Here is a 54487-nt window from a genome sequence, read left to right on the forward strand (position 1 = left end):
GCTTCTGCCTGCCGAAACAGGCTTCGATATCGTCTTGCGAGTGCCCACACAGATTGTCTGATAAATTGTTAAAGAGCAGTGCGTTAGCAACCCGTGGTTGGTAACGCGAGGTGCGCATATTACGCTTTCCTCATTCAGAGTCAACTACTAATTTCGTTGAATTTCTCTGTTCTCTTCGCCGGTCACTTAACTACTTGATTCGTTGTGTGCCGTCTCGATGGATGCGCATTATAGGGAGTCGAATTTTTTGCACAACTCTTTTCTCGCGTTTTTCTTCTGTTTGAATACTTTTCACTCCTTACGTGCAGATCTTGGCCGATCCGCGGTATTTTCATGGCGATCCCCACCGCCGATTGGTTGTAATTCCATCAACAAAGGCTAGTATTGCCGGTAAAATACTTTCTTATAAAGAGGCTATTATTATGTCCGATACTATTCGCGCTTATCTTCATTACTTACCTGCGCTAGGTGAACGCGTCATGATCGATAGATCCAGTGTGATCATTGGTAATGTTATTTTGGGTGATGATGTCAGTGTCTGGCCGTTGGTTGCCATTCGTGGTGATGTTAATCAGGTTAGCATTGGCGCACGTTCTAATATTCAAGACGGTAGCGTGTTACATGTTACCCATCACTCAGAACATAATCCCAAGGGGAACCCGCTGATTATTGGCGAAGATGTGACTGTCGGGCATAAAGCCATGCTCCACGGTTGCACTATTGGCAATCGGGTATTAGTGGGAATGGGCTCCATCGTGTTAGATGGTGCCATTGTAGAAGATGATGTGATGATTGGAGCGGGTAGTTTGGTTTCTCCTAGAAAAAAACTGGTTAGTGGCCACCTTTATATGGGCAGCCCAGCCAGACAAGTCCGCCCTTTAACGCCTGCTGAATTAGAAGGCCTGCTTTATTCTGCGGGTAACTATGTGCGCTGGAAAGATGACTATCTAGCAGAAACCAAATAGAGATTAATTTCTGATGCAGGGAATTAACCATATCTTCCCTGCATTATTCAGTGACTTTCTATTTACCTAACTCATCACGCAGCTGATTTAATACAGGAGTAATTTCAGGCATCACACTATGCCATAACTGAAAAGCATGCGCCGCCTGCCCCACCAGCATGCCCAAACCATCGGCATAGTTCGTCACCCCCAAGCACGCACTCCAGGCTAAAAACGGCGTAATATCAGCCTGATAGAACATATCGTAGCAACGGGTTTGTGGGCTAATAATATCCATAGGTAAGTTTGGTACTTCACCATAAATACCCGAGGCTGTCGCATTGATGATTAAATCAAACTGCTGCCCACTCAGATCTTGCATCTCGATAGCATCTATATCCCCTAAATGATGGAATACTTCTGCAAGTTGCTGTGCGCGAGCATAAGTCCGGTTAGTGATAACGACCTTACAGCCATAGGAAAGTAAAGGAAAGATCACGCCCCGAGCTGCCCCACCAGCCCCCACCAATAGGATACGGTCGGTTATTTGGATCAGATCCTGTCGCTCAAGATCACTGAGTAAACCAATGCCATCGGTGTTGTCACCCAACAAGCGCCCATCTTTTAATTGCTTAATGGTATTGACAGCACCGGTCAGTGACGCACGATCGGTCAATTCGTCGCACTTTGCATAAGCACGTTCTTTAAACGGTGTCGTTATGTTCGCCCCTATCGCTCCGTCCGCAAAAAAAGACATTAATGTCTCTTCAAAGGTTTCATTAGGAGCCAAAACCATACCGTAGCGATATTCAATGCCAGTTTGCTCAGCGAAGAGCGCATGGATCCTTGGTGACTTACTGTGCCCAATTGGGTTACCAAACACTGCAAACTTCTGATCCATGCTATTTCCTATCCTTGACGAAATTGTTTACCGGTTAAAGCATCTCTGATCTCTGATGGATTCAAACGCCCTCCAACCAAACCAGTGAATACGGGCAGTGAAACACCAAATTGCATTCTAACTTCTTCAGTTGTACGGCAAGGTTCTTGGCCACTTAAGTTGGCACTGGTTGAAACCAAAGGTTTGCCATACTCCGAGCAAAGCTGCTGTACAAGTGGGTGGTCACTGACTCTCACGGCTAATGAATCAAAGCTGCCCGTTAGCCAGCGTGGTGTTTCAGGGTGGGCAGGAATAACCCAAGTTACCGGCCCAGGCCAACAGGAAAAAATAGCCTCTCGCTGAGCATCACTTAGTGCCGCGTCATTCACATACGGTTTTAACTGTTCATAATTGGCGGCAATTAGAATCAGCCCTTTCTGCCATGGCCGCTGTTTTAATGCTAATAAAGCATTAACGGCCTTTTCACTATCAGGATCACAGCCCAACCCAAACACAGCCTCTGTCGGGTAGGCAATAACCTCTTCTTGTTGCAATGCCCGCAACACATCCGCCAAAACGGCACTATTCTCTGGCTTACTCACGTTGTTATTACTCACTGACTACTGCCTTCCCGCATAACTTGCTGGCGCAAAAACGTTTTACGCCTTGTGCTGTTTTCTTTTCCATTAACAATAGATAGTGGCAATAAACACACTCTCCAGTAATGGGTTGCTGATTAATTGTAAACTGGCAATCGGGATAACGATTGCAAGCATGGAAGACTTTTCCAAACCGAGATTTGCGCTGTAGCAATTTTCCTTGACCACACTGCGGGCAGTCTATTGATGTTTCATCTGGTTTATCAATAACTTCGGTATGATCACATTGCGGATATTGGCTACAGCCAATAAACATACCAAAACGCCCTTGCCGCAACACCATTTCTGAACCGCATTCAGGGCAATGTTGCCCTTCCAGAACTTTCACGATATGGCCGTCAGATTGCGCTTTCAGCGGGCGCATGTACTGGCAACCAGGATAATGTGAGCAACCAAGGAATGGGCCATGATCGCCGCTGCGTATGACTAACGCCGATCCACACTCCGGACACGACCCATTATCCTTAGCAGTAACTGTTTTTGTCATAACGCCTTCTATATAAAGTTATTTGCCAGTGATATTACCACTTAGTGTAAATAACCTTCATTGACTTCAAAAAGTAACTCTTCCATCTGCTGATAGGCGCTTTCATAACCCGGAATGTTAAACAGCACCATCAACACAACCCATTTGAGATCCTCTAGGTCAATCTCATTCGAGTCCAACGCCATAATGCGGTCGATAACCATCTCACGGGTATCAAGATGTAATACCTGAATTTGTTCAAGAAATAGGATAAAACCACGGCAAGTGGTATCCAAACGTTGGCACTCTTCCGCTGTGTAAATACGCAGTGCTTGTGGATCAGCAGCATAGAGATAAGGTGCTTTCTGCCCTTCTTGTAGATCGGCGAGAGCCTCTAACCAGTTCAGGGCGTTGTTGATATCCTCACGATAGAAACCTGCTTGTGCAAGATCGTCAGTAATCCTGTCTTGATCAACAAGCATTTCCGACTCGTTATGCATATAAGTTTCAAATAAGTAAATTAGAACGTCGAACATGGCCTGCCCTCCTTAATCGGACATAGCCGCCGGGTACAGCTGCGATCCACCCTGCTAACTCCAGTTCGAGCAATTTGCTAACGATATCTGGCACAGGTTGGCCGGCACGTTCGGCGACGACATCAACGGGTGTCACCTCATCTCCTACGTTAGCCAACACATCGGCAAATGGCAATTCAACTTGCTCCTCAGATGAAGAAATAATTACTTTATCGGGCAATGATATCCATTGCAGCGAACCGCCAACCTGTTCAGCAACCTCATGAGCAGATTTGGCCAAGTATGCCCCCTGCTGAATTAGCCAGTGAACCCCCTCACTGGTTGCGCTGCCGAGTGGCCCCGGAATTGCAAAAACATCTCGGCCTTGATCCATAGCATAGCGGGCAGTAATTAAAGAGCCACTTTTCATTGTTGCTTCAACAACTAACACTGCGGAACTTAATCCGCTGATAATACGGTTTCTTCGAGGAAAATGAGCGGCGATAGGTAATGCTGTTGTCAGAAACTCGGAGACTAAAGCCCCACCTTGATACTCAATTTCGCGCGCTAATTGACTGTGACGACGTGGGTATATGTACTCCAATCCACTACCTAATACAGCAATGGTTTTTCCTTTAGCATTCAGGGCCGCCTTATGGCAGATTCCGTCAATCCCCACAGCCAGACCACTGGTAATGACTAACCCAGTTTGAGCCAATTCTGAAGCGAAATATCGCCCCCACTGTTCGCCATAATGGCTAAAATGGCGGCTCCCCACCATAGCAATTTGTGGACGATAAAGGACATCAAGCTCACCGGAGGCAAAAATCACCAAGGGAGCAGCAGAAATATGGGCTAAACGCGGTGGATAGCTCGGCTCGCCATATGTGAGTAAGTAATGAGAGGGGTGTTCCAGCCAGGTCAGGGTGGCGTCAATATAATGGAGGTCGACCTGAGTAAATTGCTGACATTGCTGGGGATTTAACCCATAGGCGGCCAACCTCCCAAGGTGAACATCACCGCTGGCCAGTAACCGCCTTACCAAGGCGCTGCTTTTTATTGCCCCGAGCCCTTTGACGTAGCTCATCCTGAGCCATAATTCTGCCGCTAACATATCGCCTCCCTGGCATACTTCCTAAACTGACGCCGATTTGTTCAATTGGTAGACGATGCTGTCAATCATGGCCGGAAATGTCTAGAATAGAGATTGAATATCATTCACTACTCGGACGCAGATCTAGATATTTATGTCAGTATTACAAATATTACATTACCCAGACGAGCGGCTGCGCAAAATTGCAGCGCCGGTAAAAGAAGTCAATGGTGAAATCCAGCGTATTGTGGACGACATGTTCGAAACCATGTACGCAGAGGAAGGTATTGGCCTTGCTGCAACACAAGTGGATGTTCACCTGCAAATTATCGTCATCGATGTCTCGGAAAATCGTGACCAACGTTTAGTGTTGATTAACCCTGAACTGTTGGAAAAAAGCGGTGAAACCGGTATTGAAGAAGGTTGCTTATCCATTCCAGAGCAACGCGCGTTAGTTCCTCGGGCTGAAAAAGTCAAAATCAGGGCGCTGGATCGTGACGGTAAACCGTTCGAGCTAGCAGCTGATGACTTATTGGCAATTTGTATCCAGCATGAAATGGATCATTTGGTGGGCAAACTGTTTGTGGATTATTTATCTCCACTGAAACGTCAGCGTATCCGCCAGAAGCTGGAGAAAATGGCCAAGCTAAATGCTCGGGCCGACTAACCGATTCTAATACAGGAAACCAATTAATTGCAGGAAACCAATGTGTCTGACTCTTTGCGGATTATTTTTGCCGGAACTCCTGACTTTGCAGCGCGCCATTTAGGCGCGTTGTTGTCTTCTCAACATCAGATTGTGGCTGTTTTCACTCAACCTGACCGCCCGGCAGGCCGAGGAAATAAGCTTACCCCCAGCCCGGTGAAGGTATTAGCTGAACAACACAACATTCCCGTTTTTCAGCCAAAATCATTACGTCCGGAAGAAAATCAGCATTTAGTTGCCGATCTTAACGCGGATATTATGGTGGTGGTTGCTTATGGCTTGATTCTGCCAGCATCTGTTTTGGCCATGCCGCGATTAGGTTGTATTAATGTCCATGGTTCCCTGTTGCCGCGCTGGCGTGGCGCTGCTCCGATCCAACGCTCATTATGGGCCGGCGATGCAAAAACCGGTGTAACTATCATGCAAATGGATATCGGGCTGGATACCGGTGATATGTTGCATAAGATTGAGTGTGATATTCAGCCAGAAGACACCAGTGCGACACTGTACGATAAATTGGCGCAACTTGGCCCGCAGGGCTTATTAGTCACACTGCAACAATTGGCCGAAGGCCGTGCACAGCCCGAGGTACAGGACGAAGCGCAAGTTACCTATGCAGAAAAACTGAGCAAAGAGGAAGCCAAATTAGATTGGTCACTTTCTGCTGTTCAGTTAGAGCGCTGTATTCGCGCCTTTAATCCTTGGCCAGTCAGCTATTTCGTTGTTGATGAGCAGCCGATCAAAGTTTGGCAAGCACAAGTGCTCGCGACTGTTGATAATGTCTCACCTGGAACAATCATTCAGGCCGATAAGCATGGCATTCAAATTGCCACCGCTGATGGTGTTTTGAATATCACGCAACTGCAACCGGCTGGAAAGAAAGCGATGTCAGCAGCAGATTTGTTAAATTCGCGGCGCGAATGGTTTACTCCCGGTAACCCGTTAGCATAAAAGATCTATTTAATCATATACCCAACGGGTATAAGTTTCATCGCCCGATACTTCATCATCGGGCTACTTTCCCTTTATTTGCTGACGTTTGTCGGCTTTTTTGGTTATGAAAAACACATATAATCTCCGCAGCATCGCTGCCAAAGCAATTAGCCAGGTATTGGATCAGGGGCAATCGCTCAGTACCGTTTTACCTGGGCTACATAAAAATATTTCCGATAAAGATCGCGCATTGCTGCAGGAGTTGTGTTTTGGCACTTTGCGTGTTTTACCGCAGCTCGAATGGTGTATCAAGCAATTAATGGCACGCCCGATGACTGGCAAACAGCGCATTTTTCATTATTTGATTATGGTTGGACTTTATCAGCTGATATACACGCGCATTCCCCCTCATGCAGCGCTGGCGGAAACAGTTGAGGGGGCTACCGCACTGAAACGCCCCCAATTAAAAGGGCTTATTAATGGGGTACTGCGCCAATTCCAGCGCCAGCAAGTGGAATTATTAGAGCGAGCTGCAAATAACGAGAGTCACTATCTGCATCCAAGCTGGCTGCTGGCGCGGATTAAACACGCCTATCCGGATCAATGGCAGCAGATTGTGGATGCAAATAATCAAAAACCGCCAATGTGGCTGCGTGTAAGTCGGCTACATAATTCACGCAGTGAATACCTTGAGCTGTTGAAACAAGCCAATATTGATGCTCTGCCTCATGATTTTTATCCTGATGCTGTTCGCCTTATTACACCTTGTGCTGTTGGTGCTCTCCCCGGCTTTGAACTCGGCTGGGTAACAGTGCAAGATGCATCAGCACAAGGCTGTGTTGATCTGCTTGATCCGCAAAATGGTGAACAGATCCTCGATTTGTGTGCCGCACCAGGTGGTAAAACAACTCATATATTGGAAGCAGCGCCAAAGGCCCATGTATTAGCTATCGATATAGATGAACAGCGTCTCAGCCGAGTTAAAGAGAACTTACAACGTCTGAAATTACATGCGGACGTGCGAGTTGGTGATGGCCGAACCCCGGATGAATGGTGCGGTGAACAGCAATTCGACCGAATTCTGTTAGATGCCCCTTGCTCAGCAACCGGGGTTATTCGCCGGCATCCCGATATCAAATGGTTGCGCCGAGACAGCGATATTACCGATCTGGCCCAACTTCAATCTGAGATACTTGAAGCTATCTGGCCTAAACTAAAGCAAGGTGGCGTAATGGTTTATGCTACCTGCTCTATATTGCCAGAAGAGAATCAGCAGCAGATAGCCGCTTTCCTGCAACGGCACAGTGAAGCAGAATTGGTCGAAACCGGTACAACTTCAGCGCCCGGTAGACAAAACCTGCCACATCCTGAGGATGGCGATGGTTTTTATTATGCAAAGTTGATCAAAAAATAGTCGTGGCCTTTGCTGCCTCAAACCTAATTTCAGTGTGAAACAGAGAGCGCTATGAAAATAATTATTCTTGGGGCGGGGCAAGTGGGCGGTACCCTGGCAGAAAATCTGGTGGGTGAGAACAATGACATCACGGTCGTTGATGTCGACTCTGGTCGGCTACGCCAGCTACAAGATAAATTTGATCTTCGAGTCGTGCAAGGGCATGGGTCGCACCCGCGTATTTTGCGGGAAGCTGGGGCAGAAGATGCCGATATGTTGGTGGCAGTGACTAACTCCGATGAAACTAATATGGTTGCCTGCCAAATCGCTTACTCGCTATTTAACACACCAAATCGCATCGCTCGCATTCGTTCAGCTGAGTATATTCGTGAAGCAGATAAACTCTTTCTACCGGAAGCGGTTCCTATTGACCATTTAATATCACCGGAACAGTTAGTTATAGATTACATCTATAAACTCATTGAATACCCGGGGGCTTTGCAGGTGGTGAATTTTGCTGAAGGTAAAGTCAGTATTGCGGCGGTCAAAGCCTATTATGGCGGGCCATTAGTCGGGAATGCATTATCATCTTTACGTGAACATATGCCGCATATTGATACCAGAGTCGCGGCAATATTTCGTCAAGACCGGCCAATTCGCCCGCAGGGTTCGACAATTATTGAAGCGGGTGATGAAGTCTTCTTTGTTGCTGCCTCGCAGCATATCCGGGCTGTAATGAGTGAATTGCAACGGCTGGAAAAACCTTATAAGCGCATCATGATTGTTGGTGGTGGGAATGTAGGGGCGGGCTTAGCGTTACGGTTGGAAAAAGATTACAGCGTAAAGTTAATCGAACGCGACCAGCAACGTGCGGCCGAATTAGCAGAAATGCTGCACGATACTATCGTATTTTATGGTGACGCATCAGATCAGGAATTGTTAGCAGAAGAACATATTGAACAGGTTGATGTTTTTATCGCCATTACCAATGATGATGAAGCAAATATTATGTCAGCTATGTTGGCAAAACGCATGGGAGCTAAAAAGGCAATGGTATTAATCCAGCGCAGTGCCTATGTCGATCTGGTTCAGGGAAGTGTTATTGATATTGTTATATCGCCACAACAAGCTACTATTTCCGCGTTATTAGGTCATGTCCGCAAAGCCGATATTGTCAGTGTATCGTCATTAAGACGAGGTGTTGCTGAAGCAATAGAAGCCATTGCCCACGGCGATGAAACAACATCAAAAGTGGTAGGCCGAATGGTTGAAGATATAAAGCTGCCGCCGGGTACAACTATTGGGGCAATTGTTCGTGGTGACGAAGTCATTATTGCGAATGGTAACTCCATTATTAAACAGGGCGATCATGTAATAATGTTTATTACTCACAAAAAATTCGTCCCTGATGTGGAGCGGCTGTTCCAGCCAAGTCCATTCTTCTTGTAATAAATGGTGATTAAATTAAAACTATTCCCATTGATAATGGAAAAATTTTCCTATAATTATGGCTGTATCCAGTTTTATTTAGCTAAGATTAAGTAGTTCATTTTAAAGGGGGTGTTAGTTATGAGTTTTATGAAGGAATTTCGTGAATTTGCCATGCGTGGCAATGTGGTCGACTTGGCTGTCGGGGTAATTATTGGGGCTGCATTTGGTAGAATTGTTTCCTCACTTGTTGCCGATATCATTATGCCACCATTAGGTTTATTGCTCGGTGGGGTCGATTTCAAACAATTCCATTTCGTATTACGTGCTGCCGAAGGAACTATACCTGCTGTTGTAATGAATTATGGTAGTTTTATTCAAAGCGTCTTTGATTTCGTCATTGTGGCACTCGCTATTTTCTCAGCCGTTAAACTAATGAATAAACTACGCCGTGAAAAAGCGGAAGAGCCTGCGGCACCGCCAGCACCAACAACAGAAGAAAAACTGCTCGCTGAAATTCGTGACTTACTAAAAGCACAACAACCAAAATAATTTCAGCTTTATTAAATGTAGAAAGCCATCAAATTGATGGCTTTTTTATTGCGTTGAAATCAAGAAGGTCAGTGGTAATAAATCTATTGATTGCTTACCACTGGCCTCCCAGTTACCGCCTTTACCGTGTTTTTCTTTACGCTGGTAGCTCCCTTTACCTTTAGCATTCTTCTCAATACGTTGCCTGAATAGTGGATCATGGAGCAGGGCTTCCAGCGCATTGTCTTTAATTTTCCCTTTTGTATGCCGATATGTCGTCATAGTAGTATCTCACTAATGAAATGTTGATTAAAAAACCCACGAATAATACTGTCTGTAGATACGGATTAAAACCCACCTTCTAAAAAAATTAGTCCCTCGCTAACTCTTCAGTTGCTCCTTGCTCCAGTGCCTCCAAAATTGAGCAATAAGTCGTGGCGTGCGTACTACCACAACATGCATTACTAAGCCGTTTTAAAGACTCCCGCATCTTTTTCAACTCAGTGATCTTGCTTTCCACATCATGTAACCGAGAATCTACAATTGCTTTAGACTCTTGGCAGGTGTGGTGCTCAGGATCGACACGGATCGATAATAACTCAGCAATTGTCTCTAATGTAAAACCAAGCTGCTTTGCATAACGAATAAAACGTAAACGCTGCAAATCTTGTTCAGTGTAAAGTCTGTAGCCACCTTCCGTGCGTTCACCATGCTCCATCATCCCTTGTTTTTCATAATAGCGGATAGTATCGGGTGTAACATCTGCAAGTTTAGCGAGCTGGCCTATCTTTAACATTTATTATTCCTCTTTGGACAATTTATCTGTCACTTTACCTTGATATTCGCTATGCAAGAAATCAGCACTAAAGCCTGCTTGTTTTAATTTTAACTCCAATAAAACCAATCTCTTATGTAAACCTGAGTAGTCATTATGACGAGTATCGAACTGTGACAACAGAGCCGTGATAGTCAATGCTTCCTGTCTATCCTGTAATTCTGGAGGGAGATATCCGGCATTCTTCAATAATCTATAGCCGACTCTAAGTTCAGGAGGAACAAAGGTGTCATTATCAAGCAATAAGGGTTTGCCATTTCCCGAAAGATTATCCAGTTCTCCATTCTCTTGAGCATTAATAATGTGTCTTTCAGCCCATTCGTCGACTAATCCCATATACCCTCCAATCAGCCCCATAAAATGGAGTGCTAGTTAAGATTAATGGATTGGCAGATAAATAATAAGTGGCAAGGTGCAAAGAGATGAAGGATGGAAACCATGTTGCTGAATTTTGGACGTAAAAAAACCGGGCAAGCCCGGTTTTTTTACGCGTTTACAGATTACTCTGCAGCAACTACTTCTGCTTGCGATGCAGCACGATCAACTAACTCGATGTAAGCCATCGGTGCGTTGTCGCCTGCACGGAAGCCACACTTCAGAATGCGAGTGTAACCACCGGCGCGGCTCGCGAAACGCGGGCCTAGCTCGTTAAACAGTTTTGCCACGATCTCGTTATCACGAGTGCGGGCGAATGCCAGACGACGATTAGCTACGCTGTCGGTCTTGGCAAGAGTAATCAGCGGCTCAACAACGCGACGCAGCTCTTTCGCTTTCGGCAGGGTCGTCTTGATTATCTCATGACGAACCAAAGAGCCGGCCATGTTACGGAACATAGCCTGGCGATGGCTGCTGTTACGGTTCAGTTGACGACCACTCTTACGATGGCGCATGACCTTATCCTTCTCAGTAAAACCTTAACCTGTGATCCGGTTACTCGTTATCAGCAATGCTAGCCGGCGGCCAATTTTCTAGGCGCATGCCTAAAGAAAGACCACGTGATGCAAGCACGTCTTTAATCTCAGTAAGAGATTTTTTACCCAGGTTAGGCGTTTTCAGCAACTCAACCTCGGTACGCTGTACCAGATCACCGATGTAGTGGATAGCTTCTGCCTTGAGGCAGTTAGCAGAGCGGACAGTCAATTCCAGATCGTCAACAGGGCGCAGCAGGATCGGATCAAACTCTGGCTTCTCTTCTTTAACTTCCGGCTGACGTACATCACGTAGGTCAACGAAAGCTTCAAGCTGTTCAGCCAAGATAGTTGCCGCACGGCGGATCGCCTCTTCAGGATCGATCGTACCATTGGTTTCCATCTCGATAACCAACTTGTCCAGGTCGGTACGCTGTTCTACACGCGCTGCTTCAACATTGTAGGCAATTCGCTCTACAGGGCTATAGCATGCGTCTACTAACAGACGACCAATCGGGCGCTCATCTTCTTCCGAATGAATTCGGGCAGAAGCCGGCACATAACCACGACCACGTTGAACTTTGATACGCATGCTAATAGATGCGTTTTCATCGGTCAGGTGGCAGATAACGTGCTGCGGCTTGACGATTTCGACATCACCATCATGGGTGATATCGGCTGCAGTCACAGGGCCAATGCCAGATTTATTCAGGGTAAGAATAACTTCATCTTTACCCTGAACTCTCACCGCCAGCCCTTTCAGGTTGAGCAGGATCTCCAGGATATCTTCCTGTACGCCTTCTTTGGTGCTGTACTCATGTAGTACACCATCAATCTCAACCTCGGTCACAGCGCAACCCGGCATAGATGAAAGCAGAATACGGCGCAGTGCGTTGCCGAGAGTATGGCCAAAGCCACGCTCTAACGGCTCAAGGGTCACCTTGGCATGCGTCGAACTGACTTGCTCGATATCTACCAGGCGCGGTTTTAGAAACTCTGTCACAGAACCCTGCATTGTGTCCTCTCTTTGGTACTAAGCTTTACTTGGAGTAAAGCTCGACGATCAGGTGTTCGTTAATGTCCGCAGACAGATCAGTACGTTCAGGAATACGTTTGAACACACCTTCCATCTTGACAGCATCAACTTCCAGCCAAGTCGGCTTTTCACGCTGCTCAGCCAGCTCCAAAGCTGCCTTAACACGAGACTGCTTTTTAGCTTTCTCACGGATGCTGACTACGTCATTCGGAGATACCTGATAAGAAGCGATGTTAACAACGCGACCATTTACCATGATAGCTTTATGACTAACCAGCTGACGTGATTCAGCACGAGTTGCGCCAAAGCCCATACGGTAAACTACGTTATCCAGACGGCCTTCCAGCAATTGCAACAGGTTTGCACCGGTGTTGCCTTTCAGACGTGCTGCTTCTTTATAGTAGTTACGGAATTGACGTTCTAGAACACCATAGATACGGCGAACTTTTTGTTTTTCACGTAACTGCACACCGTAGTCAGACAGACGCGGTTTACGCGCACCGTGCTGGCCAGGTGGTTGTTCAATCTTACACTTGGTGTCAATCGCGCGAACGCCAGACTTAAGGAACAGGTCTGTGCCCTCACGACGGCTCAGCTTGAGCTTAGGACCCAAATATCTTGCCATTTTCTCTCTCCAACAAACCTAAAAGCAGCGTTATACGCGGCGCTTTTTCGGCGGACGACAACCGTTATGAGGGATCGGAGTCACATCAGTAATATTAGTGATGCGAAAACCAGCCGCGTTTAACGCACGGATAGTAGACTCACGGCCCGGACCAGGTCCTTTAACCATAACTTCCAGATTCTTGATACCGTATTCTTTCACTGCGTCAGCGCAGCGCTCTGCTGCAACTTGCGCTGCAAACGGAGTAGACTTACGAGATCCACGGAAACCGGAACCACCTGCTGTTGCCCAACCCAATGCGTTACCTTGACGATCTGTAATGGTAACGATGGTGTTGTTGAAAGAAGCATGGATATGAGCCACACCGTCAGAGACTGTCTTTCTTACACGCTTGCGTGCACGAATAGGTGCCTTTGCCATTATTCAATCACCCCGATTATTTCTTGATCGGTTTACGCGGACCCTTACGGGTACGTGCGTTGGTCTTAGTACGCTGACCGCGAACTGGTAGACCACGACGATGACGCAAACCACGATAAGTCCCAAGGTCCATCAGACGCTTGATGCTCAGGGTCACCTCACGACGCAGATCACCTTCTACAACGTACTTGGCAACTTCGTCACGCAGCTTCTCGATTTGCTCTTCAGACAGCTCACTGATCTTAACATTTTCAGCAATACCCGCAGCAACACAGATAGCCTGTGAACGGGTCTTACCGATGCCGAAGATCGCTGTTAAAGCGATAACGGTATGTTTCTGATCAGGAATGTTAATGCCTGCTATACGGGCCACTATGCACTCCTACTATTTTATACAGCAATACCATTCTGAAAAGCCCGTTTTCAGGATACTCAAATAGCATTGCAGTCACATACAAAAGATTGGCTGGCTAATCTAGCCAGCTCAACCCAACTTTGCAAGAAAAATATGCAAGATAAATCAGCCTTGACGCTGTTTATGCTTTGGTTCGGCACTGCAGATTACGCGAACGACACCGTTACGCTTAACAATTTTGCAGTTACGACATAATTTCTTGACGGAAGCACGAACTTTCATTTTTACTCTCCGTAACTTCTCAAACATCCCTGAATTAGCGGTTATAGCCTTTCAGGTTTGCTTTCTTCAATGCAGACTCGTACTGACTAGACATCATCAGAGTTTGCACTTGAGCCATAAAGTCCATGATGACCACCACTACGATAAGTAGGGAGGTACCACCAAAGTAAAATGGTACTTTCATCGCGTCACGCATGAACTCCGGGATCAGGCAGATGAAAGTAATATACATCGCACCAATTAAGGTTAGACGCGTCATTACTTTATCGATGTACTTCGCCGTTTGCTCTCCCGGACGAATTCCTGGCACGAATGCACCGGACTTCTTCAGGTTATCTGCTGTTTCACGTGGGTTAAACACCAACGCCGTGTAGAAGAAACAGAAGAAGATGATTGCAGACGCATAGAGTAACACATAAAGCGGCTGTCCCGGCTGCAAATACATCGAAATAGTCGTCAGCCAGTTCCAGCCTGTTCCACCCCCGAACCATGATGCAATCGTGGCAGGGAACAGAATTATGCTGGAAGCAAAGATTGCAGGGATAACCCCAGCCATATTCACTTTCAACGGTAAATGTGTGCTCTGTGCTGCATAAACACGACGACCTTGTTGACGTTTAGCATAGTTAACGACGATACGACGTTGACCACGTTCAATGAAAACAACGAAGAAGGTTACTGCAAACACTAATACTGCAACCAACAGCAACAGGAGGAAGTGCAGGTCGCCTTGCCGAGCTTGCTCGATGGTATGGGCTATTGCAGGTGGAAGACCGGCAACAATACCAGCAAAGATTATGATTGAAATACCGTTACCGATACCACGCTCAGTAATCTGTTCGCCAAGCCACATTAGGAACATCGTCCCTGTGACCAAGCTAACAACAGCGGTAAAATAGAAGGCAAAGCCTGGATTGATTACCAGACCTTGCATCCCAGGCATATTCGGCAGACCGGTAGCAATACCGATCGATTGGAATATAGCCAATACCAACGTGCCATAGCGGGTGTACTGACTAATCTTACGACGGCCAGCCTCCCCTTCTTTCTTTATTTCTGCCAACGCTGGATGAACCACCGTTAGCAGTTGGATAATAATCGATGCCGAAATATACGGCATGATACCCAAGGCAAAGATAGAAGCACGACTGAGAGCACCACCAGAGAACATGTTAAACATTTCAATGATGGTCCCTCTCTGCTGCTCGAGCAATTTAGCAAGCACAGTGGCATCGATACCAGGAATCGGAATAAAAGAGCCGATACGGAAAACAATAAGCGCACCGATAACAAACAAAAGTCTGCGCTTCAGTTCGCCTAATCCGCCTTTAGCACTTTGAAAATCTAATCCTGGTTGCTTAGCCATCTGCTACTTATTCCTCAATTTTACCGCCAGCAGCTTCGATAGCAGCACGAGCGCCTTTGGTGACACGCAGACCACGAAGAGTTACCGCACGAGTGATTTCGCCTGAAAGCATAACTTTCGCGAACTCAATCTGGGTACCAACAACGTTAGCGGCTTTCAGCGTGTTCAGGTCGATTACGTCGCCTTCCACTAAAGCCAGTTCAGACAGACGAACTTCTGCCGTGATCATAGCTTTGCGAGAGGTGAAGCCGAATTTCGGCAAACGACGATATAAAGGCATCTGACCACCTTCAAAACCACGACGTACGCCACCACCAGAACGTGAGTTCTGACCTTTGTGACCACGACCAGCAGTTTTACCCAGGCCAGAACCGATACCACGACCTACACGCTTCGGCGCATGCTTGGCACCTTCAGCCGGAGACAGAGTATTTAAACGCATCTGTTACTCCTCAACTTTAACCATGTAGGAAACCAAGTTGACCATACCACGCACAGCAGGAGTATCCTCACGCTCTACAGTATGACCAATACGACGCAGACCTAAACCGATCAGAGTTGCCTTGTGTTTCGGCAAACGACCGATACTGCTTTTTGTTTGAGTTACTTTAATAGTCTTTGCCATGGTTATTTCCCTAGAATTTCTTCGACGGACTTACCACGCTTAGCAGCGACCATTTCTGGAGATTTCATATCTTCCAAAGCTGCGATAGTTGCACGAACCACGTTAATCGGGTTAGTAGAACCATATGCTTTAGCTAGAACGTTATGAACCCCTGCAACTTCCAAGACGGCGCGCATTGCACCACCGGCGATGATACCGGTACCTTCAGAAGCTGGTTGCATGAATACACGGGAACCTGTGTGAGCACCTTTAACAGGGTGCTGCAGAGTGCCGTTATCCAAAGCAACATTAATCATAGCGCGACGGGCTTTTTCCATCGCTTTTTGGATCGCTGCCGGAACTTCGCGTGCTTTGCCGTAGCCAAAACCAACGCGACCGTTACCATCACCAACTACTGTCAGTGCGGTAAAGCTGAAAATACGGCCACCTTTTACGGTTTTAGATACGCGGTTTACCGCGATCAGCTTTTCCTGCAGTTCGCCAGCTTGTTTTTCGATGTGAGACATCTTACACCTCTACCTTAGAACTGAAGGCCAGCTTCACGGGCAGCATCTGCCAGTGCCTGGACTCGACCATGATATTGGAAACCGGAACGGTCAAAGGATACTTTCGTGATCCCTTTTTCCAATGCGCGCTCTGCAACAGCTTTACCTACAGCTGCGGCGGCATCTTTGTTGCCGGCGTACTTCAATTGCTCATTGATAGCTTTTTCTACAGTAGAAGCTGCTACCAAAATTTCAGAACCGTTTGGTGCAATAACCTGCGCGTAAATATGGCGTGGGGTACGATGTACCACCAGGCGAGTCGCACCCAGTTCTTTGAGCTTGCGGCGTGCGCGGGTCGCACGACGGATACGAGCTGCTTTCTTATCCATAGTGTTACCTTACTTCTTCTTAGCCTCTTTGGTACGCACGACTTCGTCGGCGTAACGGACACCCTTGCCTTTATAAGGCTCAGGACGACGGTAGGCACGTAAATCTGCTGCAACCTGACCAATCACCTGCTTATCAGCGCCTTTCAGCACGATTTCAGTTTGGGTCGGGCATTCAGCAGTAATGCCAGCCGGCAATTCATGGTCAACTGGATGAGAGAAGCCTAAAGCTAAATTCACCACGTTGCCTTTAACTGCGGCACGGTAACCTACACCTACCAATTGAAGCTTCTTAGTGAAGCCTTCGGTAACACCAACGACCATTGCATTAAGCAGTGCACGAGTGGTACCCGCTTGGGCCCAACCGTCTACAGCGCCTTCGCGTGGAGCGAAAGTCAATGTATTTTCTTCTTGCTTAACTTCAACAGCGCTATGGACGGTACGAGTCAGCTCGCCGTTCTTACCCTTTATCGAAATAACCTGACCGTTGAGTTTTACCTCTACGCCGGCAGGAATGACGACGGGTGCTTTTGCAACACGAGACATTCTTTCCTCCCGAATTAAGCTACGTAGCAGATAATCTCGCCACCAAGACCAGCTTGGCGAGCTGCACGATCGGTCATAACACCTTTAGAGGTAGAAATAACAGCGATACCCAAACCGGCCATAACTTTTGGCAGCTCATCTTTTTTCTTATAGATGCGCAAACCTGGACGGCTGATACGTTGAATGCTTTCTACCACTGCCTTACCCTGGAAATACTTAAGTGCTAATTCCAGAACAGGCTTGGTGTCGCCTTCGATTTTAAAATCTTCAATAAAACCTTCTTCCTTCAGAACGTTGGCAATTGCCACTTTCAGCTTGGAGGAAGGCATGGTGACCGCGACTTTGTTTGCGGATTGACCGTTACGGATACGGGTCAGCATATCCGCGATCGGATCTTGCATGCTCATCTGTCTTTACTCCCGTGATTCAATTGGTGACAATTACCAGCTAGCCTTTTTAAGGCCCGGGATTTCACCGCGCATTGCGGTTTCACGGACTTTAATACGGCTCAACCCGAACTTCCGCAGGAAACCATGCGGACGACCAGTTTGGTTGCAGCGGTTACGCTGACGGGACGGGCTGGAATCACGCGGCAGAGACTGCAGCTTCAGAACAGCATTCCAACGATCTTCGTCGGATGAGTTCACACCAGAGATAATAGCTTTTAATTCCTCGCGTTGAGCGCGGTATTTGTTAGCTAGTTTCACGCGAACGACTTCGCGTGCTTTCATTGATTGCTTAGCCATCAGTAACCCTACCTTACTTGCGGAATGGGAATTTAAAAGCAGCCAACAATGCACGGCCTTCATCATCGGACTTCGCAGTAGTGGTAATGGTAATATCCAAACCACGTACACGATCGACTTTATCGTAGTCGATTTCCGGGAAGATGATCTGCTCGCGCACACCCATGCTGTAGTTACCACGGCCATCGAATGACTTAGCGGACAAGCCACGGAAGTCACGGATACGTGGAACAGCAATGGTAATCAGACGCTCAAAGAATTCCCACATGCGTTCGCCACGCAGGGTTACTTTACAGCCGATCGGATAGCCCTGACGGATTTTGAAGCCTGCAACAGATTTGCGTGCTTTGGTGATAAACGGCTTTTGACCGGAGATTGCTGCCAAGTCAGCTGCTGCATTGTCCAGCAGTTTCTTGTCAGCGATCGCTTCACCAACACCCATGTTCAGGGTGATCTTCTCGACCCGAGGGACTTGCATGACAGAGTTGTAGCCAAACTGAGACATCAGTTGTTTGACTACCTCGTCTTTGTAGTAATCATGCAGTTTCGCCATCGTATTACTCCAAATTACTTGATAGTTTCGCTATTAGATTTAAAGAAACGGACTTTTTTGCCGTCTTCGAATCTAAAGCCTACACGGTCAGCCTTACCAGTTGCCGCGTTGAACAGCGCAATGTTGGAAACTTGAATTGCAGCTTCTTTTTCAACAATGCCACCTGGTTGGTTCAGGGCCGGAACCGGCTTCTGATGTTTTTTAACCAGGTTGATACCTTCAACAATGACCTTACTAGCAGACAGGACATTCTTTACTTTACCGCGCTTACCTTTGTCTTTCCCGGTTAGCACGATAACTTCGTCATCACGACGGATTTTCGCTGCCATGGTTCGCTCCTTAGAGTACTTCTGGTGCCAGAGAGATAATTTTCATGAACTTCTCATTACGCAGTTCACGAGTTACCGGCCCAAAAATACGCGTGCCGATTGGCTGCTCGCTGTTATTATTTAAAATAACACAAGCGTTGCCATCGAAGCGAATGACAGAACCGTCCGGGCGACGTACACCCTTCTTGGTGCGCACCACTACCGCCTTCAGAACATCGCCTTTCTTCACCTTGCCACGAGGAATTGCTTCCTTGATGGTGATCTTGATGATGTCGCCGATGCCTGCGTAGCGACGGTGCGAGCCACCTAGAACCTTGATACACATTACGCGACGTGCACCGGAGTTGTCGGCCACGTTCAGCATAGTCTGTTCTTGGATCATGTTAGTGCTCCGCTAATGTCAACTACTACTTTAGGACCCAGAATAGGTCGTTTAAAAGCCCCATGAATGAGGGCGCAGCATTATAACACCGCTTCCAGATTATGGGTAGAAAAAATAAACGGCCCACTTTCTGAGCCGTCTATTATGTTCGAGTTGGCTACTCTATTACAGAATCGCTTTCTCTACAACGCGAACAAGTGTCCAAGACTTAGTCTTTGACAATGGACGGCATTCGCGGATTTCTACCACGTCACCGATTCCACATTCATTGTTCTCGTCATGTACATGCAATTTCGTCGTACGACGGATGAATTTCCCATAAATTGGGTGCTTCACCACACGTTCGATAGCAACAACCATGGATTTCTCCATTTTGTCACTAACTACGCGACCTTGCAGAGTACGGATTTGGTCAGTCATTACGCACCCGCCTTCTCAGTCAGTAAAGTCTTAACACGTGCGATATTACGACGCACTTGTTTCGACAGGTGAGTTTGTTGCAGCTGGCCACTAGCCGCCTGCATGCGCAAATTAAATTGCTCACGCAGCAGGTTGAGCAGCTCAGTGTTCAGCTCTTCAACGCTTTTTTCACGCAGCTCTTGTGCTTTCATTACATCACCGTCTTAGTTACAAAGGTGGTTCCTACAGGCAGTTTCGCTGCAGCGAGCTTAAATGCTTCGCGAGCAGTTTCTTCCGGTACACCAGCCATTTCAAATAAAACTTTTCCTGGCTGGATCAGGGCAACCCAATACTCTACGTTACCCTTACCTTTACCCATACGCACTTCGAGCGGCTTCTCAGTGATCGGTTTGTCCGGGAATACACGGATCCAGACCTTACCTTGACGCTTAATTGCACGTGTCATCGCACGACGGGCTGCTTCGATTTGACGAGCCGTCAGGCGGCAACGGCCACAAGCTTTCAGGCCGAACTCACCGAAGCTAACATCCGTACCTTGCGCAAGGCCACGGTTACGGCCTTTGTGCATCTTACGGAATTTTGTACGCTTTGGTTGTAACATCAGCGATTCTCCTTACTTGCGGCCTTTACGCTGCTGCTTTTTAGGTTGAGCAGCCGGTTCCGGTTGTTCAACAGCAGCCATACCACCCAAGATCTCACCTTTGAAGATCCATACCTTAACGCCGATTACACCATAAGTGGTGTGCGCTTCAGATGTGTTGTAATCGATATCCGCACGCAGTGTATGCAACGGAACACGACCTTCACGGTACCATTCGGTACGCGCGATTTCAGCACCGCCAAGACGGCCGCTTACTTCAACTTTGATACCTTTAGCGCCAAGACGCATTGCGTTCTGTACAGCACGCTTCATAGCACGACGGAACATAACGCGACGTTCCAGCTGTGAAGTGATGCTGTCAGCAACCAATTTTGCGTCCAGTTCCGGTTTACGGACTTCGGCGATGTTAATCTGTGCAGGAACGCCAGCGATATCCGCTACGACCTTACGCAGTTTTTCGACATCTTCACCTTTCTTGCCGATAACGATGCCAGGACGAGCGGTGTGAATAGTCACACGGATGCTCTTCGCTGGACGCTCGATAACGATGCGAGAAACGGAAGCTTTCGCTAATTCTTTAGTCAAGAATTGGCGAACTTTAAAGTCGCTGTCCAGGTTGTCAGCGAATTCTTTGGTATTTGCGTACCAGGTAGAGTTCCAAGCTTTGACAATACCTAGTCGAATACCATTAGGATGTACTTTCTGACCCATTGCTAGTCTCCAGAGTCTCAGCGATCGGACACAACCACAGTAATGTGGCTGGTGCGCTTCAGGATGCGATCTGCACGACCTTTTGCACGCGGCATAATGCGCTTCATGCTAGGGCCTTCGTCTACGAAGATCTTCGTGACTTTCAGATCATCGATGTCAGCGCCATCGTTGTGTTCTGCGTTAGCAATGGCAGACTCCAGTACCTTCTTAACCAAACCAGCAGCTTTCTTGTTGGTATAGGCCAGAGTTTCCAGAGCTTGCGACACTTTCTTACCGCGAATCAGGTCCGCTACCAAGCGAACCTTCTGAGCAGAAGAACGAGCGTGGCGATGTTTAGCGATAGTTTCCATCTCTTCCTCCTACCTTAGCGCTTTTTAGCCTTTTTATCGGCCGCATGGCCGCGATAAGTACGGGTCGGCGCGAATTCACCCAGTTTGTGACCGACCATTTCATCGGAAACAAAAACGGGAACGTGCTGACGACCATTATGGACAGCGATGGTCAAACCGATCATATTTGGAAAGACCGTTGAACGACGGGACCAAGTCCGAATTGGCTTCTTGTCTCCGCTTTCCACCGCTTTCTCTACCTTCTTCAGCAAGTGCAGGTCAATGAAGGGACCTTTCTTGAGAGAACGTGGCATGGCTTATCCTCTAATTATTTTTTACTACGGCGACGTACGATGAACTTATCAGTACGCTTGTTGCTACGGGTCTTCTTACCTTTGGTCTGAACGCCCCACGGGGTTACCGGGTGCTTACCAAAGTTACGACCTTCACCACCACCGTGTGGGTGATCGACTGGGTTCATCGCCGTACCGCGAACGGTAGGACGAATACCACGCCAACGACTAGCACCTGCTTTACCCAGCACACGCAGCATGTGTTCAGCGTTACCGACTTCACCTAAGGTGGCGCGGCAATCAGCTAAAACCTTGCGCATTTCGCCGGAGCGCAGACGCAGAGTAACGTAGGAACCGTCACGAGCAACGATCTGAACGTATGCACCAGCAGAACGAGCCAATTGGCCGCCTTTACCTGGTTTCATTTCTACGTTATGAACCGTTGAACCAACTGGGATGTTACGCATAGGCAGGGTGTTACCTGCTTTAATTGCAGCATCAACGCCAGATTGAATCTGGTCACCAGCTTTCAGGCCTTTTGGCGCCAGGATATAACGACGTTCGCCGTCTTTGTACAGAACCAGTGCGATATTCGCAGAACGGTTCGGATCGTACTCCAGACGCTCAACCACAGCAGGGATACCATCTTTGTTGCGTTTGAAGTCAACCAGACGATAATGTTGCTTGTGGCCACCACCGATATGACGGGTAGTGATACGGCCATTGTTGTTACGGCCACCGCTTTTGCTTAATTTCTCAAGCAACGGGGCATAAGGCTTACCCTTATGCAACTCCTGGTTAACCACTTTAACAACGTGGCGACGACCCGGAGATGTAGGTTTACATTTAACAATTGCCATTGTTTACTCCTCCGACTTACTCTGCGCCGCCGATGAAGTCCAGATTCTGGCCTTCTTTCAGGGTGACGTAAGCTTTTTTCCAGTCGCTACGACGACCAACACGCTGACCTTGACGCTTACTCTTGCCTTTAACCAGCAAGGTGTTAACGTCTTCGACTTCGACTTCAAACAGTTTCTGCACTGCAGCTTTAATTTCTGCTTTGGTCGCGTCTTTGGCAACTTTGAGAACGATGGTGTTATTCTTTTCCATCGCAGCGGATGCCTTTTCAGATACATGCGGCGCGCGCAGTACTTTCAGCAGACGTTCTTCACGAATCATGCCAGCATCTCCTCAACTTGCTTCACAGCATCAGCAGTCATAACCACTTTGTCGAAGGCGATCAGGCTAACTGGGTCAATACCAGCAACATCACGGACATCAACCTTGTACAGGTTGCGAGCTGCCAAGAACAAGTTCTCGTCCAGTTCACCAGTGATGATCAGTACATCTTCCAGAGCCATATCTTTCAGCTTCTGCGCCAGCAACTTAGTTTTAGGTGCTTCAACAGAGAACTTTTCGACAATGATCAGACGATCTTGACGTACCAATTCGGACAAAATGCTTTTCAGCGCGCCGCGGTACATCTTTTTATTTACTTTCTGACTGTGATCCTGAGGCTTCGCAGCAAAGGTCACACCACCTGAACGCCAGATTGGGCTCTTTACAGAACCTGCACGCGCACGGCCGGTACCTTTCTGGCGCCACGGTTTTTTACCGGAACCAGTCACTTCGGCGCGGGTCTTCTGAGCACGAGTACCTTGACGGGCACCTGCTGCATAAGCAACAACAACCTGATGTACCAGCGCTTCGTTGAAATCACGACCGAAGGTAGTTTCGGAAACAGTCAGCGCGCCTTGCGCGTCTTTCAATACTAATTCCATTGCTATCCCCTTACGCCTTCACAGCTGGTTTAACGATCAGGTTGCCACCGGTAGCGCCCGGTACAGCACCCTTAACCAGCAGTAGGTTGCGCTCAGCGTCAACACGTACTACGTCCAGGCTTTGAACGGTTACACGCTCGTCACCCAGGTGGCCAGCCATTTTCTTGCCTTTGAACACTTTGCCCGGAGTCTGGTTTTGACCGATAGAACCCGGAACACGGTGAGACAAGGAGTTACCATGGGTAGCATCTTGGGTGCGGAAGTTCCAGCGCTTAACAGTACCGGCAAAACCTTTACCTTTAGACGTACCTGTAACGTCGACTTTCTTAACGTCGGCAAAAATCTCGACGCTAATTTCTTGACCAGCAGTGAACTCTTGACCTTCTGGAAGGCGGAATTCCCACAGACCACGGCCAGCTTCTACGCCAGCTTTAGCGAAATGACCCGCTTCTGGTTTAGTAACGCGGTTAGCTTTTTTAGCACCGGTAGTTACTTGTACAGCACGGTATCCGTCGTTCTCCAGGCTTTTGACCTGAGTTACACGGTTCGCTTCAATTTCGATAACAGTTACTGGGATTGAAACGCCATCTTCTGTGAAGATACGCGTCATGCCCACTTTCTTACCGACTAAACCAATCATTGTTTCAACCTCTCAATCGCTCAATGACCTGATTAACCCAGGCTGATCTGCACGTCTACACCGGCAGCCAGATCCAGACGCATCAGAGCATCAACGGTTTTCTCGGTTGGCTCAACGATGTCAACCAGACGCTTGTGAGTGCGAATCTCGTACTGATCGCGCGCATCTTTATTGACGTGCGGAGAGATCAGAACGGTAAAGCGCTCTTTGCGAGTTGGCAGCGGGATCGGACCACGAACCTGCGCACCAGTGCGCTTGGCAGTCTCGACGATTTCCGCAGTTGATTGATCGATCAAACGATGATCAAACGCTTTCAGGCGGATACGGATTCTTTGGTTCTGCATGAGACCAGAGCTCCAATTATTTATAAACGTAAATGATTACTCCTCGCACCCATTTCGATTGATGGGGGAGTGTAATCGTTCAACATATAACCCCCATATCGGGAGTATTGTTCGGTTTCAGCACCAGGCTGTAACCGACAGATTAGTTTCAATCTGGCCTATCAAGATTAGGTAGGCCCGCGCATTATACGTAAATTCCAGCAGGAAGCAAGCCAGTGTTGAAAATCTATGCGAAAACTTACCAGATAACTTAATTAGAGGGGAATAGGTCTATTTTTGCCGGTATGTAAATGAGAAATAGAGTGAGGCCAAGGCGGTTCTCACTCTTTTGACTAAATATATTATGATTGAGTAAACGACGGTGCCGCGAGGAAACAACTAGTCTTTTGCCAATTGAGCCTGGGAGTAGTTCTGTATCCCCAAACGTTCAATGAGGCTCAGTTCCGTTTCCAGCCAATCGATGTGACCCTCTTCTTCCGCTAGAATTTCTTTCAACAAATCGCGACTGACATAGTCATGAATAGAATCAGCATAGGCAATGCCTTCGCGCAGATCCTTAGCTCCTGCTAATTCGAGAGCTAAATCTGACTTCAATATTTCTTCAACGTCTTCGCCGATATTCAGCTTACCCAAATCTTGTAAGTTAGGAATACCTTCGAGGAATAAGATGCGCTCGATATATTTATCTGCATGCTTCATTTCGTCGATTGATTCGTGATACTCCTTATCATTAAGGCGCATCAGTCCCCAGTTTTTAAACATTCGGGCGTGGAGAAAATATTGATTGATAGCAACTAACTCGTTTCCGAGCAGTTTATTGAGATGTGCAATTATTCTTTTATCGCCTTTCATAGTTATACCCTCCGCTTCCAGTACTAAAAGTGTAGTACCAGATGGCAAAGTGTGGGGAAAACTTCTCCCTGCTAACTATTAGGCAACATCATTCATTTCTGGAATGTTAGCGCGTTCCTCAATCAAGATTTCTCTGGCCTGTCGAATGCACTTCCCACAGTCTGTACCAATTGGTACTAATTGGCGCAGCTGTTGAATGGTATGTGGATGGTGCTGACGCACAGCTTTACGGATAACTTTGTCAGATACCGCATTACACAGGCAAACATACATAAAATGACTCACTTCTTAACCAGTATCCACAGTGTAAATAAGAATGCGAGTTATTTCAATTAAGATTATTTTCTTTAGGCAATAAAAAAGGGCGCCGAAGCGCCCTCTTACTTGATCAATAACGTAATTAATCAATAAAACAATTAAGCGATAACTTTAGCAACAACACCAGCGCCTACAGTACGGCCGCCTTCACGGATTGCGAAACGCAGGCCGTCGTCCATTGCGATTGGGTGAATCAGAGTAACAACCATGTTGATGTTGTCACCTGGCATCACCATTTCAACGCCTTCTGGCAGTTCGATGGTACCGGTTACGTCAGTTGTACGGAAGTAGAACTGAGGACGGTAGCCTTTGAAGAACGGAGTATGACGGCCGCCTTCATCTTTGCTCAGAATATAAACTTCTGATTCAAAGGTAGTGTGTGGCTTGATAGAACCTGGTTTAGCAAGAACTTGACCACGTTCGATATCTTCACGTTTGATACCACGCAGCAGAACACCAACGTTCTCACCAGCACGGCCTTCGTCCAGCAGTTTGCGGAACATTTCAACGCCGGTACAAGTAGATTTAACAGTATCTTTGATACCAACGATCTCTACTTCTTCACCAACTTTAACGATACCGCGCTCTACACGACCCGTTACAACAGTACCACGGCCAGAGATAGAGAATACGTCTTCGATTGGCAGCAAGAATGGCTTATCAATAGCACGTTCTGGCAGTGGAATGTAGGTATCCAATGCTTCAGCCAATTCGATAATTTTAGCTTCCCACTCAGGAATACCTTCCAGTGCTTTCAGAGCTGAGCCCTTGATTACTGGAATATCGTCGCCTGGGAAATCGTAAGCAGAAAGAAGTTCACGCACTTCCATTTCTACCAATTCCAGCAGCTCTTCATCGTCAACCATGTCACATTTGTTCATGAATACGATCATGTATGGAACGCCAACCTGACGACCCAACAGGATGTGCTCACGAGTCTGTGGCATAGGGCCATCAGTTGCAGCAACAACCAAGATAGCGCCGTCCATCTGAGCAGCACCGGTGATCATGTTTTTAACGTAGTCGGCATGCCCTGGGCAGTCAACGTGCGCATAGTGACGTGCCGGGGTGTCATATTCAACGTGAGAAGTGTTGATAGTGATACCACGTGCTTTTTCTTCTGGTGCGTTATCGATCTGATCGAAAGCACGAGCGCTACCGCCGTAGGTTTTAGCCAGTACGGTGGTGATTGCAGCAGTCAGGGTAGTTTTACCATGGTCAACGTGGCCGATAGTACCGACGTTTACATGGGGTTTGTTACGTTCAAATTTTTCTTTAGACACGACTATATTCCTTACTCTTGTGCTCTCCCACTTATGAGAGAGCACTGGATCATTGTTTTAAACCCGAAAGCTTATTTGCCACGGGCTTCGATAACGGCTTTAGCGACGTTACTAGGTGCTTCAGCATACTCCAGGAATTCCATGGAGTAAGAAGCACGGCCCTGAGTCTGAGAACGCAGGTCAGTAGCATAACCGAACATTTCAGACAACGGAACCTTGACGCGAACGGTTTTACCGGTAGCAGTATCTTCCATACCTTCGATGATACCACGACGACGGTTAAGGTCGCCCATTACGTCACCCATGTAATCTTCAGGGGTTTCGACTTCAACCTTCATGATTGGCTCAAGCAGAACTGGTTTAGCTCGTTTGAACCCTTCTTTAAAGGCGATAGAACCGGCTAATTTAAACGCCAATTCTGAGGAGTCAACGTCATGGTAAGAACCGTAGTGCAGACGGATTTTAACGTCAACAACCGGGTAACCAGCCAGAGGACCGGCTTTCAGTTGTTCCTGGATACCTTTATCAACAGCAGGGATGAACTCTTTAGGAATAGAACCACCAACGATTTCGTTGACGAATTCATACCCAACACCACCCGGTGGCAACGGAGACATGTCGATAACAACATGACCGTACTGACCACGACCGCCTGACTGCTTAGCGTGCTTACCTTCCACGTCCTTAACGGTATCGCGGATAGTTTCACGGTAGGCTACCTGAGGTTTACCAACGTTTGCTTCCACGTTAAATTCGCGGCGCATACGGTCAACCAGGATATCCAAGTGCAACTCACCCATACCAGCGATGATAGTCTGACCAGATTCTTCGTCAGTCCAAACGCGGAATGATGGATCTTCTTTCGCCAGACGACCCAGAGCCATACCCATTTTTTCTTGGTCGGCTTTGGTTTTTGGTTCAACGGCAACAGAGATTACTGGCTCTGGGAACTCCATACGTTCCAAGATGATCGGATTAGCTGGATCACACAGAGTGTCACCCGTCGTCACATCTTTCAGACCGATCGCTGCTGCGATGTCGCCTGCACGAACTTCTTTGATCTCTTCACGTTTGTTTGCGTGCATCTGAACGATACGGCCCAGACGCTCACGCTGTGAACGTACTGAGTTCAACACGGTGTCACCGGAGTTAACAACACCAGAGTACACACGGAAGAACGTCAGGTTACCCACAAACGGGTCAGTAGCAATTTTGAATGCTAGTGCAGAGAACGGCTCTTTGTCGTCTGAGTGACGAACAGCCGGAGTATCTTTACCATCGTCCAAAATACCGTTGATTGCTTCAACGTCAGTTGGTGCTGGCAGATAGTCGATAACTGCATCCAGCATTGCCTGTACGCCTTTGTTCTTAAACGCAGAACCACAGGTAACCAAGATGATTTCGTTGCGCAGAACACGTTGACGCAAAGCTTTCTTGATTTCTTCTTCAGTCAGCTCTTCGCCGCCCAAATATTTATCCATCAGCTCATCTGACGCTTCTGCAGCAGATTCAACCAGATTCTGGTGCCATTCGGCAGCCAGTTCAGCCATATCAGCCGGGATCTCTTCGTATTCGAAGGTCACGCCCTGATCAGCTTCGTTCCAGTTGATCGCTTTCATTTTCACCAGGTCGATAATACCGGTGAATTTCTCTTCCGCGCCGATTGCCAGTTGCAATGGAACTGGATTCGCGCCCAGACGAGATTTAATCTGACCAACAACTTTCAGGAAGTTAGCACCCATACGGTCCATTTTGTTAACGAACGCAATGCGTGGAACTTTATATTTGTTAGCCTGACGCCATACGGTCTCAGACTGTGGCTGAACACCACCAACTGCACAGTAAACCATTACCGCGCCATCAAGAACACGCATGGAACGTTCTACTTCGATAGTGAAGTCAACGTGCCCAGGGGTGTCAATGATGTTGACGTGATGTGGTTCGTACTGTTTAGCCATACCAGACCAGAAGCAGGTAGTAGCCGCAGAAGTAATGGTAATACCACGCTCCTGCTCCTGTTCCATCCAGTCCATGGTGGCTGCGCCGTCATGAACTTCACCGATCTTGTGGTTTACACCGGTGTAAAACAGGATACGTTCGGTAGTGGTTGTCTTACCGGCGTCGATGTGAGCGCTGATACCGATATTACGATAGCGCTCAATGGGTGTTTTACGAGCCATTTGATTCCTCTATTCCTAGGGCGTTCATTCGGTTAACCCATGCGGGTTGGCTTAAAGCGCCCGCATGGGTAGCATGACTACTGCGTGGTGATTACCAGCGGTAGTGCGCGAACGCCTTGTTAGCTTCGGCCATACGGTGAACGTCTTCACGTTTCTTAACAGCAGAACCTTTGTTCTCTGCTGCGTCAGACAGTTCATTCGCTAAGCGCAAAGCCATGGATTTATCACCGCGTTTACGAGCAGCATCAACGATCCAACGCATTGCCAAGGCATTACGACGAACCGGACGAACTTCAACTGGTACCTGATAAGTAGAACCACCAACGCGGCGAGACTTAACTTCGACAGTCGGGCGCACGTTGTCCAGAGCTACTTCGAAAGCTTCCAGAAAATCTTTACCAGAACGCTGAGCCAGGGTCTCCAGCGCGGTATAGACGATTGCTTCTGCAGTAGATTTCTTACCATCTACCATCAGGATATTTACAAATTTAGCCAGCAATTCAGATCCGAACTTAGGATCCGGTAAAATTTTACGCTGACCAATTACACGACGACGTGGCATGGAAATACTCCGTTGTTAATTCAGGGTTGTCCAAAACTCTAAGAGTTTATTTTGACATTAATGTGAAAATGTTTGGCCTTACTTAACGGAGAACCATTAAGCCTTTGGCTTCTTCACGCCGTACTTAGAACGTGATTGCTTACGGTCTTTAACACCTGAGCAGTCAAGCGCGCCGCGAACGGTGTGGTAACGCACACCTGGCAAGTCTTTAACACGACCGCCACGGATCAGGATCACGGAGTGTTCCTGAAGGTTATGACCTTCACCGCCGATGTAGGAGGTGACTTCAAAACCGTTAGTTAAACGCACACGGCAAACTTTACGCAGTGCGGAGTTAGGTTTTTTCGGGGTGGTTGTATATACGCGGGTACATACACCACGTTTCTGCGGGCATGCTTCCAGCGCAGGAACGTTGCTTTTAGCAACCTTCATGCTGCGTGGCTTGCGAACCAGCTGGTTAATCGTTGCCATTATTAAAAAAGCTCCTGGTTTTTTGCTTCGTAAACACGTGATAAATCCCCCTCGTTTGCACTACTGGCAGAGAACGAGGACGCAGAATTTTATGGCTGACTATCTAAGGTGTCAAGAAATATACAGCATTGACTGCATTACCATGCCAGTTGCTGCTGATGTTTTAGGGTCAAATCCACAAAGCGAGTATAACCGATTAGCGTAATTTTGTCTGAAATTTGACCACCCAAGCCACGGGCAATAACGTCATCTTCCAATACAAATAGCGAAGCGGGGTTATTTAACAACAAGTTAAGACTTTCACTATTTTTTAAAACCGCCATCACGCCATCTTGCAGAAATAGAATTTCATCTTCTGATGTAACTAATCTTAGCAATGCAGATAAATCGCAGTGATAAGGTGAATGACTGACGGTATACAGCATTATGGCTACCTAAATCTCATTAGAAAGTCAGTACAACATCATAATTTGCCAATTGGCGGCGTAAATTTACCGGAGATAACACCGCAACATCAAGTATCCAATCCGTCACTTCACTCAATCCACGCTGCTGCAATGAGGCTTCACAGATATAACAATTCTCAACATCGTACAGAGGTAAGACACCGAAAGTTGCAATATAGTTTCTGGAGAGAATTTTTTCTGGCTGCTGCTGTGGCAAAAGCTGCAAAACACCATCCGAAATAAAGAATACCCCGATGTCTTCACTCAAAGCAGAAGTTGCCAGCAAGGCATCTAACCCTTCCCGCCCCGCTGAATTACCATGCGGGCCTTGGGTGAAAACAAAAGCAATACTATTCTTACCATTCTCTGCCATTAAAATTGCACCATGCGGTCACAGGTTAATGCGGCTTCAGCCAGTGCACCTAGCCCACTCAAGGTAAAGCCGGGTTGCAGATTCGCCCTCACCAAATCGAGTTGGTCAGCTTCATTTTGGTCAGTAACACCACGGCGCAATGCCGCCGCTACACAAACATTTAGCTCAATCGAATGGTTAAGCGCGAGTTGCTGCCACGCGCGTACCAAATCAAATTCATCACTAGCAGGCGCGGTTAATTGGTTAGCATTCAAAACACCTTCGCGGTAGAAAAAAACACTAACCAAATTATGACCTGAACTTATCAGTGCTTGGGCGAACTGATAGGCGCTGCTGGCCTGCTGGGTGCCATAGGCTGGGCCTGTGACCATCAGACAATATTTCGCCACCTTTGCCCCTGACATTAACGCTCGTGTCCCACGAGATCGCCACTTTTGAACTGGCGAATGTAGAGATAAACCGTGTGTTTGGAAATATTTAGCCGCTCAGCAACCTGATTAATTGCATCTTTGATATCAAAAATACCTTTCTCATACAGATTGAGAACAACCTGGCGGTTCTTCGCATTGTTAGACACATTGCGGTCAGCATTCACTTCCTCAATAGTAAATTCCAGTGTTTGCGCCACCAAGTCATCGACTGATGAAGCAAAGTTTACTGAGGAAGCAACCTCCTGAGTTTCCGGTGGCATGAAAGTCTTAATGATTTGCGAGAAAGGCACATCCAGATTTATGTTAATACATAACAGACCAATAACGCGCTGGTCGCGATTACGGATAGCGATAGTGACAGACTTCATCAGCACACCGCTTTTGGCGCGCGTGAAATAGGCTCTTGAAACACTGCTGTCTGCACCCGCCATATCATGCAGCATCCGCAGGGCCAGGTCGGTTATCGGCGAACCAATTTGCCGGCCTGTATGTTCGCCATTAGCAATTCTTACCGCAGAGTTTTTCAGGTCTTCCAGTGAATGCAGGACTATTTCACAATGGTTGCCAATAAGCATCGCCAAGCCATCAACGATAGCTTCGTATGATTTGAGTATTTCATGGTCCGTCTGACTGAACGGACGTTCATCCAGTAAATCCAGTTCACTGGTTTCGCTACTGAGAAGCGAATTAGACATCGAAGACACCATCCTCTACATAAAGCCTGTCTCAATATCGTTGGCAGACTCATAACTCAAATATATTGAATTTTAAGTCTAGCAAATATGCCGAGATAAAATCCTTGCGTTTGCGCGTGATCTTGACGTTAAGCCCACAAAGCATAAATCGTCAAGTTATCAACGAGCAGAAGACAGATATACCGCAAAAAAAACCGCCACGACAATTATCGCAGCGGTTATAAGCAGAACCGAGTACCCGATTATGACAACAAAGGCGCTAAATTATTTTTTAGCTTTTGCGTCCGTAGCAGGTTGTTGTTCTTGAGCATCAGCTTTAGGTGCCGCTTTAACATCCAACAGCTCTACATCAAATACCAGAGTAGAGTTGGCTGGAATGCCTGGGACGCCAGTTTTGCCGTAAGCTAATTCTGGTGGAATAACCAGAGTTATCTTGCCGCCTTTCTTGATTTGCTTCAGGCCTTCGGTCCAACCAGGGATAACACCATCAAGACGGAAAGACAGTGGCTCACCGCGTTTGTAAGAGTTATCAAACTCAGTACCATCGGTCAGAGTCCCTTTGTAGTTAACGACCACGGTATCACTGTCTTTTGGTGCTTCACCGGTACCGGCTTTCTCTACTTTGTACAGCAGGCCAGATGCGGTTTTCTTCACATTTTTTTCTTTAGCGAAGGTTTCGCGGTACTTAGCACCTTTATCGGCGTTTTCTTTAGAATCTTGCTCCATTTTAGCCTGAGCAGAAGCTTTTACGCGCGCTTCAAAACCTTGCAGAGTTTTTTCGATTTCTTCATCGGTCAGTTTGCTTTTGCTCGCAAAAGCATCCTGTACACCGGCGATCAACTGGTCTTTATCCAGTTTGATGCCCAACTTTTCCTGTTCTTTCAGGGAGTTATCCATATAACGCCCTAATGATGCACCTAATGCATATGCAGATTGTTGGTCATCATTTTTAAATGCGCTATTTGTCGTTGCTGCCGCATCAGCAGTTTTGGCTGTTTCAGCAGCAAAAGTCGCAGAGGTATTCAGGGTCAGCGCCATGGTGGTAGCCAGTAGCGTTACTTTAAACAGTGATTTCATCCATTTCTCCATTGGCTTAAGGACACTTACCCCAAGCAACGATTATAAGTGTGTCTTGTACTATAACTGTCTGTGCGAACACAAAACAATCTCTATGCAGATGCTATTAAGTGATATTAAGACTTTTTTTACTACAAGAAGTTTCGTTTTATCTATATCTTGACCCTCGCAGGGTAATAATGGGGTTTTACCAGTAGAATTATCCCTCCCCTGTTTTATGACCGTCGAAGAGAAAGCGACCATCAAATGGAAAGTGATCAGAGGGTATGGTTTGCAGTTATAAGAGGACACTAAGATGGAACAATCCCTGTTTGAACAACGGCTAGAAACGCTGGAGAGCCGTCTGGCATTTCAGGAAGTGACGATTGAGGAACTCAATTTGATCGTGACGGATCACCAGATGGAAATAACCAAATTACGCGAGCATCTACGTTTATTGACCGATAAGCTGCGAGAGTCTCAGTCTTCCATGATGGCTTCACCAGCAGAAGAACCACCGCCGCCGCACTATTAGCTCGCGCAGTTGCAATTCGATTGACATAAATAGCAAAAAGCCAGCCGCAAGGCTGGCTTTTGACTGACCCTATCAAATGTTAGTGGCAGGTCAGATGTTAGTGACAGCCGCAGCCGCCTTTACCACAACCGCCTTTACCATGTTCATGACCTTGGTCACTTTCATCATGGCCACCGCAGCAACCGTCACCGTGCTCATGGTGATGATCATGCTCACCGTGTACGTGACCATGCTGCAGTTCTTCTTCTGTTGCTTCACGGATTGCAACCACTTCAACGTGGAAGTTCAAATCCTGACCCGCCAGCATGTGGTTACCATCAACCACAACGTGCTCGCCTTCAACAGCAGTGATTTCGACTGGCACTGGGCCTTGATCGGTATCAGCCAGGAAACGCATGCCAACTTCCAACTCGTCAACGCCCATAAAGACGTCTTTCGGTACGCGCTGCACCAGATTTTCATCATAGCTGCCGTAACCTTCGTCGGCGTTTACACGCACGTCAAAGCTGTCGCCCGCTTCATGGCCTTCAAGCGCTTTTTCCAAACCTGCGATCAGAGAACCGTGGCCGTGCAGGTAGTCCAACGGCGCGCTCACCGGAGACTCATCAACTAACACACCGTCTTCTGTACGCACCTGGTAAGCCAGGCTGACCACCAAGTCTTTTGCTACTTTCATGATATCTCCTACCCTTGGAACAAAAATTGGCACAGATTGTAGCGGAAATCTGCACCGCTGTACTCTCCAGCATAAAAAAACACGAAGAATAACGCTACTCTGGATCGAAAATTCCGATCACTTGTTCATTCTCACGGACATGCTGATTGACCTGTTCGTCCGTCTGACGCTGATGGTGACCGCACTTAACACACTCCACCACTTCCACTTGGTCTTCACGCCATAAAGCCAGCGTATCCAGTGCCTTACATTGCGGACAAACAGCCCCGGCGATGAATCTTTTCCGTGTTGCTGTCTTGCTATTTGACGTAATTGCCATCATTTTCTCCGGCATTATTCGTATTCATCCCACCCATCTAACTGCCGACTTTCATGCAGCATTTCTCGTTGGAAAATATCTTCCAGTTCACGGCGGGCTTCTTTAATTCTGGAAATTTGCGCGACATCCCCATGATGCTGCGGCACCAGCTCACGCAACATTCGCATGTCGAGACGGCGGAAATGTTGCTGTGCTCGGTAGGCCTGATGCGGATGCATCCCTAACTCCAGCAGCGTTTTTCGCCCCAACTCCAGCGCACTGGAGAAAGTCTCGCGCGTAAAATCTTTAACCCCGTTTTGCAGCAACTCATGCGCTTCAACACGCCCTCTGGCACGGGCCAGAATGTGTAAGTTGGGGAAATGTTGCTGGCACAAATGCACCAGCGTCATGGTGTCTTCCGGCTCATTACAGGTGATCACGATAGCTTTGGCTTTTTCCGCTCCGGCCGCCCGCAACAGTTCCAGCTCAGTAGCATCACCATAGTAAACTTTATAGCCGTATTTGCGCATCACACTGACGGCACTGACATCGCGCTCCAACACAGTAATGCGCATTTTGTTCGCCATCAGTAAGCGGCCAATCACCTGACCAAAGCGCCCGAAGCCGATAATAATCACCTGAGGGTCATTATCTTCAACAAACGGCTTCTCGTCGCTCTCTTCCTGCGCGTTGTAACGGCGGACCAAAATGCGGTCAATCCCCTGCATCAATAGCGGCGTGGTCATCATTGAGAGAGTGACAACCACCAGCAGCAATGCCAGTTGCTCAGCATCCAACACGTGCTGAGAGAATGCCGCTGAGAATAACACGAAAGCAAATTCGCCCCCTTGGCTTAGCACCCCAGCAAATTGCAGCCGCACCGAACGGCGCAAGCCAAATGTCCGCGCTAAACCATACAGCACCGTGCCTTTGATAAAGACCAGCGCCAGAACACCGAGCAGCACATCCAGCAAATGAGTAAACAAGACGCCGAGGTTCAAAGCCATCCCGACTGAGATGAAAAATAGCCCGAGCAACAGCCCTTTAAAGGGTTCGATGGCAATTTCCAGCTCATGCTGGAACTCACTTTCAGCCAGTAATATCCCGGCGATAAAAGTCCCGAGCGCCATTGATAGGCCCAGAGCATCCATAAACAGCGCCGAACCCAGTACCACCAGCAAAGCCGCAGCAGTGAACACTTCCCGCACACCAGAGGCCACAATGTAGCGGAATAATGGGCGCAGCAAATAGCGGCCGCCAATCAGCATGCCGGCAAAAGCCGCGATTTTGATGCCAATCTTGACCCAATCATTCGCCGCCCCGCCGCCACCGGCCAAAATAGGAATCAGCGCCAAGGCCGGGATCACCGCCATATCCTGAAACAGCAACACCGAGAAACCGAGCTGGCCGCCTTCATTGCGGTTCATGCCCTTTTCCCGCATTAGCTGCAATGCCATCGCGGTTGAGGACATCGCCAAACCGATACCGCCAATCACCGCCGCCTGCCAGGCAAAATGGCTGAAGTAGAGTAATGCCCCCAGCACCGCAGCGGTTATCACCACCTGACCCGCACCGACGCCAAAAATAGAGCGCCGTAACTGCCAAAGCTTGGCTGGGTTCAACTCCAACCCAATGATAAACATCAGGAAGACAACGCCCAGCTCGGAGAAATGGAGTATTTCGTCGACATCACGAATAAAGCCCAATCCCCAAGGGCCAATGGCGATACCCGCAATCAAATAGCCCAAAACCGCCCCAATACCGAGGCGCTGGGCAATGGGAACCGCCACCACAGCGGCAAATAAAAATAATAAAATCGCGGTCAGTAGCGCCGAGCCTTCCATATTCAGTGCCCTCCCGTCGGTAGCGGTGACTGCAACCACTGCCCATAAGCTTGCGCATGGCTAGCCAGGACTTCCGGTTTCTGCCGCCGTGCCCAGTAAATAATCATCGGATTCATCCAATGCATATGGCACATAGCTGCCGTCAATTCGAAGGGCCGCAAAATATCTTCCATCGGGTAGCGGTTATAGCCGCCAACACGATAGGCTCCTTCTGGCTCGCCGGTGGTTATCACCGAACGCCAATATTTACCGGTCAAAGCATGCCCCCCGACCCCATTCGCAAAACCACGCGCCAGCACCCGATCCAGCCACTCTTTCAGTAACGCCGGGCAACTGTAAGTATAAAGAGGATGTTGAAAGACAATAATTTGATGCTCGCGGAGCAATTGCTGCTCATGGTGAATATCAATAAAAAAATCCGGATAATGTGCATATAAATCGTGCACAGTGACATGCTCTAGCTGCTGCACCGGTTGCAATAAAACCCGGTTAGCGACCGAGTCCTGTGATTCCGGATGGGCATACAGCAGCAAAACCTTTGGTGGCTGCGACATCATTCCCCTCCAAAGCGTCGTCAGGGTCCGGTTTTTCCGTTACCATGCTTCGCAAAGACCAAAAAGACTAAGATTTGTACCCGAAGTCATTGGCGTTGTCAGTCGGCAACCTCAAGAACCAAGGGGATGATAATTTAACATATCCTAAACATACGGCACTCTATGATTGTTTTTTCCTCACTACAAATTCGACGTGGTACTCGTGTCTTGCTGGACAACGCGACAGCAACGATTAACCCTGGACAAAAGGTCGGGCTGGTCGGCAAAAACGGCTGTGGTAAATCCACTCTGTTGGCGTTGCTCAAAGGCGAACTCAGCGCCGATGGGGGCAATGCCACTTTTCCCAGTAACTGGGCGCTGGCTTGGGTCAACCAAGAGACCCCCGCTCTGGATGTGCCGGCGATAGAGTATGTTATCGACGGCGATCGCGAATATCGTCAGTTGGAGGCCGAACTTCAGTCCGCCAATGAAAAAAATGACGGCCATGCCATTGCTACCGTGCATGGCAAACTCGATGCCATCGACGCCTGGACTATTCAGTCGCGTGCTGCCAGTTTGCTCCACGGGCTGGGCTTTTCTCAAGAGCAATTACAGCAGCCGGTGCGTTCATTTTCCGGCGGCTGGCGGATGCGCCTTAACCTGGCGCAAGCACTGGTTTGCCGCTCTGATTTACTGTTGCTGGATGAACCGACCAACCATTTAGATTTGGATGCGGTGATCTGGCTGGAAAAATGGCTGAAAAGCTACCCCGGCACACTGGTGCTGATTTCCCATGACCGCGATTTCCTTGATCCTATTATCGATAAAATTCTGCATATTGAACAGCAAACGCTGAATGAATACACCGGTAACTATTCATCTTTCGAACGCCAGCGCGCGACTAAGCTGTCGCAACAACAATCGATGTATCAGAATCAGCAAGAAAAAGTCGCGCATCTGAAAAGTTACATTGACCGCTTCCGCGCCCAGGCGACCAAAGCCAAGCAAGCCCAAAGCCGCATTAAAATGCTTGAGCGGATGGAGCTGATTGCACCGGCCCATGTGGATAATCCATTCCACTTCAGTTTCCGCACACCGGAAAGCTTGCCAGACCCGCTGTTGCGGATGGACAAAGTCAGCGCCGGTTATGGTGACCGCACTATTTTAGAATCTATCAAGCTCAATCTGGTGCCCGGCTCGCGCATTGGTTTATTAGGCCGCAATGGCGCGGGTAAATCCACTTTAATCAAATTGTTAGCAGGGACTTTAGAGCCACAAAGTGGTGAAATCGGTCTGTCCAAAGGGATTAAACTGGGTTACTTCGCCCAGCATCAGCTTGAATTCTTACGAGCAGATGAATCTCCGCTGCAACATATGAGCCGCCTGGCCCCCAAGGAGCCGGAGCAGCAGTTGCGCGATTATCTCGGTGGCTACGGTTTTCAGGGGGATCAGGTTACCGACCCTACCGCCCGCTTCTCTGGTGGTGAAAAGGCGCGGCTGGTATTGGCGCTGATTATCTGGCAGCGCCCTAACCTGTTGCTGCTGGATGAACCGACCAACCATCTGGATCTTGATATGCGCCAGGCGCTGACCGAGGCACTGATTGATTTCGAAGGTGCATTGGTGGTGGTGTCCCATGATCGTCACTTATTACGGTCAACTACTGATGACCTTTACCTGGTACACGATGGTAAAGTGGAGCAGTTCGACGGCGATCTGGAGGATTATCAACAGTTTCTGGTGGATGTACAGCGCCAACAAAGCCAGCAAGATAACCCCGGCAAAGAGTTATCCGGCAACAGCGCACAGCAACGCAAAGACCAAAAACGCCGTGATGCTGAGTTCCGCAGCCAAACCCAGCCGTTGCGTAAGCAAATTATGACGCTGGAAAAACAGATGGATAAACTCAGTACCGAATTAGCGGCAGTTGAGGAGCAACTCGCTGATTCCGCACTGTACGACATGGCTCGCAAGAGCGATCTCACCCAATGCTTACAGCAGCAGACACAGGTGAAATCCAAGCTGGAAGAAACTGAGATGCATTGGTTGGATGCACAAGAGCAGTTGGAGAATATCACCAGGCAATTCGAAGCGGGGTAACCCGCTTTTCAAAAAAAAACCTATATTAAGGATAATAAGGTTATGAATAAAAAGGATATTACCGTCATAGTGCCGGTATTTAATTGTATGCCGTACCTCACGGAGCTGCTCGACTCGTTATGGAATCAGTCTTGTCCATCATTAGAGATTATTGCTGTTAATGATGGCTCGACGGATAACAGCCTCTCGGTTTTAGAAAACGCCGCGCGCCGCGACTCCCGGCTCATCATCGTCAATCAACAGAATCAGGGGCTATCTGCGGCGCGTAATGCTGGAATAGCCCGGGCGACCGGAACCTGGATTGCCTTTGCCGATGGAGATGATTGGCTGGATCCTGAAGCTTTATCAACCTGGTTACAGCAAGCTAATCAACAAAAACTCGACTTATTGATTGGCAATGGCTATCCCTTCGTCACTGCCCCCCATCACCCCGCCAGCCCTCCACTGCTGCATAAACAGTCTTGGGATCAGGTGCTTAGTGGTAAACAGTGGATTATTGAGAGTGTTGAGCGCAATGAGTGGCCACATTATGTCTGGCTGCAACTCATTCGCCGTGATCTTATTCAAGCCCACCAGCTCGCATTCATCCCCAAAATGTTACATGAAGATATTCTGTGGACAGCCGAACTGGCATTAGTGGCACAACGTGTGGGTTACTGTGCCGCACCATTTTATGGCTACCGCACAAATCCCAGCTCAATCACTCACTCCCATTCAACTCGAGATCTCTTACTGCGGGCAAACAGCTATATCAACATTATCAAAGGATTAGTTGATATTTCTGACACGGCAGAACCCGACTTACGCCGTGCTTTGCTCCGCCATGCTAACCAAGAGAGCGGCCATTTTTTGGGGCTGATGCGCAAAAGATTATCCACCTCGCCAGAACGCAGCGTACTCGCCACCAAGTTCTGCCAATTGAAGTTACATTCAGCCCTATTCCGTGGAATTGGTAACAAACATGAGTTCTGGCGGGCACTGCGTTGCACACTGACTATCGCGCGTTATGCATGGCAAAAACATTCATTACATAAATAGATATTAAATTGATGTTTATTTTTGTTATTGCTCAGAGGATTTTAATGTCTAATAAGGCATAAAACTATTTCTGGGAAGAAGTATCAATGCAGCGCATTTTGGTTATCCGAATTGATTTCCTTGGCGATATGATATGCACGACTGCTTTTTTACATGCCCTCAAACAGCGTTGGCCTGCCGCTAAGATTCATGTCTTAGCGAACAAATACAACCGGGCAGCATTGGCACGCAATCCTGATGTCAGTGCAGTACATACTTACGTTTACAGCAAGCAATGTGAACGAAATCAGCAACCTGGCAGGCTTAAAGGCCTTCTTGATCGCTTGGCCTTGATTTGGCAATTACGGCGTTTGCGCTTTGATCTGCTGGTTATTCCTAATGGCGGCATGAATAAAAACAGTATTCAGTTCGCCAGGCAACTTAATGTGGCCGATAGCCGCTGGCATACCCCAGCCAGTGAGTTTGATGACCGCAATCCTGACCATATTGTTAACCGGCCGATACGCCACGAAGCGCTCTCCGGTTTTACACTGATGCCCGAGTTAAACTCGGTGGATATCAATACGCTCAAATTGTATATCTATCCTGATCCCAAATTGCAGGCGAAATGGCAGACAGAACTCGGTGAAAAAAAGCGGCCACGGGTCGGTTTTTTTGTCTCTAACAAAGCCCCGCAACGGCGTTGGAGTTGGGAGAAGTGGCAACAGTTGGCGCTGAAACTCAGTGTTCAGGCCGATATCATCATTCTTTATGACCCTCAAGAGCCACCAAGTGAGCAACAGTTGGCAAGTATCGCGGGCCGCCCTTTATTAACCCCCTCGGTTGATGAGTTTGTGGCTGCCGCCAGCCAGTTGGATGTGGTGATTTCAGCCGACAGTGCGCCGGTGCATATTAGTTCAGCACTGCAAATCCCGGTGGTGGCTTTGTTTGAATCCCGGCCAGAGAAATATCTGCGTTGGTATCCACTAACCCGCCACATTTTGTTGCACGCCGGCCCGCAGGTCGAAGACATCACTGTCGATGCCGTCGAAACCGCCGCGCGCGCACTGTTGGACAAAAATAAAATAGCTAAAATGGGCGTAATTGATACAGTTAGTTTGAATGCGGCCAGCGCACAAAAACCGGAGCATACAGACAGTACGTGAGGATTGTGAGCACTGCCCAAGTTCAAAATAACAAATAAGATAGCCGATTAAGGCCGGAACACCGGTTTGTCGCCCAAAATCGTCGCCCGGTGCATAATCCGCCGCTGTGGTAAATAATCCGCATTGGCATAGTGTTGAGTGACGCGGTTATCCCAGATAGCCACGTCATCCTGCTGCCAGCGCCAGCGCACCTGAAACTCGGGTTTTGTGGTGTGGGCAAACAGAAAACGCAGTAGCGCATCACTCTCTTTATCACTCAAATCAACAATTCGAGTAGTGAATCCTTCATTGACGAATAATGCCTGACGCCCACTCACTGGATGGGTGCGTACCACCGGATGGAGCAACGGCGGATTCTTCTCTTTTGCCAGCAACCAGCGCTGATGCTCTTCCGGCGTGGTACGGTGTTTGTGCTCGGGGAAAGAATGGGTGAAATCGTGCTCCGCCCGTAGCCCCGCCAATAGCTGCTTAAAGGGCGCAGAGAGAGCTTCATAAGCCGCAATCCCACTGCTCCATAAAGTATCGCCGCCGGTGGTCGGCAACTGCTTGGCTGCCAGAATCGCGCCCAATGGCGGATTTTCGATAAACGTCACGTCAGTGTGCCAGTTGTCATTATCCGGCGGGTTATCATCGTGCGTGTCCAACACAATGATTTCTTCACACTCTTTAGCATGAGGGTAAACCGGGTGAATATGTAAATCACCAAAGCGCCCGGCTAAATCGCGCTGCTGTAGCGGGGTAATCGGCTGATGGCGGAAAAACAGCACTTGATGCTTGAGCAAAGCATGATAAAGCTGCTCAAACTGGCTGTCTCCCAATGGGCGGGCGATATTAATATTCTCAACCAACGCCCCAATATACGGCCCCAACGGGGTCACTACCAAACGTTCATTCATTGCTGTGCTCCATACCAAGGCGTTAACCGGCGTTGAATCGCCCGCAAACTTAATTCCATCCCAAAGGCGATAATGGCAATCACACTGATGCCCGCAATCACCACGTCGGTCGCCAGAAACTCACCGGCGGATTGCACCATAAAGCCCAAACCCCGGGTGGCGGCGATTAATTCGGCGGCTACTAATGTTGACCAACCGACCCCCAAACCAATGCGAATACCGGTTAGGATTTCCGGTAATGCACTGGGCAAGATAACAAACCATAAAACCTGCCAGCGGCTGGCCCCTAATGCGCGGGCGGCTCTTACTCGCACCTGCGCCACACTGCGCACCCCAGCCACGGCGGCCAAGGTGATCGGCGCGAATATGGCCAGATAAATCAGTAGGATTTTTGAGGTTTCACCAATACCAAACCAAATCACCATCAGGGGTAAATAAGCTAACGGCGGTACTGGGCGATAAATTTCAATCAGCGGGTCCAGCACACCGCGAACCCTGTTGCTCAGCCCCATCGCAATGCCGGTGGGGACGCCGAGCGCTACCGCGGCTAACAAGGCAATTAAAATTCGCCCCAAACTGGCCGTCAAATGCTGCCATAGCGTGGCATCCATAAACCCCTGCGGGCTGGCAATCACCAGTAATTGACGCAAAACCTGCTGCGGCGCGGGCAAAAACAGTGGGCTGATAAGCCCAAGCGCGGTGACTGCCCACCACAGCGCCACCACACTCGCCAAGGTGGCGATACTGAGCCACAGCCCTTTGCTGGCCGATGAACGGCGGGTTATTTTTCCTGGCGCAGGCCGTGTGACATCAGGCGCGGGTGACGAATTGACTTGTTGGCGTAAATTGCCGTCGCGTAGGGTGCTGTGCAGGCTCATATCAGGGCCTCCCGCTGTTGGAAGACTTTACCCAGCACGTATTCGCGGCGGGCGATAAATTCAGGATCAGATTTAATGCTGCGGCAAGCTTCGCCGTCGGCATAGCGCTGACCAAAGTTCAGTGATAACCGCTCGACCACCTGCCCCGGTCCCGGCGACAGCAGCAATAACTCGCTGGCCAAAAAGACCGCTTCTTCAATATCGTGAGTAATCAGTAGAATTTGCTTGCCAGTATCGCGCCAAATCGTCAGCAGCAACTCTTGCATCTGTTCGCGAGTAAAAGCATCCAGTGCGCCAAACGGCTCATCGAGCAGCAATAAACGCGGGTCAACCGCCAGCGCACGGGCAATCCCGACTCGCTGGCGCATACCTCCGGAAAGTTGCCAAATAAAGTGATGCTCAAAACCAGCTAACCCGACCCGATTAAGCATTTTCAGCGCGGTTGCCCGCCGCTGGGATTGACTTAACCCCGCCAGTTGCAAGCCAAACTCGACATTACTGACCACATCGCGCCACGGCAGTAAACCCTCATGCTGGAACACCACTCCCCGCTCGGCACTGGGGCCGTGAACCGGAATATCATCCAGAGTGATGCTGCCAGCTGAAGGCTCCATAAACCCGGCAATCAGATTCAACAAGGTGGTTTTGCCGCAGCCCGATGGCCCCAATACCACGACTAACTGTCCGGATGCGATTTGTAATGACACATCCTGTAAAGCCGGTTTGCCCTGATATTCAGCCCACAGGCCGCTAACGTTTAGCATGATGACTCCTAGGACTGCGGTGCCGCCTGAACCGCTTTCACAAAGCGGTCAGTGACGAAATTATGATAATCACTGGCCACTTGCGGGATCTTACCTTGCTCTTTGAGGAACGCGGCAGTGTCGCGGATAGCCTGATCCACTGGCTGGCCCAGCTGTGTTATCTGTTCAGCCACTGGCAGATAGGTATTGCCCTTCACCAACTCCGGCACTTGCTCGGCTGGTACGCCACTTAAACGCGCCAGCTGGCTCAAATTTTCTGGGTTTTTAAGCCATTGATCCGGCTGGGCCAAATAAGCCCCTTGGGCGGCTAATGCACTGCGGGCAAAGGCGGTCACCACTTCGGGATGTGCCTGGGCGAAATCTTTGCGCACTACCCAAACATCCAGAGTTGGCGCGCCCCATTGACCCACTTGCGCGGAATCCGTCAGCACCCTGCCAGTTTTGGCTAATTCGTTAACGGCGGGCGCCCAAACATACGCGCCATCAATATCACCGCGCTGCCAGGCGGCGGCGATGGCCGGTGGCTGTAAGTTCAGAATAGTGACTTGGCCCGGCTTGATGCCCCAATGTTTCAGAGCGGCGAGCAGGCTGTAATGGGTGGTGGAGATAAAGGGCACGGCGATGCGTTTACCGATTAAATCTTGCGGGGTTTTGATCTCTTTTTTGACCACTAATGCTTCAGAGCTACCCAGTTGTGAGGCTAGCAAGAAAACCTCAATCGGGACATTCTGACTGGCCGCAACCGCCAATGGGCTGGAGCCGATATTCCCGATTTGTACATCACCCGAGGCCAGCGCCCTAACCACACTGGAGCCGCTATCAAACTTGCGCCAATCCACCTTGGCACCAGAAAGCTTGGCAAAACTGTTATCCGCCTGGGCGACCTTGGCCGGTTCGGCAGAAGTTTGGTAGGCCACCGTCACATCGACAGCATGCGCACTGGCCGCCACCAATGACAGAGCCAACAGCGCGCTAGCGGGCCGTAAGAAGCCGCGAATGGCGGCGGCAAGACTTGCAGAAGATAAGCTTGTAGAAGATAAGATTACCGCCATGGTGCACTCCGCTCGGTTAACAGTGTCATTCGCTAGTATTGCGACCTTTAGCGCACAGGGGCGCTGAGATGACAGTGATACCTGAAGGCGGAATGGGGACAAAGGAATAAAAAATTATTCTTTATTCCTTTATGCGATAACAAGAATGGAAATTGTCGGCATTGCCAGCTTAAATAACTATCTGACCTTTTATGAAAATGCGCGATTCACCGGAGATAACCGTGCGATCTCCGGCTAACGTGCAGAATAACTCGCCACCTCGTGCCGATATCTGGCGAGCATGGAGGGACGTTCTGCCCAAGCGAGCCGCCCAATAGGGCATTAATGTGCAATGGGCCGAGCCGGTCACCGGGTCTTCATTACTGCCGAGGGTAAAGTAGCGCGAAACAAAATCGACCTCATCACCGGGTGCCGTCACAATCACACCACGGCCAGCGAAAGCAATGAGCGCAGCAATATCCGGCTGTAATTGCTGAACTTGTTGCTCATTCTCCAGCACCACCAATAGGGACTTTGCTTGCCATACCTGTTGAATATCAACCGCTAGCAAGGTTTTCAACTGCGCCGAAATCGCGATTTTCTCTGGAGGCAATGTGGGGAAATTCAGTGACAGCCGGTTAAAGTTATCGGCATCGCGTTTGACATGTAAATCACCGCTGGCGCTACGAAAACAGATATCGTGCAAACCGGGGTTCACCACATTGAACATCACATGCGCCGCCGCCAAGGTGCCGTGACCGCATAAATCCACTTCACGTTCCGGCGTAAACCACCGAATTGCCGATTTATCCCCTGCGTCCCAGACAAAACTGGTTTCCGGCAAATTGACTTCAGCGGCAATACGCTGCATTTCTTCTGCCGACAGTGGCTTTTTCAGCAAATACACCCCGGCCGGGTTACCGGATAACCCGCGGCCGATAAACGCATCAACATGAAAATAGTTGTAAGCCATCAATTAACTCCGGTGATTAATTAGTGCCAAATCAGCGCTCGATCAATGCCAAATCAACAAGACACAGGCCGCTGTCAGCAACCCCATCGAGATATTAAAAGTAAACCAGGCCCGGCGACTGCGCAGCAAACGGCCAATCAAAGTACCAAAACCCAGCCAAATAATACCGGCCACCAGATTCACCATAAACATGCCAAGACTTATCATTAAGATGGAATGATGATAAGCCGCACCCGCCATGCTAAAACTGGCGACTGATCCTAATCCCATCAGCCAGGCTTTTGGGTTAAGAAATTGCAATAGCCAACCCTGATATAATCGCAGCGGTTTTGGCGGGACGACATTGGTTTCTAATTTTTCATAGGCTGAAGTGGCAATTTTCCATGCCAACCACAGCAGATAAAGACTGCCGAGAATTTTCAGGATTAAATGCAGGGAGGGATAAACTAATATCAGGCCGCCGACACCAAATGCCACCAGCAACAGCATGCTCTGCATACCCAACATAATGCCTAACATCAACCAGATAGAGCGCATAAAGCCGAAGTTAGCCCCGGCTGAGGTTAATAACATATTGTTTGGGCCGGGGGTAATTGCAGCAACCCAGAGAAAACCTACCATTGAAAGAAATAAACTCAGTTCCATGAGACGGGTGCCTCTCACCCAAAATGATGCGCGATATACCCATGAAGCTAACAGTGTGCTATTGATCACACAAGAGCAATGACATGATTTCCATTCACCATATGCATGAAATATTTCGTCCGCTGGCCGGTGCCAGTAACCCACATTTACAAACGCTGCTGCCGCGCTTGGTCAGGCGGCGCGTGCAGCTGCAACCTTTTTGGCAACGGCTGGAACTGCCCGATGGGGATTTTGTCGATCTGGCCTGGAGTGAAAACCCTGAGCTGGCGCGTGATAAACCCAGAGTGGTGCTATTCCACGGGCTGGAAGGGAATTTTTACAGCCCTTATGCCCATGGGTTACTGCGCGCCTGGCAAGACCGCGGGTGGCTGGGGGTGGTGATGCATTTTCGCGGATGCAGTGGCGAACCAAATCGTAAGTCACGCATTTATCACTCCGGTGAAACAGAAGATGCCCGCTTCTTTCTGCGCTGGTTGCGGGAAAGCTATGGTCAGGTGCCCACCGCCGCGGTTGGCGTCTCTTTAGGCGGCAATATGCTGGCGCTCTATTTAGCTCAACAAGGGCAGTTAGCTCAACAAGGACAGTTAGCGGAGCAAGGGCAAGAGAGCTTATTAGAGGCAGCCGTGGTGGTTTCTGCACCGCTGATGCTCGAACCTTGTGCTGACCGCATGGAGCAAGGTTTCTCGCGCATTTATCAGCGCTATTTGTTGAACCAACTCAAATTAAATGCCACCCGTAAACTACTGCATTACCCCGACAGCCTGCCGTTGGATCTGACTCAATTGAAAGGATTGCGGCGAATCAGAGAGTTTGATGATGTCATAACGGCTAAAATACATGGCTTCAATGATGCGTTGGATTATTATCGGCGTTGCAGCGCGTTACCTAAGCTGTCACACATTAAGACGCCGCTGCTTATCATTCATGCCAAAGATGACCCGTTCATGACCCCCGAGGTTATCCCGAATCTCAACGAGTTACCGGACAATATTGCTTATCAGCTCACAGAACACGGCGGCCATGTCGGTTTTGTCGGCGGCTCATTAAAACACCCACAAATGTGGTTGGAACAACGTATTCCAGCCTGGCTTTCCCCCTATTTGGAGCAATCATCATGCTGATCCCCTGGCAACAAGTCGACAGTGAAACACTGGATAATCTGCTGGAAGCCTTTGTGCTACGTGAAGGCACGGATTACGGCGAGCATGAACGTTCATTGACCCAAAAAGTCGAAGACGTCCGCCGTCAGTTGGTCAGTGGTGAGGCGGTTTTGGTCTGGTCCGAGTTACACGAGACCATCAATATTATGCCGCGCGGTGCATTTCGAGCCGGTGCAGAAGAGTTGCCATAATCCTCACTGGGTCATGACACTCGCCGAGTAAAATCAGGGTGACAAGCCGGACACTTTGCCCTAAAAATAACCATTAGTGCTAAAAAACAGCCAATTTCATCCTGTCCACTGAGGATCTAACCCCATGGAGTTACAGCTAATATGTCAACTAAACATCCGGTTATAGCCGTCACCGGCTCAAGTGGCGCAGGGACGACGACAACCAGCCTGGCGTTTCGCAAAATTTTTCAGCAATTGAATATTCGCGCGGCGCAAATTGAGGGTGATAGCTTCCACCGCTATACCCGCCCAGAAATGGATACCGTCATCCGTAAGGCGCGGGATCAAGGGCGGCATATCAGCTATTTTGGCCCAGAAGCCAATGACTTTGGTCAGTTAGAATACAGTGTGGAAGAGTACGGCAAAAATGGCTCGGGGCGTTCACGTAAGTATTTGCACACTTATGATGAAGCGGTGCCTTATAACCAAATTCCAGGCACTTTCACCCCTTGGGAGGCGCTGCCAGAACCTACCGATGTATTATTTTATGAAGGGCTGCACGGCGGAGTCGTGACCGAGCATCATGATGTGGCAAAACATGTCGATTTACTGGTCGGCGTGGTGCCCATCGTCAACCTGGAGTGGATTCAAAAATTAGTCCGGGATACCGGTGAGCGCGGCCATTCCCGTGAGGCGGTGATGGATTCCGTGGTGCGCTCCATGGACGATTACATTAACTACATTACGCCGCAGTTCTCGCGCACCCACATTAACTTTCAGCGCGTGCCGACCGTCGACACCTCAAATCCATTTGCCGCTAAAGCCATTCCTTCACTGGATGAAAGTTTTGTTGTCATTCATTTCCGCGGTTTGGATCAAATCGATTTCCCCTACTTATTGGCCATGCTGCAAGGGTCTTTTATCTCCAATATCAACACTTTGGTTGTCCCTGGCGGGAAGATGGGGCTGGCAATGGAGCTGATTATGGCCCCGCTGGTGCAGCAATTACTGGAAGGGAAAAAAATTATTTAACGGGTTGAATAATAAACCCATAACCTAGTCGCTAAGCTATGGGTTAAGCGCTTTTACGCGATGTCACGGATTTCAAAACTGTGGGTAATGGTCGCCGCTTTCCCCAACATCAAAGAAACCGAGCAATATTTCTCTGCTGAAAGCTCAACTGCGCGCTCAACAATTTTATCGGTCAAGCCTTTACCGCTGACAATAAAATGCAAGTTAATTTGTGTAAACAGGCGCGGTGCTTCTTCCCGGCGCTGCGAGGTTAATGTCACTTCGCAATCGCGCACATCGTTGCGCCCCTTTTGCAAAATGGAAACGACATCAATTGCACTACAGCCCCCTGCCGACATTAACAACATTTCCATCGGGCTAGGAGCTTTGTCGCCTGCATTTCCGTCCATCAAAACCTGATGACCTGAAGCTGATTCACCCAAAAATGTCAGCCCCTCAACCCACTTTACACGTGCCTGCATAACTCTTGCTCCCGGTTAAATTTTCGGATTCAGACTACCCTTTCATTTACAAACTGGCAATGTAACCCGATGTTCATCATGCTGAAGCGATACAACACAAGACACTGGCCTCATCCTGTGCTACAAACAGAACCGAAAGTGTTGTTTTTTGAATTAAATAGGGTAGCTTCTCAATACTCAGTGAAGGGTTTCTACTCGGTACGCATCTTGGTTATACCTTTCGGCAGTTGAGCAAATTAATATGCTAAATGAAAGTGTATTTTATAAGCACGCCGTACAGGGAACTCTGAGCCCTGTTAAGTTAGGCTGCGATAACAACAGAGGATAACAGCGAATGGTTCTCGGCAAGCCACAAACAGACCCGACTCTCGAATGGTTCCTGTCTCATTGCCATATCCACAAATATCCATCGAAAAGTACGCTAATTCACCAAGGTGAAAAAGCCGAAACGCTTTACTACATCGTGAAAGGCTCCGTTGCGGTGCTTATCAAAGATGAAGAAGGTAAAGAGATGATTCTCTCCTATTTAAACCAGGGAGATTTCATCGGCGAGCTTGGATTATTTGAAGAAGGCCAAGAACGTAGTGCTTGGGTTAGGGCAAAAACTGCCTGTGAAGTGGCTGAAATTTCTTACAAAAAATTCCGTCAGCTGATTCAGGTCAATCCAGATATCTTGATGCGCCTGTCTTCACAAATGGCGAATCGCTTACAGATAACATCTGAGAAAGTGGGTAACCTCGCCTTCCTGGATGTCACTGGGCGCATTGCACAAACGCTGCTTAATCTGGCAAAACAACCGGATGCCATGACCCACCCAGATGGGATGCAGATAAAGATTACCCGCCAGGAAATTGGTCAAATAGTTGGCTGTTCCCGCGAAACTGTGGGGCGGATACTAAAAATGCTAGAAGATCAAAATCTGATCTCCGCGCATGGTAAAACGATTGTCGTTTACGGCACTCGTTAATTCCCTATAAACCGGTGCTGTTACCTCGGCACCGGTTTTCTCAATCTTTTGTGATTAATAAATTTCTGGGGCCTATATGAATTGGCAACGGCTTATTTATCATCCTGAAGTAAATTATGCACTCCGCCAGACACTTGTTCTCTGCTTGCCGGCGGCATTGGGGTTCGCGATAGGCGAATTGCGGTTGGGGTTGATGTTCTCCCTGATACCCGCCTGCTGTAATATTGCAGCGCTAGATACTCCCCATCAACATTTCTTCCGGCGACTGATTGTCGGCGGGGCTCTCTTTACCTTCAGTAGTTTTCTGACTCAACAACTGCTGCTGTGGGATATTCCATTACCTGCGGTGATGCTTGGCTTGGCATTAATATTGGGTGTCAGTGGCGCTATCAGCCAGCTCAATGGCCGCCTGCTCCCCGCCGCACTTATCGCCGCTATTTTTAGCCTCAGCATGGTAGGCCGTGCGCCTATCTGGCAAGCGCCATTGATGTGTGCCGTGGGGACTCTCTGGTATGGCCTATTTACCTGGCTATGGTTCCGGTTATGTAAAGACCAGCCGATCCGTGAGCCATTAAGTCAGCTTTATCATTTGTTGGCCGATTATTGCGATGCTAAATACAGTTTGTTTGGTCAGCATGTGGAGCTAGAAAAGGCAATGCCGCCGCTGCTTGACCGGCAACAAGGCATAATGGACAAGATTAATCAGCTTTATCAGCAATTTAACTTGATCGACAATGCCACTAAAAAAGAGCGGAAACGGCTATTGAATTTGTTTCAAATGGCGCTCGATTTGCAGGAACACGTCACTGCGGCGGTGAGTCAGTCAGAAAAAACGCAAGAGTTAATTGACCAAAGCCCGATAGAAAGAGTCCTTAAGCGCAATATGCAGGTTATCTCGACGCAAATGCGCACCATCGCCGATGATATTCTCTATCATCACCGCGCGAAAAATCATTTCAGTGCGAGCGATGCGCTGGTCGAACTGGAAGAGATTGCCCAGCAGCACCCGGATAACCCAGTGGCGCAATTTTTCTATTATCATATCAGCCATGTTACCCAGATCCTGAGCGACCAACGCCCGCAGTATGACCGCGCCTTGATGTCCAGCCAGCCATCTCAGCCGTTCTGGCCAGCACTCACCAGCTATTTATCTTTTAAATCCAGTGCATTGCGGGATGCCGCTCGCCTTGGCGTCACTTTGGCCGCCGGCAGTTACATCGGTACCTTGATTCATCTGCCCAAACCTTATTGGATTTTGCTCACCGTGATGCTGGTTACGCAAAACGGCTATAACGCCACTAAAATTCGAATTCATCACCGCGCCCTTGGCACTCTGATCGGGCTGTTACTCGCGGCAGCTTTGCTGCATTTTCAAATGCCGGAAGGCACCACGCTAAGCATTATGTTGCTCATCACCCTGGTCGCCTATCTGGTTCAACGCAAAAACTATGGCTGGTCGGTCATTTTCAGAACCATCACTACGGTCTATATCTTGCAGTTATTGACCGGCGAAGGTGCAGACTTTTTAATCCCGCGATTGTTGGATACGTTAATTGGCTGTGCATTGGCCTTTGCCAGTACATTGTGGCTATGGCCGCAGTGGCAAAGCGGTTTACTGCGTAAAAATGCGCATCAAACGCTGGAGAGTTATCAGAAAATCCTGCGCATCCTGCTGAAACCTCATCCGAATATCGAACAACTGGCGTTTGAGCGCATCCAGGTGAACAAGGCCAGCAACGCCGTCCTCAGTTCACTGAAACAAGCTATGCAGGAGCCGGGGTTCAACTCAAAATATCTGGCGGATATGCGCCTGTGGGCCACCCATAGCGAACTTATTGTCGGGAATATCAATGAGATGACCATCCTGACGCGGGCTTATCCAGTGGAAGAGTCACCGGCAGAATCAGATAAACACCACATTCAGCTGACAGTTAGGTTGGCGGAAGAGTATTTGCAGCTCTGTGAAATGGCGATTCAACAATGTCAGCAACGGCTGGAGTCAGATACCAGTGAGGATAATAACGATTTTGTTCAAATGCCAGATGTGGATGCTGATACGCAAATCTCTGAACTTGAACGTAATTTACGGCGTATTTTGTCGCATTTGAGTGTGATGCATACCGTTTCATCGCTGGCATGGCAGCAACAGCCGCACCACGGTATTTGGCGCAGCCGGAAACTGCGGGGGACGGCATCGTAAATAAAAAAAGGAGAGACAAAAAGCCTCTCCACTGGCCGTTGACAAAAATGCAGCTTAACCTTTGACCAGGCTGGCAACCGCCCTTTCTAAACGCGCCATACCTTGCTGGATATCTTCAAGTTCAATCACCAACGAAGGCGCTAACCGCAATACATCTGGCCCGGCATTAAGGATCATTAAACCATTCGCTGCTGCTGCCGTCAGGAACTCCCGCGCGCGACCATGATATTGCGGCGTTAATTGTGCCCCGATCAGTAGCCCCATGCCGCGGACGTCATCAAACACCTGATACTTACTGTTAATCTCTTGCAAGGCCTGCACAAACAGGCCGTGGCGCTGTTCAATTCCATTAAGTACCTCAGGGGTGTTAATCACATCCAGCGCGGCCTCTGCGACCGCACAGGCCAGTGGATTCCCCCCATAGGTGGTGCCGTGGGTTCCTACCGCCATCACTGAGGCAATTTCTTCTGTCGTCAGCATCGCGCTGACCGGGAACCCGCCGCCTAAAGCTTTAGCCGTGGTGAGGATATCTGGCGTCACGCCGTAGTGCATATAAGTAAACAGCTTGCCGCTGCGCCCCATACCGCTTTGCACTTCATCAAACACCAACAGCGCTTTGTGTTGGTCACACAGCGCGCGTACACCTTGCAGAAACTCTGGTGTCGCGGAGGTAATGCCGCCTTCCCCTTGAATAGGTTCCAGCACCACCGCACAAGTGTGGTCGTCCATGACCGCTTTCACCGCAGCCAGGTCATTAAACGGCACATGGATAATATCGGCCGGTTTCGGGCCAAAACCATCGGAGTACTTGGGTTGCCCGCCGACAGATACAGTAAACAGCGTGCGACCATGGAATGCATTATGGAAAGCAATGATTTTAGTTTTATATGGGCTGTGACGTTCAATCGCGTAATGACGGGCTAACTTAAATGCCGCCTCATTCGCCTCGCCACCTGAATTGGCAAAAAACACGCGGTCAGCAAAGGTCGCCGCAATCAGTTTTTGTGCCAAACGCAGGGCGGGTTCATTGGTGAATACATTACTGGTATGCCATAACATTTCACCTTGCTGATGCAATGCCGCCACCAGCGCCGGATGGCAATGACCGAGTGCCGTAACCGCAATTCCACCTGCAAAATCAATGTATTCCGTACCCTGTTGATCCCACACGCGGCTGCCTTTCCCTTTTACCGGAATAAACTGTGCGGGTGCATAAACAGGCAAAATAACCTGATCAAATGTACTGCGAGTCACTGCTAATTTATCTGCCATTGCACTGTCCAATCTGAGAAAACATTGAGCCGCCAATTACTGACGAGTGAGAATATAATCACAAAATATGCATAAAAAATCACAATCAAGCAAACAATAAATTAACCAACAGAGAAAATGCAATTCAATGACTTAATTTTTAAGGAAATTATTCAATAACTGATGGCCTTGTTCGCTGAGAATACTTTCCGGATGGAACTGCACGCCCTCCAGTGGCAAAGTGCGATGGCGGATGCCCATAATCTCATCCATCACACCCTCTTGTTCAGTCCATGCAGTCAGCTCAAAACAATCAGGCAGGGAGTCAGTGGCAATCACTAAAGAGTGATAGCGTGTCACCGTAAGCGGCTGATTAAGCTCACGAAAGACACCCTGGCCATTATGGCGAATTGCTGTGGTTTTACCGTGCATCACTTGTCGCGCCCGCACGATCCGCGCGCCAAAAGCCTGCCCAAGCGCCTGATGGCCCAGACAGACGCCCAGTATGGGCAATTTACCGGCAAAATGACGGATCGCGGCCACAGAAATCCCGGCCTCATTGGGGGTGCAGGGGCCGGGCGAAATCACCAAATGGGATGGTGATAATCTTTCAATATCAACTAGTTGCACTTCATCATTACGTTTAACCACCACTTCCGCGCCCAGCTCACAAAAAT

75 protein-coding genes (1 of these 75 cut by a window edge) are annotated in these 54487 nt (G+C 48.6%); 15 read left to right on the forward strand and 60 right to left on the reverse strand.

Annotated elements, in window-relative coordinates; all coding sequences use genetic code 11:
- The first annotated feature begins 422 nt into the window (after positions 1-422).
- Entirely contained in the window at positions 423-965 is a 543-nt protein-coding gene (locus tag FTA91_RS18850; protein WP_050116253.1) for a gamma carbonic anhydrase family protein, read from the forward strand.
- Between the two features lie 58 nt (positions 966-1023).
- Here FTA91_RS18850 and aroE read toward each other — a convergent pair whose 3' ends face one another.
- From aroE to dprA, 5 genes are read right to left on the reverse strand one after another with little or no spacing between them, the layout of a single operon-like run.
- The gene (gene aroE, locus FTA91_RS18855; protein WP_145583764.1) at positions 1024-1845 is read right to left on the reverse strand and encodes a shikimate dehydrogenase; all 822 of its coding nucleotides are present in this window, start codon (positions 1843-1845) and stop codon (positions 1024-1026) included.
- Positions 1846-1853: 8 nt separating this feature from the next.
- The gene (gene tsaC / locus FTA91_RS18860; RefSeq protein ID WP_050116261.1) at positions 1854-2426 is read right to left on the reverse strand and encodes an L-threonylcarbamoyladenylate synthase type 1 TsaC; all 573 of its coding nucleotides are present in this window, start codon (positions 2424-2426) and stop codon (positions 1854-1856) included.
- Positions 2427-2433: 7 nt separating this feature from the next.
- Positions 2434-2970, reverse strand: a complete 537-nt coding sequence (locus FTA91_RS18865) for a DNA topoisomerase family protein (protein ID WP_050116251.1) — start codon at positions 2968-2970, stop codon at positions 2434-2436.
- Between the two features lie 41 nt (positions 2971-3011).
- The gene (locus FTA91_RS18870; protein ID WP_050116249.1) at positions 3012-3485 is read right to left on the reverse strand and encodes a DUF494 family protein; all 474 of its coding nucleotides are present in this window, start codon (positions 3483-3485) and stop codon (positions 3012-3014) included.
- On the reverse strand, positions 3457-4578 hold the full coding sequence (gene dprA, locus FTA91_RS18875; protein ID WP_050116247.1) for a DNA-protecting protein DprA: 1122 nt from the start codon (positions 4576-4578) through the stop codon (positions 3457-3459). Before dprA ends, FTA91_RS18870 begins: the two co-directional genes overlap by 29 nt.
- Before the next feature lie 133 nt (positions 4579-4711).
- Between dprA and def the strand changes: the two genes are divergently transcribed.
- The 5 genes from def to mscL all read left to right on the forward strand — a co-directional run bounded on the left by def (position 4712) and on the right by mscL (position 9569).
- On the forward strand, positions 4712-5224 hold the full coding sequence (gene def / locus FTA91_RS18880) for a peptide deformylase (protein WP_050116245.1): 513 nt from the start codon (positions 4712-4714) through the stop codon (positions 5222-5224).
- Between the two features lie 42 nt (positions 5225-5266).
- On the forward strand, positions 5267-6214 hold the full coding sequence (fmt, locus tag FTA91_RS18885; protein WP_050116259.1) for a methionyl-tRNA formyltransferase: 948 nt from the start codon (positions 5267-5269) through the stop codon (positions 6212-6214).
- A gap of 106 nt (positions 6215-6320) precedes the next feature.
- Positions 6321-7610, forward strand: a complete 1290-nt coding sequence (rsmB, locus tag FTA91_RS18890; protein ID WP_050116244.1) for a 16S rRNA (cytosine(967)-C(5))-methyltransferase RsmB — start codon at positions 6321-6323, stop codon at positions 7608-7610.
- A gap of 51 nt (positions 7611-7661) precedes the next feature.
- On the forward strand, positions 7662-9038 hold the full coding sequence (gene trkA / locus FTA91_RS18895; protein ID WP_004391403.1) for a Trk system potassium transporter TrkA: 1377 nt from the start codon (positions 7662-7664) through the stop codon (positions 9036-9038).
- A gap of 120 nt (positions 9039-9158) precedes the next feature.
- Complete coding sequence (gene mscL, locus FTA91_RS18900; RefSeq protein WP_004391404.1) at positions 9159-9569, forward strand: large-conductance mechanosensitive channel protein MscL; 411 nt, start codon at positions 9159-9161, stop codon at positions 9567-9569.
- A gap of 45 nt (positions 9570-9614) precedes the next feature.
- Here the strand turns inward: mscL and FTA91_RS18905 are convergent, their stop codons facing one another.
- From FTA91_RS18905 to fkpA, 42 genes are all read right to left on the reverse strand, one after another.
- Positions 9615-9830, reverse strand: a complete 216-nt coding sequence (locus tag FTA91_RS18905) for an alternative ribosome-rescue factor A (protein WP_050116242.1) — start codon at positions 9828-9830, stop codon at positions 9615-9617.
- A gap of 88 nt (positions 9831-9918) precedes the next feature.
- Positions 9919-10344, reverse strand: coding sequence for a Zn(2+)-responsive transcriptional regulator (gene zntR, locus FTA91_RS18910; protein ID WP_004391406.1), 426 nt, complete (start codon positions 10342-10344; stop codon positions 9919-9921).
- A gap of 3 nt (positions 10345-10347) precedes the next feature.
- Positions 10348-10719 carry a DnaJ family domain-containing protein gene (locus FTA91_RS18915; RefSeq protein WP_145535900.1) on the reverse strand — a complete coding sequence of 124 codons (372 nt, stop codon included), beginning with the start codon at positions 10717-10719 and terminating at the stop codon, positions 10348-10350.
- A gap of 164 nt (positions 10720-10883) precedes the next feature.
- Positions 10884-11273 (reverse strand): 50S ribosomal protein L17, encoded by a 390-nt coding sequence (gene rplQ / locus FTA91_RS18920; protein WP_004391407.1) that lies wholly within the window; start codon positions 11271-11273, stop codon positions 10884-10886.
- 40 nt (positions 11274-11313) lie between these two features.
- Entirely contained in the window at positions 11314-12306 is a 993-nt protein-coding gene (locus FTA91_RS18925; protein WP_004709232.1) for a DNA-directed RNA polymerase subunit alpha, read from the reverse strand.
- A gap of 25 nt (positions 12307-12331) precedes the next feature.
- Complete coding sequence (gene rpsD / locus FTA91_RS18930; RefSeq protein ID WP_002218949.1) at positions 12332-12952, reverse strand: 30S ribosomal protein S4; 621 nt, start codon at positions 12950-12952, stop codon at positions 12332-12334.
- 30 nt (positions 12953-12982) lie between these two features.
- Positions 12983-13372: a 30S ribosomal protein S11 gene (gene rpsK, locus FTA91_RS18935; RefSeq protein ID WP_004709234.1), complete on the reverse strand. Its 390-nt coding sequence runs from the start codon at positions 13370-13372 to the stop codon at positions 12983-12985.
- Between the two features lie 16 nt (positions 13373-13388).
- Positions 13389-13745, reverse strand: a complete 357-nt coding sequence (gene rpsM, locus FTA91_RS18940) for a 30S ribosomal protein S13 (RefSeq protein WP_004391410.1) — start codon at positions 13743-13745, stop codon at positions 13389-13391.
- A 147-nt stretch (positions 13746-13892) separates the two neighbouring features.
- Positions 13893-14009, reverse strand: a complete 117-nt coding sequence (gene rpmJ, locus FTA91_RS18945) for a 50S ribosomal protein L36 (protein WP_002227352.1) — start codon at positions 14007-14009, stop codon at positions 13893-13895.
- A gap of 34 nt (positions 14010-14043) precedes the next feature.
- Entirely contained in the window at positions 14044-15375 is a 1332-nt protein-coding gene (gene secY / locus FTA91_RS18950; protein WP_002213344.1) for a preprotein translocase subunit SecY, read from the reverse strand.
- 7 nt (positions 15376-15382) lie between these two features.
- Positions 15383-15817, reverse strand: a complete 435-nt coding sequence (gene rplO, locus FTA91_RS18955; RefSeq protein ID WP_004391411.1) for a 50S ribosomal protein L15 — start codon at positions 15815-15817, stop codon at positions 15383-15385.
- Between the two features lie 3 nt (positions 15818-15820).
- Positions 15821-16000, reverse strand: coding sequence for a 50S ribosomal protein L30 (gene rpmD / locus FTA91_RS18960; protein WP_002213339.1), 180 nt, complete (start codon positions 15998-16000; stop codon positions 15821-15823).
- A 2-nt stretch (positions 16001-16002) separates the two neighbouring features.
- Positions 16003-16506 carry a 30S ribosomal protein S5 gene (gene rpsE, locus FTA91_RS18965; RefSeq protein WP_004391412.1) on the reverse strand — a complete coding sequence of 168 codons (504 nt, stop codon included), beginning with the start codon at positions 16504-16506 and terminating at the stop codon, positions 16003-16005.
- 14 nt (positions 16507-16520) lie between these two features.
- Positions 16521-16874 (reverse strand): 50S ribosomal protein L18, encoded by a 354-nt coding sequence (gene rplR / locus FTA91_RS18970; protein WP_004391413.1) that lies wholly within the window; start codon positions 16872-16874, stop codon positions 16521-16523.
- 9 nt (positions 16875-16883) lie between these two features.
- A complete protein-coding gene (gene rplF, locus FTA91_RS18975) occupies positions 16884-17417 on the reverse strand; it encodes a 50S ribosomal protein L6 (RefSeq protein WP_004391415.1) in 534 nt (177 codons plus the stop codon).
- 14 nt (positions 17418-17431) lie between these two features.
- Positions 17432-17824: a 30S ribosomal protein S8 gene (rpsH, locus tag FTA91_RS18980; protein WP_032820216.1), complete on the reverse strand. Its 393-nt coding sequence runs from the start codon at positions 17822-17824 to the stop codon at positions 17432-17434.
- 33 nt (positions 17825-17857) lie between these two features.
- A complete protein-coding gene (gene rpsN / locus FTA91_RS18985; RefSeq protein WP_004391418.1) occupies positions 17858-18163 on the reverse strand; it encodes a 30S ribosomal protein S14 in 306 nt (101 codons plus the stop codon).
- A 13-nt stretch (positions 18164-18176) separates the two neighbouring features.
- Positions 18177-18716, reverse strand: coding sequence for a 50S ribosomal protein L5 (gene rplE, locus FTA91_RS18990; protein WP_004391419.1), 540 nt, complete (start codon positions 18714-18716; stop codon positions 18177-18179).
- A gap of 14 nt (positions 18717-18730) precedes the next feature.
- On the reverse strand, positions 18731-19045 hold the full coding sequence (gene rplX / locus FTA91_RS18995) for a 50S ribosomal protein L24 (protein WP_004391420.1): 315 nt from the start codon (positions 19043-19045) through the stop codon (positions 18731-18733).
- A 10-nt stretch (positions 19046-19055) separates the two neighbouring features.
- Entirely contained in the window at positions 19056-19427 is a 372-nt protein-coding gene (gene rplN, locus FTA91_RS19000) for a 50S ribosomal protein L14 (RefSeq protein ID WP_002213325.1), read from the reverse strand.
- Between the two features lie 165 nt (positions 19428-19592).
- Entirely contained in the window at positions 19593-19847 is a 255-nt protein-coding gene (rpsQ, locus tag FTA91_RS19005) for a 30S ribosomal protein S17 (protein WP_002228135.1), read from the reverse strand.
- Positions 19847-20038: a 50S ribosomal protein L29 gene (gene rpmC, locus FTA91_RS19010; protein WP_005159843.1), complete on the reverse strand. Its 192-nt coding sequence runs from the start codon at positions 20036-20038 to the stop codon at positions 19847-19849. Before rpmC ends, rpsQ begins: the two co-directional genes overlap by 1 nt.
- On the reverse strand, positions 20038-20448 hold the full coding sequence (gene rplP, locus FTA91_RS19015) for a 50S ribosomal protein L16 (RefSeq protein WP_002218940.1): 411 nt from the start codon (positions 20446-20448) through the stop codon (positions 20038-20040). Before rplP ends, rpmC begins: the two co-directional genes overlap by 1 nt.
- Positions 20449-20460: 12 nt before the next feature.
- On the reverse strand, positions 20461-21159 hold the full coding sequence (rpsC, locus tag FTA91_RS19020; RefSeq protein ID WP_002221644.1) for a 30S ribosomal protein S3: 699 nt from the start codon (positions 21157-21159) through the stop codon (positions 20461-20463).
- A 17-nt stretch (positions 21160-21176) separates the two neighbouring features.
- Positions 21177-21509, reverse strand: coding sequence for a 50S ribosomal protein L22 (rplV, locus tag FTA91_RS19025; RefSeq protein ID WP_004391423.1), 333 nt, complete (start codon positions 21507-21509; stop codon positions 21177-21179).
- A gap of 14 nt (positions 21510-21523) precedes the next feature.
- Complete coding sequence (gene rpsS / locus FTA91_RS19030) at positions 21524-21802, reverse strand: 30S ribosomal protein S19 (protein ID WP_002213430.1); 279 nt, start codon at positions 21800-21802, stop codon at positions 21524-21526.
- A 14-nt stretch (positions 21803-21816) separates the two neighbouring features.
- Entirely contained in the window at positions 21817-22641 is an 825-nt protein-coding gene (gene rplB / locus FTA91_RS19035) for a 50S ribosomal protein L2 (protein ID WP_004391424.1), read from the reverse strand.
- A gap of 16 nt (positions 22642-22657) precedes the next feature.
- On the reverse strand, positions 22658-22960 hold the full coding sequence (rplW, locus tag FTA91_RS19040) for a 50S ribosomal protein L23 (RefSeq protein ID WP_050116240.1): 303 nt from the start codon (positions 22958-22960) through the stop codon (positions 22658-22660).
- The gene (gene rplD / locus FTA91_RS19045) at positions 22957-23562 is read right to left on the reverse strand and encodes a 50S ribosomal protein L4 (RefSeq protein ID WP_004391426.1); all 606 of its coding nucleotides are present in this window, start codon (positions 23560-23562) and stop codon (positions 22957-22959) included. The genes rplW and rplD overlap by 4 nt, the downstream gene beginning before the upstream one ends.
- 10 nt (positions 23563-23572) lie before the next feature.
- Entirely contained in the window at positions 23573-24202 is a 630-nt protein-coding gene (gene rplC, locus FTA91_RS19050; RefSeq protein WP_004709250.1) for a 50S ribosomal protein L3, read from the reverse strand.
- Between the two features lie 32 nt (positions 24203-24234).
- Positions 24235-24546, reverse strand: coding sequence for a 30S ribosomal protein S10 (gene rpsJ, locus FTA91_RS19055; RefSeq protein ID WP_001181005.1), 312 nt, complete (start codon positions 24544-24546; stop codon positions 24235-24237).
- Positions 24547-24924: 378 nt separating this feature from the next.
- Positions 24925-25398, reverse strand: a complete 474-nt coding sequence (gene bfr / locus FTA91_RS19060; protein WP_050116238.1) for a bacterioferritin — start codon at positions 25396-25398, stop codon at positions 24925-24927.
- Between the two features lie 78 nt (positions 25399-25476).
- Complete coding sequence (bfd, locus tag FTA91_RS19065; RefSeq protein WP_004391429.1) at positions 25477-25671, reverse strand: bacterioferritin-associated ferredoxin; 195 nt, start codon at positions 25669-25671, stop codon at positions 25477-25479.
- A gap of 143 nt (positions 25672-25814) precedes the next feature.
- Positions 25815-26999 carry an elongation factor Tu gene (gene tuf / locus FTA91_RS19070; RefSeq protein ID WP_038637113.1) on the reverse strand — a complete coding sequence of 395 codons (1185 nt, stop codon included), beginning with the start codon at positions 26997-26999 and terminating at the stop codon, positions 25815-25817.
- A gap of 71 nt (positions 27000-27070) precedes the next feature.
- Positions 27071-29179, reverse strand: coding sequence for an elongation factor G (gene fusA / locus FTA91_RS19075; RefSeq protein ID WP_049562153.1), 2109 nt, complete (start codon positions 29177-29179; stop codon positions 27071-27073).
- A gap of 91 nt (positions 29180-29270) precedes the next feature.
- Positions 29271-29741 (reverse strand): 30S ribosomal protein S7, encoded by a 471-nt coding sequence (rpsG, locus tag FTA91_RS19080; RefSeq protein WP_002212324.1) that lies wholly within the window; start codon positions 29739-29741, stop codon positions 29271-29273.
- Positions 29742-29837: 96 nt separating this feature from the next.
- Positions 29838-30212, reverse strand: a complete 375-nt coding sequence (gene rpsL, locus FTA91_RS19085) for a 30S ribosomal protein S12 (RefSeq protein ID WP_002212323.1) — start codon at positions 30210-30212, stop codon at positions 29838-29840.
- A gap of 137 nt (positions 30213-30349) precedes the next feature.
- Positions 30350-30637: a sulfurtransferase complex subunit TusB gene (tusB, locus tag FTA91_RS19090; RefSeq protein WP_050116237.1), complete on the reverse strand. Its 288-nt coding sequence runs from the start codon at positions 30635-30637 to the stop codon at positions 30350-30352.
- 19 nt (positions 30638-30656) lie between these two features.
- Entirely contained in the window at positions 30657-31031 is a 375-nt protein-coding gene (gene tusC, locus FTA91_RS19095) for a sulfurtransferase complex subunit TusC (RefSeq protein WP_050116235.1), read from the reverse strand.
- A complete protein-coding gene (tusD, locus tag FTA91_RS19100; protein ID WP_050116234.1) occupies positions 31031-31435 on the reverse strand; it encodes a sulfurtransferase complex subunit TusD in 405 nt (134 codons plus the stop codon). The genes tusC and tusD overlap by 1 nt, the downstream gene beginning before the upstream one ends.
- Positions 31435-32157, reverse strand: a complete 723-nt coding sequence (locus FTA91_RS19105; RefSeq protein ID WP_050116232.1) for a helix-turn-helix transcriptional regulator — start codon at positions 32155-32157, stop codon at positions 31435-31437. The genes tusD and FTA91_RS19105 overlap by 1 nt, the downstream gene beginning before the upstream one ends.
- A gap of 264 nt (positions 32158-32421) precedes the next feature.
- Entirely contained in the window at positions 32422-33234 is an 813-nt protein-coding gene (fkpA, locus tag FTA91_RS19110; RefSeq protein WP_050116231.1) for an FKBP-type peptidyl-prolyl cis-trans isomerase, read from the reverse strand.
- A gap of 295 nt (positions 33235-33529) precedes the next feature.
- Between fkpA and FTA91_RS19115 the strand changes: the two genes are divergently transcribed.
- A complete protein-coding gene (locus FTA91_RS19115) occupies positions 33530-33748 on the forward strand; it encodes a SlyX family protein (RefSeq protein ID WP_050116229.1) in 219 nt (72 codons plus the stop codon).
- Between the two features lie 97 nt (positions 33749-33845).
- Here FTA91_RS19115 and slyD read toward each other — a convergent pair whose 3' ends face one another.
- The 4 genes from slyD to kefG all read right to left on the reverse strand — a co-directional run bounded on the left by slyD (position 33846) and on the right by kefG (position 37120).
- Positions 33846-34424 carry a peptidylprolyl isomerase gene (slyD, locus tag FTA91_RS19120; protein ID WP_050116227.1) on the reverse strand — a complete coding sequence of 193 codons (579 nt, stop codon included), beginning with the start codon at positions 34422-34424 and terminating at the stop codon, positions 33846-33848.
- A 94-nt stretch (positions 34425-34518) separates the two neighbouring features.
- A complete protein-coding gene (locus FTA91_RS19125) occupies positions 34519-34743 on the reverse strand; it encodes a YheV family putative zinc ribbon protein (RefSeq protein ID WP_050116257.1) in 225 nt (74 codons plus the stop codon).
- Positions 34744-34757: 14 nt separating this feature from the next.
- Positions 34758-36566: a glutathione-regulated potassium-efflux system protein KefB gene (gene kefB / locus FTA91_RS19130; protein WP_050116225.1), complete on the reverse strand. Its 1809-nt coding sequence runs from the start codon at positions 36564-36566 to the stop codon at positions 34758-34760.
- 2 nt (positions 36567-36568) lie between these two features.
- Positions 36569-37120, reverse strand: a complete 552-nt coding sequence (gene kefG, locus FTA91_RS19135) for a glutathione-regulated potassium-efflux system ancillary protein KefG (RefSeq protein WP_050116224.1) — start codon at positions 37118-37120, stop codon at positions 36569-36571.
- 162 nt (positions 37121-37282) lie between these two features.
- Between kefG and FTA91_RS19140 the strand changes: the two genes are divergently transcribed.
- The 3 genes from FTA91_RS19140 to FTA91_RS19150 all read left to right on the forward strand — a co-directional run bounded on the left by FTA91_RS19140 (position 37283) and on the right by FTA91_RS19150 (position 41382).
- Positions 37283-39199, forward strand: coding sequence for an ABC transporter ATP-binding protein (locus FTA91_RS19140; RefSeq protein ID WP_050116222.1), 1917 nt, complete (start codon positions 37283-37285; stop codon positions 39197-39199).
- 42 nt (positions 39200-39241) lie between these two features.
- Positions 39242-40237 carry a glycosyltransferase gene (locus tag FTA91_RS19145; protein ID WP_050116221.1) on the forward strand — a complete coding sequence of 332 codons (996 nt, stop codon included), beginning with the start codon at positions 39242-39244 and terminating at the stop codon, positions 40235-40237.
- 86 nt (positions 40238-40323) lie between these two features.
- Positions 40324-41382 carry a glycosyltransferase family 9 protein gene (locus FTA91_RS19150; RefSeq protein ID WP_235896878.1) on the forward strand — a complete coding sequence of 353 codons (1059 nt, stop codon included), beginning with the start codon at positions 40324-40326 and terminating at the stop codon, positions 41380-41382.
- Between the two features lie 47 nt (positions 41383-41429).
- Here FTA91_RS19150 and tauD read toward each other — a convergent pair whose 3' ends face one another.
- The 6 genes from tauD to FTA91_RS19180 form a co-directional block, all read right to left on the reverse strand.
- Entirely contained in the window at positions 41430-42278 is an 849-nt protein-coding gene (gene tauD / locus FTA91_RS19155; protein WP_050116219.1) for a taurine dioxygenase, read from the reverse strand.
- A complete protein-coding gene (tauC, locus tag FTA91_RS19160) occupies positions 42275-43156 on the reverse strand; it encodes a taurine ABC transporter permease TauC (RefSeq protein ID WP_050116218.1) in 882 nt (293 codons plus the stop codon). Before tauC ends, tauD begins: the two co-directional genes overlap by 4 nt.
- A complete protein-coding gene (gene tauB / locus FTA91_RS19165) occupies positions 43153-43920 on the reverse strand; it encodes a taurine ABC transporter ATP-binding subunit (RefSeq protein WP_050116217.1) in 768 nt (255 codons plus the stop codon). Before tauB ends, tauC begins: the two co-directional genes overlap by 4 nt.
- 8 nt (positions 43921-43928) lie before the next feature.
- The gene (tauA, locus tag FTA91_RS19170; protein WP_050116215.1) at positions 43929-44972 is read right to left on the reverse strand and encodes a taurine ABC transporter substrate-binding protein; all 1044 of its coding nucleotides are present in this window, start codon (positions 44970-44972) and stop codon (positions 43929-43931) included.
- Between the two features lie 169 nt (positions 44973-45141).
- Positions 45142-45924: a PhzF family phenazine biosynthesis protein gene (locus FTA91_RS19175; RefSeq protein ID WP_145535906.1), complete on the reverse strand. Its 783-nt coding sequence runs from the start codon at positions 45922-45924 to the stop codon at positions 45142-45144.
- 42 nt (positions 45925-45966) lie between these two features.
- Positions 45967-46569: a LysE family translocator gene (locus FTA91_RS19180; RefSeq protein ID WP_145583766.1), complete on the reverse strand. Its 603-nt coding sequence runs from the start codon at positions 46567-46569 to the stop codon at positions 45967-45969.
- Between the two features lie 101 nt (positions 46570-46670).
- On the opposite strand from FTA91_RS19180, the gene FTA91_RS19185 reads away from it, so the two are divergent.
- The 3 genes from FTA91_RS19185 to FTA91_RS19195 all read left to right on the forward strand — a co-directional run bounded on the left by FTA91_RS19185 (position 46671) and on the right by FTA91_RS19195 (position 48931).
- Entirely contained in the window at positions 46671-47690 is a 1020-nt protein-coding gene (locus FTA91_RS19185) for a hydrolase (RefSeq protein WP_050116255.1), read from the forward strand.
- Positions 47684-47920 carry a YheU family protein gene (locus FTA91_RS19190; protein WP_145535908.1) on the forward strand — a complete coding sequence of 79 codons (237 nt, stop codon included), beginning with the start codon at positions 47684-47686 and terminating at the stop codon, positions 47918-47920. The genes FTA91_RS19185 and FTA91_RS19190 overlap by 7 nt, the downstream gene beginning before the upstream one ends.
- Positions 47921-48061: 141 nt before the next feature.
- Positions 48062-48931, forward strand: coding sequence for a phosphoribulokinase (locus FTA91_RS19195; protein ID WP_145535910.1), 870 nt, complete (start codon positions 48062-48064; stop codon positions 48929-48931).
- Between the two features lie 53 nt (positions 48932-48984).
- Here the strand turns inward: FTA91_RS19195 and FTA91_RS19200 are convergent, their stop codons facing one another.
- A complete protein-coding gene (locus FTA91_RS19200; RefSeq protein ID WP_004391459.1) occupies positions 48985-49392 on the reverse strand; it encodes an OsmC family protein in 408 nt (135 codons plus the stop codon).
- A 334-nt stretch (positions 49393-49726) separates the two neighbouring features.
- Between FTA91_RS19200 and crp the strand changes: the two genes are divergently transcribed.
- Both crp and FTA91_RS19210 read left to right on the forward strand, forming a co-directional pair.
- On the forward strand, positions 49727-50359 hold the full coding sequence (gene crp / locus FTA91_RS19205; protein WP_002212297.1) for a cAMP-activated global transcriptional regulator CRP: 633 nt from the start codon (positions 49727-49729) through the stop codon (positions 50357-50359).
- Between the two features lie 76 nt (positions 50360-50435).
- Positions 50436-52559, forward strand: a complete 2124-nt coding sequence (locus FTA91_RS19210; RefSeq protein WP_145535912.1) for a YccS/YhfK family putative transporter — start codon at positions 50436-50438, stop codon at positions 52557-52559.
- 54 nt (positions 52560-52613) lie between these two features.
- On the opposite strand, the gene argD is transcribed toward FTA91_RS19210, so the two are convergent.
- Both argD and FTA91_RS19220 read right to left on the reverse strand, forming a co-directional pair.
- Positions 52614-53831: a bifunctional acetylornithine/succinyldiaminopimelate transaminase gene (gene argD, locus FTA91_RS19215; RefSeq protein WP_145535914.1), complete on the reverse strand. Its 1218-nt coding sequence runs from the start codon at positions 53829-53831 to the stop codon at positions 52614-52616.
- A 132-nt stretch (positions 53832-53963) separates the two neighbouring features.
- Positions 53964-54487: the 3' portion of an aminodeoxychorismate synthase component II gene (locus FTA91_RS19220; protein ID WP_050116203.1), read on the reverse strand. It continues 52 nt past the right edge of the window; only the last 524 of its 576 coding nucleotides appear in the window; its start codon lies off the right edge, out of view; the stop codon is at positions 53964-53966.

The sequence above is a fragment of the Yersinia thracica genome (genome assembly GCF_902170565.1).
Lineage (GTDB): Bacteria > Pseudomonadota > Gammaproteobacteria > Enterobacterales > Enterobacteriaceae > Yersinia > Yersinia thracica.

Bases quoted from the DNA above. Each gene is read 5' to 3' on its own strand.
- FTA91_RS18850 (WP_050116253.1), top strand. From the start codon at position 423: ATGTCCGATACTATTCGCGCTTATCTTCATTACTTACCTGCGCTAGGT.
- aroE (WP_145583764.1), bottom strand. From the start codon at position 1,845: ATGGATCAGAAGTTTGCAGTGTTTGGTAACCCAATTGGGCACAGTAAG.
- FTA91_RS18865 (WP_050116251.1), bottom strand. From the start codon at position 2,970: ATGACAAAAACAGTTACTGCTAAGGATAATGGGTCGTGTCCGGAGTGT.
- FTA91_RS18870 (WP_050116249.1), bottom strand. From the start codon at position 3,485: ATGTTCGACGTTCTAATTTACTTATTTGAAACTTATATGCATAACGAG.
- dprA (WP_050116247.1), bottom strand. From the start codon at position 4,578: ATGTTAGCGGCAGAATTATGGCTCAGGATGAGCTACGTCAAAGGGCTC.
- def (WP_050116245.1), top strand. From the start codon at position 4,712: ATGTCAGTATTACAAATATTACATTACCCAGACGAGCGGCTGCGCAAA.
- rsmB (WP_050116244.1), top strand. From the start codon at position 6,321: ATGAAAAACACATATAATCTCCGCAGCATCGCTGCCAAAGCAATTAGC.
- trkA (WP_004391403.1), top strand. From the start codon at position 7,662: ATGAAAATAATTATTCTTGGGGCGGGGCAAGTGGGCGGTACCCTGGCA.
- mscL (WP_004391404.1), top strand. From the start codon at position 9,159: ATGAGTTTTATGAAGGAATTTCGTGAATTTGCCATGCGTGGCAATGTG.
- FTA91_RS18905 (WP_050116242.1), bottom strand. From the start codon at position 9,830: ATGACGACATATCGGCATACAAAAGGGAAAATTAAAGACAATGCGCTG.
- zntR (WP_004391406.1), bottom strand. From the start codon at position 10,344: ATGTTAAAGATAGGCCAGCTCGCTAAACTTGCAGATGTTACACCCGAT.
- FTA91_RS18915 (WP_145535900.1), bottom strand. From the start codon at position 10,719: ATGGGATTAGTCGACGAATGGGCTGAAAGACACATTATTAATGCTCAA.
- rplQ (WP_004391407.1), bottom strand. From the start codon at position 11,273: ATGCGCCATCGTAAGAGTGGTCGTCAACTGAACCGTAACAGCAGCCAT.
- FTA91_RS18925 (WP_004709232.1), bottom strand. From the start codon at position 12,306: ATGCAGGGTTCTGTGACAGAGTTTCTAAAACCGCGCCTGGTAGATATC.
- rpsD (WP_002218949.1), bottom strand. From the start codon at position 12,952: ATGGCAAGATATTTGGGTCCTAAGCTCAAGCTGAGCCGTCGTGAGGGC.
- rpsK (WP_004709234.1), bottom strand. From the start codon at position 13,372: ATGGCAAAGGCACCTATTCGTGCACGCAAGCGTGTAAGAAAGACAGTC.
- rpmJ (WP_002227352.1), bottom strand. From the start codon at position 14,009: ATGAAAGTTCGTGCTTCCGTCAAGAAATTATGTCGTAACTGCAAAATT.
- secY (WP_002213344.1), bottom strand. From the start codon at position 15,375: ATGGCTAAGCAACCAGGATTAGATTTTCAAAGTGCTAAAGGCGGATTA.
- rplO (WP_004391411.1), bottom strand. From the start codon at position 15,817: ATGCGTTTAAATACTCTGTCTCCGGCTGAAGGTGCCAAGCATGCGCCG.
- rpmD (WP_002213339.1), bottom strand. From the start codon at position 16,000: ATGGCAAAGACTATTAAAGTAACTCAAACAAAAAGCAGTATCGGTCGT.
- rpsE (WP_004391412.1), bottom strand. From the start codon at position 16,506: ATGTCTCACATCGAAAAACAAGCTGGCGAACTGCAGGAAAAGCTGATC.
- rplR (WP_004391413.1), bottom strand. From the start codon at position 16,874: ATGGATAAGAAAGCAGCTCGTATCCGTCGTGCGACCCGCGCACGCCGC.
- rplF (WP_004391415.1), bottom strand. From the start codon at position 17,417: ATGTCTCGTGTTGCAAAAGCACCCGTCGTCATTCCTGCCGGCGTAGAG.
- rpsH (WP_032820216.1), bottom strand. From the start codon at position 17,824: ATGAGCATGCAAGATCCGATCGCGGATATGCTGACCCGTATCCGTAAC.
- rpsN (WP_004391418.1), bottom strand. From the start codon at position 18,163: ATGGCTAAGCAATCAATGAAAGCACGCGAAGTCGTTCGCGTGAAACTA.
- rplE (WP_004391419.1), bottom strand. From the start codon at position 18,716: ATGGCGAAACTGCATGATTACTACAAAGACGAGGTAGTCAAACAACTG.
- rplX (WP_004391420.1), bottom strand. From the start codon at position 19,045: ATGGCAGCGAAAATCCGTCGTGATGACGAAGTTATCGTGCTAACCGGG.
- rplN (WP_002213325.1), bottom strand. From the start codon at position 19,427: ATGATCCAAGAACAGACTATGCTGAACGTGGCCGACAACTCCGGTGCA.
- rpsQ (WP_002228135.1), bottom strand. From the start codon at position 19,847: ATGACTGACCAAATCCGTACTCTGCAAGGTCGCGTAGTTAGTGACAAA.
- rpmC (WP_005159843.1), bottom strand. From the start codon at position 20,038: ATGAAAGCACAAGAGCTGCGTGAAAAAAGCGTTGAAGAGCTGAACACT.
- rplP (WP_002218940.1), bottom strand. From the start codon at position 20,448: ATGTTACAACCAAAGCGTACAAAATTCCGTAAGATGCACAAAGGCCGT.
- rpsC (WP_002221644.1), bottom strand. From the start codon at position 21,159: ATGGGTCAGAAAGTACATCCTAATGGTATTCGACTAGGTATTGTCAAA.
- rplV (WP_004391423.1), bottom strand. From the start codon at position 21,509: ATGGAAACTATCGCTAAACATCGCCACGCTCGTTCTTCTGCTCAGAAG.
- rpsS (WP_002213430.1), bottom strand. From the start codon at position 21,802: ATGCCACGTTCTCTCAAGAAAGGTCCCTTCATTGACCTGCACTTGCTG.
- rplB (WP_004391424.1), bottom strand. From the start codon at position 22,641: ATGGCAATTGTTAAATGTAAACCTACATCTCCGGGTCGTCGCCACGTT.
- rplW (WP_050116240.1), bottom strand. From the start codon at position 22,960: ATGATTCGTGAAGAACGTCTGCTGAAAGTACTGCGCGCGCCGCATGTA.
- rplD (WP_004391426.1), bottom strand. From the start codon at position 23,562: ATGGAATTAGTATTGAAAGACGCGCAAGGCGCGCTGACTGTTTCCGAA.
- rplC (WP_004709250.1), bottom strand. From the start codon at position 24,202: ATGATTGGTTTAGTCGGTAAGAAAGTGGGCATGACGCGTATCTTCACA.
- rpsJ (WP_001181005.1), bottom strand. From the start codon at position 24,546: ATGCAGAACCAAAGAATCCGTATCCGCCTGAAAGCGTTTGATCATCGT.
- bfr (WP_050116238.1), bottom strand. From the start codon at position 25,398: ATGAAAGGCGATAAAAGAATAATTGCACATCTCAATAAACTGCTCGGA.
- bfd (WP_004391429.1), bottom strand. From the start codon at position 25,671: ATGTATGTTTGCCTGTGTAATGCGGTATCTGACAAAGTTATCCGTAAA.
- fusA (WP_049562153.1), bottom strand. From the start codon at position 29,179: ATGGCTCGTAAAACACCCATTGAGCGCTATCGTAATATCGGTATCAGC.
- rpsG (WP_002212324.1), bottom strand. From the start codon at position 29,741: ATGCCACGTCGTCGTGTAATTGGTCAGCGTAAAATTTTACCGGATCCT.
- rpsL (WP_002212323.1), bottom strand. From the start codon at position 30,212: ATGGCAACGATTAACCAGCTGGTTCGCAAGCCACGCAGCATGAAGGTT.
- tusB (WP_050116237.1), bottom strand. From the start codon at position 30,637: ATGCTGTATACCGTCAGTCATTCACCTTATCACTGCGATTTATCTGCA.
- tusC (WP_050116235.1), bottom strand. From the start codon at position 31,031: ATGGCAGAGAATGGTAAGAATAGTATTGCTTTTGTTTTCACCCAAGGC.
- tusD (WP_050116234.1), bottom strand. From the start codon at position 31,435: ATGTCAGGGGCAAAGGTGGCGAAATATTGTCTGATGGTCACAGGCCCA.
- FTA91_RS19105 (WP_050116232.1), bottom strand. From the start codon at position 32,157: ATGTCTAATTCGCTTCTCAGTAGCGAAACCAGTGAACTGGATTTACTG.
- fkpA (WP_050116231.1), bottom strand. From the start codon at position 33,234: ATGAAATCACTGTTTAAAGTAACGCTACTGGCTACCACCATGGCGCTG.
- FTA91_RS19115 (WP_050116229.1), top strand. From the start codon at position 33,530: ATGGAACAATCCCTGTTTGAACAACGGCTAGAAACGCTGGAGAGCCGT.
- slyD (WP_050116227.1), bottom strand. From the start codon at position 34,424: ATGAAAGTAGCAAAAGACTTGGTGGTCAGCCTGGCTTACCAGGTGCGT.
- FTA91_RS19125 (WP_050116257.1), bottom strand. From the start codon at position 34,743: ATGGCAATTACGTCAAATAGCAAGACAGCAACACGGAAAAGATTCATC.
- kefB (WP_050116225.1), bottom strand. From the start codon at position 36,566: ATGGAAGGCTCGGCGCTACTGACCGCGATTTTATTATTTTTATTTGCC.
- kefG (WP_050116224.1), bottom strand. From the start codon at position 37,120: ATGTCGCAGCCACCAAAGGTTTTGCTGCTGTATGCCCATCCGGAATCA.
- FTA91_RS19140 (WP_050116222.1), top strand. From the start codon at position 37,283: ATGATTGTTTTTTCCTCACTACAAATTCGACGTGGTACTCGTGTCTTG.
- FTA91_RS19145 (WP_050116221.1), top strand. From the start codon at position 39,242: ATGAATAAAAAGGATATTACCGTCATAGTGCCGGTATTTAATTGTATG.
- FTA91_RS19150 (WP_235896878.1), top strand. From the start codon at position 40,324: ATGCAGCGCATTTTGGTTATCCGAATTGATTTCCTTGGCGATATGATA.
- tauD (WP_050116219.1), bottom strand. From the start codon at position 42,278: ATGAATGAACGTTTGGTAGTGACCCCGTTGGGGCCGTATATTGGGGCG.
- tauC (WP_050116218.1), bottom strand. From the start codon at position 43,156: ATGAGCCTGCACAGCACCCTACGCGACGGCAATTTACGCCAACAAGTC.
- tauB (WP_050116217.1), bottom strand. From the start codon at position 43,920: ATGCTAAACGTTAGCGGCCTGTGGGCTGAATATCAGGGCAAACCGGCT.
- tauA (WP_050116215.1), bottom strand. From the start codon at position 44,972: ATGGCGGTAATCTTATCTTCTACAAGCTTATCTTCTGCAAGTCTTGCC.
- FTA91_RS19175 (WP_145535906.1), bottom strand. From the start codon at position 45,924: ATGGCTTACAACTATTTTCATGTTGATGCGTTTATCGGCCGCGGGTTA.
- FTA91_RS19180 (WP_145583766.1), bottom strand. From the start codon at position 46,569: ATGGAACTGAGTTTATTTCTTTCAATGGTAGGTTTTCTCTGGGTTGCT.
- FTA91_RS19185 (WP_050116255.1), top strand. From the start codon at position 46,671: ATGCATGAAATATTTCGTCCGCTGGCCGGTGCCAGTAACCCACATTTA.
- FTA91_RS19190 (WP_145535908.1), top strand. From the start codon at position 47,684: ATGCTGATCCCCTGGCAACAAGTCGACAGTGAAACACTGGATAATCTG.
- FTA91_RS19195 (WP_145535910.1), top strand. From the start codon at position 48,062: ATGTCAACTAAACATCCGGTTATAGCCGTCACCGGCTCAAGTGGCGCA.
- FTA91_RS19200 (WP_004391459.1), bottom strand. From the start codon at position 49,392: ATGCAGGCACGTGTAAAGTGGGTTGAGGGGCTGACATTTTTGGGTGAA.
- crp (WP_002212297.1), top strand. From the start codon at position 49,727: ATGGTTCTCGGCAAGCCACAAACAGACCCGACTCTCGAATGGTTCCTG.
- FTA91_RS19210 (WP_145535912.1), top strand. From the start codon at position 50,436: ATGAATTGGCAACGGCTTATTTATCATCCTGAAGTAAATTATGCACTC.
- argD (WP_145535914.1), bottom strand. From the start codon at position 53,831: ATGGCAGATAAATTAGCAGTGACTCGCAGTACATTTGATCAGGTTATT.